Raw genomic sequence first — 56,516 nt, 5'->3', positions numbered from 1 at the left:
CGTGGAGTCCCGGCTGCGGGACGTGTGGACCGGGATCGAGATGCTGCGCGAGCGGCTCGCCGCCACCGCGCGGCTCACCGGCCCGGACCACTCGCCGCCGCTGGAGGCGCTCTGCGACGACGTCCTGGACATGCTCGGCCCCGGCGACCGGGACGACGACATCGCCCTGCTCGCCGCCCGGTTCGACGGGATCGCGCCGAGCGACGTCGCCTACTGGCACCTGGAACCGGAGGAGACCGCCCCGGGCCGGGCCCGCAGACTGGCCCGGCGGGCGCTGAACCGCTGGGGGCTGGACGAACTGTCCGACTCGGTGGAACTGCTGGTCAGCGAGGTGGTCACCAACGCAGTCCGCTACGCGGAGCGACCGGTGACACTGCGACTGCTCCGCACCGACTTCCTGCGCTGCGAGGTCGGCGACGACGCCCCGCAGCTGCCCCGGCAGCGCCGGGCCCGCGACATGGACGAGGGCGGGCGCGGCCTGTTCCTGGTGAACCGGCTGGCCAGGCGGTGGGGGGCGACGCGGCTCTCGACGGGCAAGGTGGTCTGGTTCGAGATCCCGACCCGGGGCCAGTAGCCGGACGGCCGGGGCCGGTGGTCCCGGCCCCGTGCGAGAAGAGCCCTGCACGGACGGTAGCGAAATGTTGCCGACCTCCTGTCGGCGGAGTTGACTTCAGTCGTGAACGAGGCGACCTGAGCGAAACCCCCACCGACGGGAGGACCCTCGTGCCTGAGGAATCGACGACCAGGAACACCCCCTACACCACGAACAATGCCGGAATCCCGGTGGAGAGCGACGAGCACTCGCTCACTGTCGGGTCCGACGGTCCGATCCTGCTCCAGGACCACTACCTCATCGAGAAGATGGCCCAGTTCAACCGGGAACGGGTGCCCGAGCGGGTGGTCCACGCCAAGGGTTCCGGCGCCTACGGCTTCTTCGAGGTGACCAACGACGTAAGCCAGTTCACCAAGGCCGACCTCCTCCAGCCGGGCAAGCGGACGGCGATGCTCGCCCGCTTCTCGACGGTCGCCGGTGAGCAGGGCTCCCCGGACACCTGGCGCGACCCGCGCGGCTTCGCCCTGAAGTTCTACACGGAGCAGGGCAACTACGACATGGTCGGCAACAACACGCCGATCTTCTTCGTGCGCGACCCGATGAAGTTCCAGGACTTCATCCGCTCGCAGAAGCGGCGCCCGGACAGCGCGGTGCGCGACCACGACATGCAGTGGGACTTCTGGACCCTGTCCCCCGAGTCCGCGCACATGGTGACGTGGCTGATGGGCGACCGGGGCATCCCGAAGACCTACCGCCACATGAACGGCTACAGCTCGCACACCTATATGTGGGTGAACGCGGGCGGCGAACGGTTCTGGGTGAAGTACCGCTTCAAGACCGACCAGGGCATCGACTTCTACCCGCAGGACGAGGCCGACCGGATGGCCGGTGTCGACGGCGACGTCCACCGCCGCGACCTGTACGAGTCGATCGCGCGCGGCGACCACCCGAGCTGGACGCTGTACGTCCAGGTCATGCCGTTCGACGACGCACCCGGCTACCGGTTCAACCCGTTCGACCTCACGAAGGTGTGGCCGCACGGCGACTACCCGGAGATCGAGGTCGGCCGGATGACGCTGAACGAGAATCCGGAGGACTTCTTCGTCCACATCGAGCAGGCGTCCTTCGAGCCGTCGAACCTGGTGCCCGGCATCGGTCCGTCGCCCGACAAGATGCTGCTCGGCCGGCTCTTCTCGTACCCGGACACGCACCGGTACCGGATCGGTCCGAACTACGCGCAGCTGCCTCCGAACCGCCCGCGGTTCGGCCGGAACTCCTACGCGAAGGACGGCCCCATGCGGTACGAGCCCGCGCGCACGGGCGCGGTGTACGCACCGAACTCGTACGGCGGTCCGGCCGCGGACACCTCGCGCTTCGGCGACCCGGCGGGCTGGGCCACGGCCGGTGAGATGGTGCACGAGGCGTACAAGCTGCACAGCGAGGACGACGACTGGGGCCAGGCGGGCACGCTGGTGCGCAAGGTGCTGGACGATGCGGCCCGCGAGCGTCTGGTGTCGAACATTTCCGGCCATTTGCTGGACGGTGTGAGTGCCCCGGTCCTGAAACGGGCGGTGCAGTACTGGCGCAATGTGGACAAGGACCTCGGCGACCGGGTCGCCAAGAAGGTCAACGGCGGCTGACGCCCGCGCGGCGGCACGAGGACGCCACGAACACGGGCGGGGGCGGTACCGAGAAGGTACCGCCCCCGCCCCGCGCGCTCACCGGCGGTTCAGGCGCTCAGTGCGCCGGCTGGTTGTTGTTGGCAACGTTGTTGTTGCCGTCGCCCGGCCGGCCGGGGCCCGCCCCGTCGCCCGGCACGTCCGGCGACTCGCTCACCGGCGGCACGTCCGGCGACTCGCTCACCGGGGGCACGTCCGGCGACTGGCTGGTCGGCGCCTCGGGCGTCTGGCTCGCGCTCTGCTGCGGCGGTTTCGGGTCCTGGGTCGGGGACTGCGTCGGGCTCTCCGTCGTGGAGGGGGTGTTCGACGGCGTCTGCTGCACGGTGGACTCGCCCTGCTCGACGTCCTCCAGGTCGAACCTGGCGTCGGAGCCGCCGTTCAGCGCGGCCAGGGTGTAGTCCGCCCAGATCTGCGCCGGGAAGCCGCCACCATTGGCCCGGCCCGAGTTGGCGGTGCCGGTCAGGCTGACCTGGCCGCCGCCGCCGGGGGACTCGCCGAAGAGGGCGACGACCGTGGTGAGCTCGGGGGTGTAGCCCGCGAAGAGGGCGGCCTTGTTGTTCTCCGACGTACCCGTCTTGCCTGCGGCGTCGTAGGCCGTGGTGTCGGCCTCGTGACCGGAGCCGCTGTCCACGACGCCCCGCAGCACGGAGGTCACGGTGTCGGCGGACTTGCGGCTGATCGCCTGGTCACCGATGCCCTGGACGGGCTCGTACGTCCGGCTCTGGTGCTTGGCGGACTTCACGATGAACGGCGTGACCTTCTTGCCGTGGTTGTCGAGCGTCGCGTAGGCGCCCGCCATGTCCCAGGTGGAGGCGTTCATCGTGCCGAGCGTGATGGCGGGGCGCTCGGGGAAGTTCTTGTCCGGCACGCCCAGCGCCATCGCGGTCTTCTTCACCGCCGCGGGGCCGACATCGACGACCATCTGCGCGAAGGCCGAGTTGATCGACTTGTTCATGGCGGTCTGGACGGTGACGTCGCCGTAGCTGACGTCGTCCTCGTTCTGCGGGTTGAACGGGGTGTCGCTGCCCACGACGGGCCGCCTACTGGTGCCGTCGTAGCGGGTGTTGACGCCGATCCGGTCGCCGTCCTGGGTCTTCGAGCCGTTCTCCAGCGCGGCGGCGAACACCAGCGGCTTGAAGGTGGAGGCGGGTTGGTAGTCCTGGCGGGTGGCGTTGGAGATGTAGTGCTTGGTGTAGTCCACGCCGCCGTACAGGGCGACGACCGCGCCGGTCTTCGCGTCGACGGAGGTGGCTCCGGCCTGGACCGTCGCGTCGACCTTGTTGCTCTTGCGGTCGAGCTTGGACTCCAGACGGCCGTCGACCGCCTTCTCCAGGGCCTTCTGGCGCTTCTTGTCGATGTTGAGGGTGAACGTCCAGCCGCCGGCCTGCCGCACCTCGGCCGTGATGCCCTGCTTGTCCAGCTCCTTGTTGGCGGCCTCGACGAGGTAGCCCGTCTGGCCCTCCATGCCGGGGGCGGGCCTGGGCTTGATCGGCACGGGGAACTTCAGGGCGTCGCGCTCGGCCTTGTCGAGCCAGTGCATCTCGACCATGTTGTCGAGCGTGTAGTTCCAGCGGTCCTTGACGAGCTTCTTGCCGGTCGGTGACGCGGTCGCCCAGTCGTACTGGCTGGGTGCCTGGAGCAGCGAGGCGAGGTAGGCGCCCTGGGCGACGTCGAGATCCTTGGCGTCGACCCCGTAGTAGGCCTGCGCCGCGGCCTGGATGCCGCTGGCGCCGCGGCCGTAGAAGGCGGTGTTGATGTACCCGGCGAGGATGTCGCTCTTCTTCTGCTTCTGGTCGACCTTGAGGGAGATCACCAGTTCCTGAAGCTTGCGGCTGATCGTCGGTTCCTGCGTCAGGTAGTAGTTCTTCACGTACTGCTGGGTGATGGTCGAGCCACCCTGCTTGCCCTTGCCGGACAGCGTGTTGATGATGCCGCGGGCGGTGCCCTTGAGGTCGACGCCCTTGTCCTTGTAGAACGTCTTGTTCTCGGCCGCGACGAAGGTGTGCTGCACGTCCTCGGGGACTTCGGAGAGGTTCACGTTCTGGCGGTTGACCCCGTCACCGACCCGGGTCAGCAGGGAGCCGTCGCTGTACTGGTAGACGTTGCTCTGCCGCTCGGCCAGGGCGTTGGCCTTCGGGATGTCCACATAGAGATAGAGCGCCACGCAGGCGCCCATGATCAGCAGGCAGAGCCCGAGGAAGGCTCCCAGCATCTTCCGCCAGGTGAAGAGTCTGCGTATGCCGCCCCTCCTCGATACCCGCCGCGCTCCGTGCCGCTGAGCTCTTCGCGCCTCCGCTCTACCCATCGCTGTTCCGCTCCTGTTTCTCCGCCCGACCGGCTCGGTCGGCTCGACTCAGCTAACACCGTCCGCGAGGACGGAATGCAAGCGATGTGGCTTTTTCCGGACGTGACAATCAGCACCCGCCCTCATGGGAACCGACGAATGAGGGGTCCCCAGGGTTGCGAAATCCATTAATGTGCAATCACATTGATAGCAACGATCGCTTCTTCGAAACGGGGGATCCCATGACCGATCAGGACATCGCACGCAAGGCGCCCGTACTGGCCGACGGACTCGCGCCCGACGCTCCGCAGATGCCCGAGCCGCAGGTGAGAGAGGTGACGGCGCACAGCATCCCCGGCGGACTCGGGCTGCTGCTGACCGTGCTCGGGGTGTTCGCCGGCATCGCGCTCGCGATCATCGGCGGCGTCGTCGGCTCGAACGGGAACAACGGTGTGGGCATCCCGGTGTGCATCCTCGGCATCCTGCTCGCCGTCGCCTCGTTCTTCTGCATGACGGGTGTGAAGATGGTCGCACCGGGCGAGGCGCGGGTGATCCAGCTCTTCGGCCGGTACGTCGGCACGATCCGCACCGACGGGCTGCGCTGGATCAACCCGCTCACCAGCAGTCGGAAGATCTCCACCCGGGTGCGCAACCACGAGACCGCGGTCCTGAAGGTCAACGACGCCTACGGCAACCCGATCGAGCTCGCCGCGATCGTCGTCTGGAAGGTCGAGGACACCGCGCAGGCCCTGTTCGAGGTGGACGACTTCCTGGAGTTCGTCGCCACCCAGACCGAGGCGGCGGTCCGGCACATCGCCATCGAGTACCCGTACGACGCGCACGACGAGGACGGCCTGTCGCTGCGCGGCAACGCCGAGGAGATCACCGAGAAGCTGGCCGTGGAGCTCACCGCCCGGGTGCAGGCGGCCGGGGTCCGCATCATCGAGTCGCGCTTCAGTCATCTCGCGTACGCCCCCGAGATCGCGTCCGCGATGCTCCAGCGCCAGCAGGCCGGGGCGGTCGTCGCCGCCCGGCAGCAGATCGTCGAGGGCGCGGTCGGCATGGTCGAGATGGCACTGACGCGGATCGCCGAGCAGGACATCGTCGAGCTGGACGCGGAGCGGAAGGCATCCATGGTCAGCAATCTGATGGTGGTGCTGTGCGGCGACCGTGCCGCGCAGCCGGTCCTCAACACGGGCACGCTCTACCAGTGACCGAGGAGACCCCGGCGCGCAGGACCCCGCCGCGACGCAAGCAGATGCTGCTGCGGCTGGACCCCGCGGTGCACGACGCACTGGCCCGCTGGGCGTCCGACGAGCTGCGCAGCGCCAACGCCCAGATCGAGTTCCTGCTGCGCAGGGCACTGGCGGAGGCGGGGCGCCTGCCCGGCACGGCCCGCCCGATCCCGCGCCGGGGGCGTCCGCCCAAGGCGGCGGAGCCGGAGCCCCCGGCACCCGAGTGAACCGGAGCCACCGCCCGATCCGACGGCGGGCCCGGGAGCGGTTCCCCCTGCTCCCGGGCCCGCCGTCGACCGTTCCCCCACTTCGCACCCGGGCCCGCCGTCATCCGTTCCCCGCACCCCGCATGCCGCCCCCGGGCCCGCACCCCGGGTATACATCGCGGGTATACACACCGTGTACAGTGCTCCGCATGTCTATCGGCCACACCCTGCTCGGACTCCTGGAGTCCGGCCCCCGTCACGGGTACGACCTCAAGCGCGCGTTCGACGAGAAGTTCGGCCACGACCGCCCGCTGCACTACGGCCAGGTCTACTCGACCATGTCCCGGCTCCTGAAGAACGGCCTCGTCGAGGTCGACGGCGTCGAGAGCGGCAGCGGCCCCGAGCGGAAGCGCTACGCCATCACCGAGGCCGGCATCACCGATGTCGCCGCCTGGCTCGCCGAGCCGGAGAAGCCCGAGCCGTACCTCCAGTCGACGCTCTACACCAAGGTTGTCCTGGCCCTGCTCACCGGCCGCAGCGCGGCGGCCCTGCTGGACACCCAGCGGACCGAGCACCTGCGTCTGATGCGGGTCCTCACCGAGCGCAAGCGCAAGGGCGACCTCGCCGACCAGCTGATTTGCGACCACGCGCTGTTTCATCTGGAAGCCGATCTGCGCTGGCTGGAACTCACCGCCGCCCGACTGGACCGGCTCGCCGAGGAGGTCGGCGCATGACCCCCGTCGGCTCCCTGCTCAGCGCCGACGGACTGTACAAGTCCTACGGCTCCACCCCGGCGCTCGACGGCGCCTGCTTCTCCATCCACCCGGGCGAGGTCGTCGCCGTGATGGGCCCGTCCGGCTCCGGCAAGTCGACCCTGCTGCACTGCCTCGCCGGAATCGTCACCCCCGACCGGGGCACGATCACCTACGCGGGCCGCGAGCTCTCCGCCATGTCCGACGCCGAGCGCAGCGCCCTGCGCCGCACCGATTTCGGCTTCGTCTTCCAGTTCGGCCAGCTCGTCCCCGAGCTGACCTGCGTGGAGAACGTCGCCCTGCCGCTCCGCCTGAACGGCGTCCGGCGCAAGCAGGCCGAGGACACCGCACGGCACTGGCTGGAGCGCCTGGAGGTCGACGGCATCGCCGGCCAGCGTCCCGGCGAGGTCTCCGGCGGGCAGGGCCAGCGCGTCGCGGTGGCCCGCGCGCTCGCCGCCTCACCCAAGGTGATCTTCGCCGACGAACCGACCGGCGCCCTGGACTCCCTGAACGGCGAGCGCGTCATGCACCTGCTCACCGAGGCGGCCCGGTCCACCAACGCCGCCGTGGTGCTGGTGACCCATGAGGCCCGGGTCGCCGCGTACTCCGACCGCGACGTCACCGTGCGCGACGGCCGGGCCCTCGACCTGGAGCACACGGCATGACCCTGCTCGACCGCACCAAGGCCCCCGACGCGGCCCCGCCCCGGCCCGCCCGCGGTTTCTCCTCCTTCCTGCGCGACCTCGCCCTGGGCATCCGGTTCGCCGCCGCGGGCGGCCGCGAGGGTTGGATCCGCACCCTGCTGACCGCGGTGGGCGTCGGCCTCGGTGTGGCACTGCTGCTGACCGCCGCCTCCGCCCCGCACCTGACGGAGGAGCGTTCGGCACGCAGCCAGGCTCGGGCCGAGCGCGCGGAATCCGACGACCCGGACGCGGTGGTGGAGAAGTCGGACACCACGGTGGTCCGGATCAACGTGACGACCGAATACCGCGGCCGCACCATCGAGGGCTACCTGATGCGCCCGGACGGCGCCCACCCCGTCCGCCCGCCGGGTGTGGCGCACCTCCCCGGCGCCGGTGAGATGGTGGCCTCCCCCGCCCTGAAGAAGCTGCTGGGCTCCTCGGAGGGCAGCCTGCTCAAGGAACGACTGCCGTACCGGATCACCGGCACGATCGCCGAGCCGGGCCTGATCTCGCCGGGCGAACTGCTCTTCTACGTGGGCAGTTCCACCCTGACCGTCGGCGACGGCGGCTACCGGGTCGGCGGTTACGGCGACTCCTCCCCGCCCGAACCGATGCCGCCGATGCTCGTCGTCCTGGTCATCCTGATCTGCGTCGTCCTGCTGATGCCGGTCGCGATCTTCATCGCGACATCGGTGCGGTTCGGCGGCGACCGCCGCGACCGCAGGCTCGCCGCGCTGCGCCTGGTCGGCGCGGACATCCGGACGACCCGCCGGATCGCGGCCGGCGAGGCCCTCTTCGGGGCCGTACTCGGCCTGCTGGCCGGTGTCGCGTTCTTCCTGACGGGGCGGCACTTCATGGGGTCCGTCGAGGTGTGGGACCTCAGCGCCTTCCCGGCGGACCTCGTCCCCGATCCCCTGCTCGCGGGGCTCGTCGTGGTCGCGGTGCCGTCGGCGGCGGTGCTCGTCACGCTGCTCGCCCTGCGTTCGGTGGCGATCGAACCGCTCGGCGTCGTACGCGGCGGTCGCGAGCGCGGGCGCCGGCTCTGGTGGCGGCTGCTGGTCCCGGTCGCGGGTCTTGCCGTGCTCCTGCTGACCGGCAAGGTGGAGACGCACGGCGATGTGAATCCGTACCCGGTCGCGGGCGGCGCCGTGCTGGTGCTGGTCGGACTCGCCCTGCTGCTGCCCTGGCTGATCGAGGCGTGCGTGAAGCGACTGCGCGGCGGCCCGGTGCCCTGGCAGCTCGCCACCCGGCGCCTCCAGCTCGGCAGCGGCGCGGCCTCCCGCGCGGTCAGCGGCATCACGGTCGCGGTGGCGGGCGCGGTGGCCCTGCAGATGCTGTTCGTCGCGGTGGGAGACGAGTTCAGCCGGCTCACCGGTCAGGACGCCGAACGGGCCCAGTTCTACACGTTCTCCGAGGTCGTCACCGGTGACACCGCCACCCGGACCATCGAGAAGTTCCGGGCCACCGAGGGTGTCACCGGGGTCATCGGCATGGTCGAGTCGTTCGCGGTGAAGCCGGGCCGGCACAAAAAGGGCGACGCCCAGCCCACCACCGGGCTGACCATCGGCGACTGCACGACCCTGCGCGAGATCGCCCGGATCGACTCCTGCCGGGACGGTGACGTGTTCGTCGTTCACCCCGAGAACGACAAGGAGCAGGCCGACTGGATCGACCAGACCGCCCGCAAGGGCGAGCCGGTCGAGCTGAACTATCTGATGGGCCAGCAGCCCGGCGAGAAGTCCATGCTGTGGACCCTGCCCGCCGACACTCCGACCGTCACCACCCGCCGCGACCCGATGAACGAGGAGCACACCGGCATCATGGCCACGGTCGGCGCGATCGACCCGGGCACCCTGCCGCACGCCACGACCAACGCGCAGATCATGGTGGACCAGAGCGTGAAGGACGTCTCCGAGTACGTGCGGAACACGGCGGCCGAACTGGACCCGGGGATGCGGATCGCCGCCCTGACCTCGGTGGCCAAGGACCGGCAGTACCTCACCGTGCAGAGGGGCCTCCAGGCCGGCGCGACCGCGACGCTGCTGCTGATCGCCGCCGCGATGCTGGTCTCGCAGCTGGAGCAGCTGCGGGAGCGCAAGCGCCTGTTGTCGGTGCTGGTCGCCTTCGGCACACGGCGCTCGACGCTCGGCTGGTCGGTGCTCTGGCAGACCGCCGTCCCGGTGCTCATCGGGCTGACGGTCGCGGTCGTCGGCGGCCTCGGCCTGGGCGCCGCGATGATCCGCATGGTCGGCAAGAAGGTGACCGACTGGTGGCTGTTCCTGCCGATGCTGGGGGCGGGCGCCGCGCTGATCCTGCTCGTCACCCTGCTGTCGCTGCCGCCGCTGTGGCGCATGATGCGGCCGGACGGCCTGCGCACGGAGTGACAGCCGTCCCGGCCGACGAGGGGTGCGGTTCCCGGAGCGTTCCGGGAACCGCACCCCTCCCTCTTTGCGGCGTGATCGCTACGTTCCCGCCGTCACCCGGACCGGCAGCGCCCGCATCGCCTCGCGCAGCGCCGCCGCGAACTCCTCGAACTCCTCGTGTCGCGCCGCCCCGGTCCGCATCCCCAGCGCCACCCGCCGCGAGGGTGCCGGATCCTCGAAGTAACCGGTGGCCAGCGCGTCGCTGCGGCCGGTCTCGACCGTCACCGCGGTACGCGGCAGCAGCGTCACCCCGAGCCCGCCGGCCACCAGCTGCACCAGCGTGGAGAGCCCGGCAGCCGTCGTGGTCACCGGTGCCCCCTGCGTCCGTCCCGCCTCCCGGCATATGTCGAGCGCCTGGTCGCGCAGGCAGTGCCCCTCGTCGAGCAGCAGCAACGGCAGCTCGCGCAGCGCGTCGCGCGGCAGGTCGGTGCGCCCGCCCAGCCAGTGGTCCCGCTCCATCACCAGCACGAAGTCCTCGTCGAAGAGCGGCAGTTCGGTCACACCCGGGTTGCCGAGCGGCACCGCGAGCAGCAGCAGGTCCAGCCGTCCCGCGGCCAGCCCCTCCAGCAGCGAGGAGGTCTGCTCCTCGTGCACCTGGAGATCGAGCTCGGGGTAACGGTCATGGACCAGCCGCAGCACCGTCGGCAGCAGATACGGGGCGACAGTCGGGATCACGCCGAGCCTGAGGGCGCCGGTGAACGGCGCCCGCACCGCCTCGGCCTCCTCCATCAGCTCGCCGACGGCCTCCAGCACCGCACGGGCCCGGACCGCGAGCCGCTCCCCCGCCGGCGAGAGCAGCACCTTGCGCGTCGTACGCTCGATGAGCTGCACGCCCAGCCCCTCCTCCAGCGCCGACACGGCACCGGAGAGGGCCGGCTGGCTCATCCCGATGGCTGCCGCGGCGTCCCTGAAGTGCAGGTGCTCGGCGACGGCGGCGAAGGCGCGCAGCTGCGACAGGCTGGGCTGTTTCGTCCGGTTGGCCTGATGGCCCTGGTTGACCTGCTTCACTGATAGGCACCTCCGATCATCACGACCGATTGTAGCTATTTCCGCGATCAATGCTCTCTGTGCCAAGGTGGGGAACGTCCAACCCTCAGGAAGTCCCCAAAAGGGAGTTCCGACGCTGCAAGGAGTGCGCGTGCTCACTGTCGGTGACAAGTTCCCCGAGTTCGACCTGACTGCTTGTGTCTCGCTGGAGAAGGGCAAGGAGTTCGAGCAGATCAACCACAAGACCTACGAGGGCAAGTGGAAGGTCGTCTTCGCGTGGCCGAAGGACTTCACCTTCGTGTGCCCCACCGAGATCGCCGCCTTCGGCAAGCTGAACGACGAGTTCGCCGACCGTGACGCCCAGGTCCTCGGCTTCTCCGGTGACTCCGAGTTCGTGCACCACGCCTGGCGCAAGGACCACCCGGACCTGACCGACCTGCCCTTCCCGATGATGGCCGACTCGAAGCACGAGCTCATGCGCGACCTCGGCATCGAGGGCGAGGACGGCTTCGCCCAGCGCGCCGTCTTCATCGTCGACCAGAACAACGAGATCCAGTTCACGATGGTGACCGCCGGTTCCGTGGGCCGTAACCCCAAGGAGGTCCTGCGGGTCCTCGACGCCCTGCAGACCGACGAGCTCTGCCCGTGCAACTGGTCCAAGGGCGAGGACACCCTCGACCCGGTCGCGCTCCTCGCGGGCGAGTGAGCTGACGGCGACATGGCACTCGACGAACTGAAGGCCGCCGTCCCGGACTTCGCCAAGGACCTGAAGCTGAACCTCGGTTCGGTCATCGGGAACAGCAACCTCCCGCAGCAGCAGCTGTGGGGCACCGTCCTCGCCTGCGCGATCGCCTCGCGCTCGCCGAAGGTGCTGCGCGAGCTGGAGCCGGAGGCGAAGGCCAACCTCTCCGCGGAGGCGTACACCGCCGCGAAGTCGGCCGCCGCCATCATGGCGATGAACAACGTCTTCTACCGGACCCGGCACCTGCTCTCGGACCCCGAGTACGGGACGCTCCGTGCGGGGCTGCGGATGAATGTCATCGGCAACCCGGGTGTGGAGAAGACCGACTTCGAGCTGTGGTCGCTCGCCGTCTCCGCGATCAACGGCTGCGGCCAGTGCCTGGACTCCCACGAGCAGGTGCTGCGCAAGGCGGGCGTGGACCGTGAGACCGTCCAGGAAGCCGTCAAGATCGCTGCGGTGATCCAGGCGGTCGGCGTGACCCTCGATGCCGAGGCCGTGCTCGCCGAGTAGGACGCACCACCCCTGATACGGGAGAGCCCCGGAGGACGACCGACCGTCCTCCGGGGCTCTTCCTCTTCCGTTTCCTCCGGCCCGTCGGCACGTCGCTACTGCGTGCCGTGACCGGCGTTCGTATCGCCGTTCCCGCCGTCGCGTTCCGGTTCCCGGTCCTCGGGCGGCGAAGCCGGCGCGGGTGTGGGGGCGATGTCGAGGGCGGTCGCCCCGTGCGGGGACGGGGCGTGCCGCAGGGCCTCCTCCTGCCCGTACGCCCGCAGATAGCCGACCACCGTGTTGGTGACCGCGACCAGCGGCACCGCGACGACCGCTCCCCCGATGCCCGCGATCATGCCGCCCGCGGCGACGGACAGGACGACGGCGAGCGGGTGCACCCGCACCGCGCGCCCCAGGATGAACGGCTGGAGCACATGGCCCTCGATCTGCTGCACCAGGAGCACCACGGCCAGCACCATCAGCGCGGTGAACACCCCCTCGGTGACCAGCGCCACGACCACCGCGAGCGCTCCGGAGATCACCGCACCGACCAGGGGGATGAAGGCGAAGAGGAAGATGAACACGGCGAGCGGCACCGCCATCGGGACGTCGAGGAACCAGATCCCGAGCCCGATGAAGATCGCGTCGATCAACGCCACTATGACCGTGCCCCGCACATAGGCCGTCAGGGTCCGCCAGGCGCGCGGGCCGGCGCCGGCAACGCCCGGCCGGGCCTGGGCGGGCACCAGCTTGAGGACCCAGTGCCAGATGCGTTTCCCGTCGTACAGCAGGAAGAGCGTCGAGAACATCGCCAGGAGCATTCCGGTCAGGAACTCCACCATCACGGTCACGCCCTGCAACCCGGCGGAGGTGATCTGGTCGGTGTTGGTGCCGATGGTGTCGCTGAGGTTCTTCGCGACATCGTTGATCTGCTGCTCGGTGACGTGGAAGGGGCTGTTGAGCAGCCAGCGCTTGAGCTCCTCGATACCCGCCCGCACCTTGTCGGAGAGGGTGTCGATGTTGTCCATCACCTGCCAGACCACGAACCAGCCGACCAGGCCGATGATGACGAAGCCCAGGATCGCGGTGACCGCGGTGGCCAGTCCGCGCGGCAGCCCGTACCGCTTCAGCCGGGCGACGGTCGGCTGGAGCATCGCGGTGACGAACAGTGCGGCGACGAACGCCAGCACCACCAGTTGGACGGTGCTGATCACCTTCATCAGCACCCAGAGCGTGCCCGCGAGGACGAGCAGTCGCCAGCCCGCCTCGGCGGCGACCCGTATGCTCCACGGGATCGCGTCGACGGGATCGGGCCGGGCCGCGACGGACGGCGCGTACGCCGGGGGCCGCGGCACGTGGTCGGCGGTGCCGCGCCGGCCCGGATCGTTCGCCGGGAGGGCGGCGGATGCGCTCAGCATCGGCGTGTCGACGGGCACGTCCGCCTCTTCCTCGGCCTCGGCCTTGCGCTTCTCCAGCCGCTCGCCCAGTTCGGTCAGTTCGGTGCCCATGCGGCCGAGCCACCCCGGAAGTCTCGACATGATCGTTTCTCTTCCCCCGCTCCCTCTCCCCACCGGTCACCGGCCGAGCCGTCGGACCGACCGTACACGCGCGAAGCCCCCCTCCGTAGGACGGAGGGGGGCTTCGGAAGGTTGATATCGCAACCTCGGCGGATTATTGCTCCCGGGAGGGGGCCCAGGGAGTGTGTCGAAAGCAGTGTCGTCCGCCCGGAGGGCGGGCGGGACTTTCGACACACGCCCTAATACCAGTGGTTGGCCTGCCAGAACGACCAGGCGCCGCACGGGCTCTGGTACTTGCCGTTCATATAGCTGAGGCCCCACTTGATCTGGGTGGCCGGGTTGGTCTGCCAGTCGGCACCGGCACTCGACATCTTCGAGGCGGGCAGCGCCTGCACGAGGCCGTAGGCACCGGAGGACGGGTTCATCGCCCGGTAGTTCCACGTCGACTCGTGGTTGACGATGTTGCTGAAGCACTGGAACTGGTCGGCGGGCACGATCTGTCGCGCGATCGCCTGGACCTCGGCCACGGTGTACGAGCTCTGCTGGGCGAAGGAGGCGGTGCTGCGGATCTCGGATCGGCTGGCGCGCTCGGCGTCCTTCTTCTCCTTCTCCTTGCGCTCCTTCTCCAGCTTGTCCTCGGCCGCCTGCTTCTTCGACTTGGCGTCCTTGGCGGCCTGGATGCGGGCCGCTTCCTCGACGGACTTCTTCGCCGCCGCGTCGGCCGCCGACGCCTGGGCGTCCGCCTGCTGGGTCAGCGAGGCGGTCTGCACCTGGGCCTGCTGTCCGGCGGGGATGTCTGCGAGCAGCGTCGTGTCGGCTGCGGTCGCCTCGAAGTTGTTGTCGTCGGCAGCGGGAGTGCTGCCCGAGGCAACGCCTACGACGGCGCCGACGGTGGTGACCGCGGTGGCAGACGCCACTGCGAACCCCCGGACCGAGATCCGGCTCACACGGTTTCCTTCCAGCATCGCCCGCTTAGGTGACCTCGCGGGCGCAATCGTGCCCCTGGCACTGACCTCCCCACTGCTTGGGTCACGGGAGGTACGGGCCCGGTGGGCGACTCCCGGGGAGGGAGTGCCGCGTGGTGCTCGCGGGCGGCATACGGCAGTCGATTGTTGAGTTGTGTCGTGCGTGGCACCTCTGGAGGTGCGGGTGTGCCGTATGCGGGGCCTGACGGAAGCAAGACTCTGCCGGAACGGCACGCCGGGAAGCAATTCTCCGTTGCGTGTGAAAGCTCACACCTCGTTTGGGGCAAATGATTTACGGAAAAGACGCCGCAGCACGATGCCGCCCGGCTAAGCTGCTGCGCTCGCCGGGCGGCACCAGTGGTCGCATCCCGTATCAGATCTGGCTTTCCTCCAGCATTTCGGTCACCAGCGCGGCGATCGGGGAGCGCTCGGAGCGGGTCAGCGTGACGTGGGCGAAGAGCGGATGCCCCTTCAGCTTCTCGACCACGGCCACGACCCCGTCGTAGCGGCCGACCCTGAGGTTGTCCCGCTGGGCCACGTCGTGGGTGAGCACCACCCGGGAGTTCGACCCGATCCGGGACAGCACCGTGAGCAGGACGTTCCGTTCGAGCGACTGCGCCTCGTCGACGATCACGAACGCGTCGTGCAGCGAGCGTCCCCGGATGTGGGTGAGCGGCAGGATCTCCAGCATGTTGCGCCCGAGCACCTCCTCGATCACCTCGCGCCCGGCGACCGCGGAGAGCGTGTCGAAGACGGCCTGCGCCCAGGGGCTCATCTTCTCGGCCTCGGTGCCGGGGAGGTAGCCCAGTTCCTGCCCGCCGACCGCGTACAGCGGACGGAAGACCATCACCTTCTGGTGCTGCCTGCGCTCCAGGACGGCTTCGAGCCCGGCGCAGAGCGCCAGCGCCGACTTGCCGGTACCGGCCCGGCCGCCCAGCGAGACGATGCCGACGTCCTGGTCGAGGAGGAGGTCGAGGGCGATGCGCTGCTCGGCGCTGCGGCCGTGGATGCCGAAGACCTCCCGGTCGCCGCGGACCAGGCGCACACGGCCGTCGGCGGTGACCCGGCCGAGTGCCTTGCCCCGCTCGGACTGGAGGACCAGTCCGGTGTGCACCGGCAGTTCGACCGCCTCGGGGACGTGGAGCGTCTCCTCCCCGTACAGCAGGTCCACCTGGTCGGCGGCGAGGGAGAGATCCGACATGCCCGTCCAGCCGGAGTCGGTGATGGCGAGTTCGGCGCGGTACTCCTCGGCGAGGAGCCCGACCGAGGACGCCTTGATGCGCAGCGGCAGGTCCTTGGAGACGACCGTGACGTCGTACCCCTCCGCCTGGAGGTTGCGCGCGACGGCGAGGATCCGTGAGTCGTTGTCACCCAACCGGTAGCCGGCGGGCAGGACGCCGGGATCGGAGTGGTTGAGTTCGACGCGCAGCGTCCCGCCCAGGTCCCCCAGCGGGATCGGGGCGTCCAGTCGGCCGTACCGGGTGCGGAAGTCGTCCAGCAGGCGCAGGGCCTGCCGGGCGAAGTACCCCAGCTCCGGGTGGTGCCGTTTGGCCTCCAGTTCCGTGACCACGACGATCGGGAGCACGACTTCGTGCTCGTCGAAGCGGGTCATGGCGTTCGGATCGGCCAGCAGGACGCTGGTGTCGAGAACGTAGGTGCGCCTGTCGGACATGCGGCGCTTTGTGCTGGTCACCACGGAAGGACGTACCCCCTCGGAAGAGGTTGGGGTGCGACGGCGTCGCGGAGCATCCCAATGGGAGAGGACGGACCGGGCTGCGGCCCCGATGCACGGGCCGAGCACCGGCCCTCCGCGTCGGACGCACTGTGTGTACGGTCCTTCGTGTGCAAAGGGCCTCCCGGGCGAGCGGGCGCGTGCCCGCTCACTTGGACTCGACGTCCGCCTGGTTGGTGACCGGACGCCGACCTGTCAGGGGTATTCCCTCGAACGCACGAAGCCATGCCGGACCCCGGGCATGGGTGAGCCTGAAGTGACGCTCCGGACCGGGTGCGTTCGGCACCTCGCGGTCCCGGATCCGCCGTCGGGACGACTGGCGGGAAACAGCCGCCCGGCGCTGCCGGGGGCGGGCGTCGTCAGCCGCCGTAGCGGCGGTGGCGGGCCGCGTAGTCGCGCAGGGCGCGCAGGAAGTCGACGCGGCGGAAGGCCGGCCAGAAGACCTCGCAGAAGTAGTACTCGGAGTGCGCGCTCTGCCAGAGCATGAAGCCGGACAGCCGCTGCTCGCCACTGGTGCGGATGACCAGGTCCGGGTCGGGCTGGCCCCGGGTGTAGAGGTGCTCGGAGATCAGATCGGTGGAGACGATCTCCGCCAGGTCCTCGAAGGACGTCCCCTTGGCCGAGTGCTCCAGCAGCAGCGAGCGGACCGCGTCCGCGATCTCCTGGCGGCCGCCGTAACCGACGGCGACGTTGACCAGTATCCCGTCGACGCCGAGGGTGGCCTCCTCGGCCTCCTTGAGGACGGTCTGGGTGTGGGCGGGGAGGAGGTCCAGCGTGCCGACGTGGTGGACGCGCCAGCGGCCGTCCGCCGCGAGATCGCGCACGGTGTTCTCGATGATGCCGAGGAGCGGGATCAGCTCGGACTCGGGCCGGTCGAAGTTGTCCGTGGAGAGCAGCCACAGCGTGACCACCTCCACATCGGTCTCGCTGCACCAGCCGAGCAGTTCCTGGATCTTGTCCGCGCCTGCCTGGTGCCCCTGCGCGGCCGTGCCGCCGGACGCCTTCGCCCAGCGCCGATTGCCGTCGAGGATGACACCGATGTGCTTGGGCACCTGGGCGTGGTCGAGGCGGGCCTCCACCCGGCGCGCGTAGAGCCGGTACACCAGGTCGCGCAAGTTCACTGAGTTCACCTCTCGGTTCCGTGCGGGCCCGCCCGCCCCACCGCCCGGGGTCCTGGGTCGTCCCTCTGGGGATCGCCGCACCGATTCGCGGAGCCCACCGCTCCGCCGCGCCCTCGCAGTCCCCGGAACCGCCACATTACTGCGCAGGGGGCAGACCGGCCCAACCCGGCCTGTCACAAGTCCGTGATAAGGAGGGAATCGTGACTGAATCTCCTTTCCTCCACCGGGCCGACGACTCGCGGTACGACTCCATGGAGTACCGCCGTACGGGTCGCAGCGGGCTCAAGCTCCCCGCCGTCTCCCTCGGTCTCTGGCACAACTTCGGCGACGACCGCACGCTGGACTCCCAGCGCGCCATCCTGCGCCGGGCCTTCGACCTCGGGGTGACCCACTTCGACCTCGCCAACAACTACGGACCTCCGCCCGGCTCCGCCGAGCTCAACTTCGGCAAGATCTTCCGGCAGGACTTCGCCCCGTACCGGGACGAGCTGGTCATCTCCACCAAGGCCGGGTACGACATGCACCCCGGCCCGTACGGCGAGTGGGGCTCGCGCAAATACCTGCTGTCGTCGCTCGACGCCTCGCTGCGGCGGATGGGCCTCGACTACGTCGACATCTTCTACTCCCACCGCTTCGATCCGGAGACCCCGCTGGAGGAGACGATGGGGGCGTTGGCCTCCGCCGTGCGGCAGGGCAAGGCGTTGTACGTGGGCGTGTCCTCGTACAACGCGGAGCAGACCACCGAGGCGGCCGGGCTGCTCAGGGAGATGGGCGTACCCGCCCTGATCCACCAGCCGTCCTACTCGATGATCAACCGATGGATCGAGGACGACGGGCTCCTCGACACCCTGGAGACTGCCGGCATGGGCTGCATCTCCTTCGTGCCGCTGGCCCAGGGGCTGCTCACGAACAAGTACCTGACCGGTATCCCGGAGGGTTCGCGTGCCACCCAGGGCAAGTCGCTGGATCCCGGTCTGCTCTCCGAGGAGGTGCTGCGGCGGCTGAACGGACTGAACGGCATCGCCGCGCGACGCGGTCAGTCACTCGCCCAGCTGGCACTGAACTGGGTGCTGCGGGACAACAGGATGACCTCGGCGCTGATCGGCGCGTCGAGCGTGCGGCAGCTGGAGGAGAACGTCGCCGCGCTCGCCGGGCCGCCGCTGTCGGCCGAGGAGCTGCGGGAGATCGACACCTTCGCCGTGGACACCGCCGGTGCCAACATCTGGGCCGGACGGGGCTGACCGGCACCCTGCACCGGACGGTTGTGCCGGGGCGCCCGTGACACGAGCCCGCGCCCATGGCGCCGGTGCGCCGGCGTACGAGTCCCGCCGGGCGCCCTCGACGGGGGCGGACAGGGCGGGACGAGTGGCGGGGAGGGGCGGAAGGGGGCGCGGAACCGGCGCAGAAAAACGGGCCGGTCCGTGGGGGGGATACGGACCGGCCCGAGGGGGGGGTTTCCACCATAACCCTTCGTAAGTGATGCTGCGTGCCACGCCACTCCACAATTACTCTCCGAATGTGCCGGACTCCGGTCCGGGCACTGCGCGGGTCGGACGCCCGCGGGGCACGGCAGCGGCCCCGCGGGCGTCCGTCCGCACGGCACCGCGACGGGGACATACAGGACAGAATCCGTCCTATTGGCCCCGTAGTTTCCGTCGCATGACGTCGACACGAACCACGACCGTGACCTGGACCATGGCGAACGCGCGCCGGATGGAACGCCAGGGGCTCGTCGCGCCGACGGGCCCCGCCCCGGCCGACGTGGTCGACACCTTGCCCGCGGCCCACGCACAGGTGATGTCGGCCGCCGAGCTGTCCATCGGCTTGCGGATGACGGGGGCGACCCGTACCGATGTGCGCCGGGCGCTGTGGACGGATCGTTCCCTGGTCAAGACGTACGGACCGCGCGGCACCGTCCACCTGCTGCCGTCGGCCGGGCTCCCGCTGTGGACCGGCGCGCTGTCGGCCGTGCCGGTCGGGCGCGGCCCGTTCCGTGAGGGGGTCCGGATGACGCCCGAGCAGACCGAGGCCGTGCTCGCCGCGATCGCGGACGCGCTGACCGGGGCGGAGCTGACCGTCGACGAGCTGTCCGACGCGGTGGTGGAGCGCACCGGGGCGTGGGCCGGCGACCCGGTGATGCCCGCCTTTCAGGGCATGTGGCCGCGCTGGCGGCAGGTGCTGCATCTCGCGGGACATCGCGGCGCGCTGTGTTTCGCCGCCGGTCGCGGGCGCAAGGTCACCTTCGCCCGTCCGGAGGTCGTCCCGCTCGACGGTGCGCGGGCACTCGTCGCGCTGGTGCGCCGCTACCTGCACGCGTACGGGCCCGCCACGCCCGAGCACTTCGCCAAGTGGCTCGCGGCGCCCCGGGGCTGGGCGGTGGACCTCTTCGCGGGAATGGCCGGGCGCGGGGAGATCGAGGCGGTGGCCTACGAGGGCGCGCCGGCCTGGCTGGTGGCGGGCGACACCGTGTTCCCCGAGGAACCGGTGCGCGGGGTGCGGCTCCTCCCCTACTTCGACGCGTTCCTCATCGCGTCGAGGCCGCGCGAGAGCCTCTTTCCCGGGGCGACGTACCACCGGGCGCTGGCGGGCGGTCAGGCGGGGAACTTCCCGGTGCTGTTGATCGACGGGACGGTGGCCGGGGTGTGGCACCAACGACGTTCGGGCCGGCGGATCTCGGTGACGGTGGAGCCGCTGTCGCCGCTGACGGCCGGGCAGTTGCGGGGTCTGGAGGAGCAGGTGGCGCGGGTCGGTGAGGTGCTGGAGGGCACACCGGAACTGACGGTCGGAAAGGTGACGGTGGGGGCGCACGCCTGACGCGTCCCGTGGTGCGCGGTGGGGGGTGCCGCCCGAGGTGTCCCGTCGTGCGGCGGTACGTGCGGGACGGGACACCGGGGGCCGCGACGGGGCGACGGCGCACCGTGCGGAGGCGGGCGGGGCCGAGGTGGACGGGTCGAGGTGGGCGCGCCGTGGCGGTGCGGTGTCGTCGTGGGTCACGCCGTGGCCGGCGCGCCGCGATGGCCGCGGGTGAAGCGGATCGTCAGGGTCTCGCCGCCGATGACGACGAAGCGACCGCCCTCGCACCGGATGACGACCTCGCGCACCTCGCCCCGCTCGTCCCCGCGTTCCTCGGTGCCGGTGACGGTCCAGCCGCCGTCGGGGGTCCGCGGCAGACCGGACACGGCGGCGAACTCCCACTGCCCCGAGGGCACGCACCAGTCGGGCAGCCGCGGCCAGGCACCGGGGCCGACCCGCACGGTCCGGTCGGAGGCGCAGGTCAGCAGCACCGACTGGCCGTCGGCCAGCAGGAATTCGACGGCTTCCGGTTCTGCCAGGGGTCCCTCCGGCCGGTGGAGGACGCCGAGCACCGCGACGATCCGTGAGCCCCTGAGCCAGTCGCCCCTGCCCTGTCGCGGGACGCGTGGCGTTCGCTCCTCGTTCCCCGCCCGCATGTCCGTTCCCCTCCCTGCTCCTGACGTCCAGGGTCGCACCTTTCGGACGGAAGCGACGGGCGCGTCCACGGTGCGGTCCTCACCGGGGTTTGCGGGCCTCGATCAGGAATCGGGTGGTGTGGGCGACGAACGGGCCCCCGGTCTCGATGCGGTGGTGCAGTTCGGCCAGGCGCGGGCGGTATTTCTCCACGGTGAAGCCGGGCACCATCCAGATCACCTTCCGCAGGAAGTAGACGACGGCCCCGATGTCGAAGAACTCGGTGCGCAGCCGCTCCAGTCGCAGGTCGACGACGTCGAGCCCGGCCGCCTCGGCCTCGGACCGGGCGCGCTCCGGATCCCGCGCGCCGCGCACCTCGGGCGGCTGCGGACCGAGGAAGTACTCGACGAGTTCGAAGACGCTGGCCGGGCCGACCTGTTGCGAGAAGTACGTGCCGCCGGGGGTCAGCACCCGCGCGATCTCGTCCCACCAGGTGGTCACCGGATGACGGCTGACCACCAGGTCGAAGGCGTTGTCCCCGAACGGCAGCGGCGGCTCGTCCGGATCGGCGACGACCGCCGCGCCGCGCGGGTGCAACAGGGCGGTGGCGCGGGCGACGTTCGGCGGCCAGGACTCGGTGGCGACGGTGAGCGGCGGCAGTCGCGGTGCGGAGGCGAGGACCTCGCCTCCGCCCGTCTGGATGTCGAGGGCCGCCGAGGCCCGGCCCATCCGGTCCGCCATGGCGCGCGCGTAGCCCCAGGACGGACGCTGTTCGGTCGCCCGGCCGTCGAGCCAGGAGAAGTCCCAGCCGTCGACGGACACGGCGGCGGCCTCCGCCACGAGCGCGTCGAAGCGCGCGCGTTCCGCGGCTCCGATCCCGGATTCGGACACGGGCCCGGGTTCGATCCCGGATTCGATCCCGGATTCGGTCCTGGCCCCGGAGCCGGCTTCGGACCTGGAATCGGTCCTGGAATCGGTCCTGGAATCGGTCCTGGAATCGACTTCGGCCTCGGGCTCGGTCGGCGGAGGTTCTGCGGGGGTTCCGGACATACGGGAATGGTGTCATCCGGGCGGCGGCGGGCGCGACCGCGTTTCGCCGGGCGGTGCGCGTGCCGGGCACGAGGCATCCGTACCGCCGCGCGGGCGGGGTGACGTGCCGCCGGGCGGGCGAGCCGGGGACGTGCCGCCCGGCCGGCTCGGGGCGTGCTTTGCGCCGTCGCGCGATCAGGCGGCGAGTCCGCCGAGCAGGAGGCCCAGCAACGCGCCCGTGATCATGAACGGGCCGAACGGGATGCCGGTCTTGCGTCCCGCCCGCCTCAGAACCAGCAGCCCGAACCCGTACACCGCGCCGAGCAGGAAGCCGGCGAAACCGCCGACGATGAGGACGGTCCAGCCGTACCAGCCGAGCGCCACCCCCAATGACACGGCGAGCTTGACGTCTCCGAAGCCCATCCCGTTCGGGTTGATCAGGAAGAGCACGAAGTAGAAGCCGCCCAGGGCCAACCCGCCCCGCAGGCCGTACACCCAGACCCCGGCGTGCTCCGGGAGCAGCGCCGCGATGCCCAGGAGCGCGGTGACCGCCCCGGCGGCGGGCAGGGTCAGCCGGTCGGGCAGTCGATGGACGCGGCGGTCGACGGTCGCGAGGAGCACCCCGACGGGGGCCAGCACCAGCCACACGCCGAGTTCGGGCCGGGGTCCGGTGGCCGCGGCGAGGGCGGCGCAGGCGAGCGCGGTGACGAGCGGCATGAGGACACCGGGGGCGTAGCGCGCCGCGGGCGGCGCGGCGTCGGACCCGGCGGCCGACCCGGCGGGGGTCGGCTCGGGGGCGGCCTGCTCGGCGGTGGGGGTCGAGGCACCCGGTCCGTCCCCCGCGCCGGACTCGTCCGCGGCGCCTGCGGAGCCGGGTTCGGTGCCCGCGGCGGTGGCGGCCACCGCGGGCACCGAGAACGCGCACCCGGCGCACCGGGTGGAACCGAGCCAGCCGCGGGCGAACCCGGTAAGGGCGTGGCCGGCGGGGCAGGTGTCCCGCCAGGCTTCCTCCGGTTCGACGGAGAACCGGTAGGCGGCGCGCGGGAGGAGCATCCCGGACGCTGCGCCCCAGAGTGCGGCGAGCCCTGTCAGCATGACGTACACGTGCCGACCCTAGGCGGACGCCGGACACGGGGCATGGGCCCTGGGGCCCACCGTGCACCGTTCCGGACCCAGCAGCCGTCACCGGGCGCTACCGTCATGGCCATGGCTCAATGGCGCAATGGCAAGGGCACTCTGACGGTCGCCGATGCACGGGGAGGGCAGGAGCCGGAGATACCGCTGCGGATCGCGGCCTCGTACCGGGCGCGGAGCCGGGGGCTGCTCAAGCAGGACGGGATCGACGGCGCACTGCTGATCACGCCGTGCGGGAGCGTGCACACCTTCGGGATGCGGTTCACGATCGATGTGGCGTACCTGGACCGGAAGTTCCGCGTGCTCGCGGTCCGCACGATGAAGCCGGGCCGGCTCGGGCTGCCCCGACTGACGGCTCGTCATGTCGTCGAGTCGGAGGCCGGGGCGATGGAGAAGTGGGGCCTGCGGCCGGGGGCGCAGGTGCGGATCGTCCAGGACGAGGCGGACCGGGGCTGAGCCGCCGGACGCGTCGACGGTCCGGGCGGGCTCGTCGCACCGTCGCTCGCCGCGCGACGGAAGCGGGAGGCCGGTGAAGCCTCCCGCCCACAGTCCTACGGCCGCAGCTTGGTGCGGAAGCGCGGCAGCGCCGGGGCGATCGACCAGAGCACCTCGGCCTCGTCCTCGCCGGGGTTGTCCCAGGCGTGCGCGGCGCGGGCCGAGAACGTCGTCGAGTCACCGGCCTCCAGGAACCTGGGCTCGCCGTCCACAGTCAGCCGCAGCGTGCCGCGCACCAGATAGGCGAAGACGGTCTCGGCCTCCAGGCTGTACGCGCCGCCCGAGCCGCCGCCGGGGCTCAGGATCGTCCGCATGACCTGGACGTGCCGTTCCTCGGCGGGCGTGAGGAGGAACTCCTCGATGCCGTGCCCGCCCATCTCCAGCCTGGCGCCCCGGCCGCCCTTGACGACGTCCTGGTCCGGATAGTCGAAGAGCGTGGCGATGCCGGTGCCCAGCGCCTCGCAGATGCGGATCAGGGTCGGGACGGATACCGAGGTCTTGCCGCGTTCGGCGAGGCTGACGAACCCCTTGGTGACACCGGCGGACTCGGCGATCTGCGCGAGCGTCAGCCCCTGTGCCAGGCGCAGTTCGCGCAGCCGCGGGCCGATCGTGGACATGTGGCTGTCAGGGGCTTCGGACATGGCGGACACGCTACCTGTCGCAGGCGTCACGGTCGGTGGCCGGGGAGAACCGCAGGTCGAAAGGGTCTTTACGGGTCGAGTTTAGTGCTGTAAAACTCTGACGAAAGTTTAATGGCGCTAAACAAGGCGTCCTGGTGGCCCTCCCCCGCGCCGCCCCTTTCTCCCCTCCCCCGCTCGTCCCGCACCACCCGAGGAGTAAGCCGATGAGCTCCCCGTCCTCCCAAGAGAGCACCGCGCGCACCGTACGCGGCGTCGTCTTCCGCTCCCCGGGGCAGGAGGTGACCGTCACCGACGTCACCCTGGCCCCGCCCGGCCCCGGAGAGGTCGAGGTCGCCGTCGCCGCGGCCGGCGTCTGCCACTCCGACCTGCACGTCATCCGCGGCGAGTGGGACCACCCCGTCCCGGTCGTGCTGGGGCACGAGGGCTCGGGCGTGGTCACCGCGGTCGGTGAGGGCGTCACCGGCCTCGCACCCGGCGACCACGTCGTGCTCTCCTGGGTCCCGTCCTGCGGTACCTGCCGCTTCTGCCGCTCCGGGCGTCCGGCCGCGTGCGGCCTGGTCGCCGAGGTCGTCGCACCCGGCGGGGTGCTGTACGACGGCACCTCCCGCCTCTCGGTGGACGGCGAACCGGCCCACCACTACCTCGGCGTCTCCTCCTTCGCCGAACGGGTCGTCGTCCCCGCCTCCGGCGCGATCAAGGTGCGCGAGGACGCACCCCTCGACGTGATCGCCCTGGTCGGCTGCGCCATCGCCACCGGTGTCGGCGCGGTCCGCAACACCGCCGGTGTCGAGGCGGGGGCCACCGTGGCCGTCATCGGCTGCGGCGGCGTGGGGCTCTCCTGCGTGCAGGGCGCCCGGCTGGCGAAGGCCGGCCGCATCGTCGCCGTCGACGTCGTCCCGGAGAAGCTGGAGCTGGCCCGCCGGCTCGGCGCCACGGACGCTGTCGACGCCCGCGACGGCGATGTCGTCGAGGCGCTGCGGGCCCTGGTCCCGGAGGGCCTGGACTACGTGTTCGACGCCATCGGGAAGATCGAGACCACCGAGCAGTCCATCGCGGCGCTCGGTCAGGGCGGCGCCGCCGTCATCGTCGGCCTGCCGCCGACCGGCCGCACCGCGCGCTTCGACCCGCTCGCGCTCGCCGAGGCCGACCAGCGCATCCTCGGTTCCAACTACGGATCCGTCGACGCCGCCCGCGACATCCCGGCCCTGGTGGATCTCGTGGTGTCGGGCGAACTCGACGTGGAATCGATGATCTCGGCACGCCGACCGCTGGACGAGGCGGGCGACGCCCTCGCCGACCTCGCCGCCGGCCATGCCCTGCGCCAGCTGCTGATGATGGAGGACCGGACATGAGCACCGCCGGGAAGCAGGCCGCGCCGCAGCAGCCGGCCGACGGACTGGCCCACCGGTCCGTCTCCACCTTCGAGGTCGGCGCGCAGAGCGTCGCCAACGTCGCGCCCAGTGCCGTCATCGCCTTCGCGCCCGCCAGCATGGCGGCGTCCGCGGGCAACGGCGCCTGGTTCTCGTTCTTCCTGGCCATGGCCGCCGTCCTCGCCATCGCGTACTGCATCTGCGTGTTCGCCCGGCGGCGGGCCGGGGTCGGCTCGCTGTACGCGTTCTCCCGGCTCTCGCTCGGGGCGCCCGGCTCCTTCGTCACCGGATGGGCGCTGCTGATCGGGGCGGTGTGCATCGGTTCCGGTTCGCTCGCGGGCGCCGGGTACTACACGGCGCGCGCCCTCGACCAGATCGGCATCGGGATCTTCACCGGGATCACCGGCCAGATCCTGCTCGACGTGCTGCTGGCCGCCGTCGCGATGCGGCTGACGATCGCCAGCGTGCGGACGGCCGCGCGGGTCGCCTCGGTACTGGAGGTCGTGTCGATCGTCCTGATCGTGGTCGTGCTGCTCCCCGCGTTCCTCAAGAGCGGGAACATCATCGACACCGACCAGCTGAGCCTGAGCGGCTCCACCCTCGACGGCATCGTCTTCGCCGTGGTGCTGGGCGTGCTCGGCTTCGTCGGCTTCGAGGGCGCCGCCTCGCTCGGCGCCGAGGCCACCGACCCGTACAAGGCGATTCCCCGCTCGGTGATGGGCAGCGCGATCCTGGCCGGCGTGCTCTACATGTTCGCCACCTACGCGCAGGTCGCCGGGTTCGGCGGGGCGGACGCGCTGGGCCGGAGCTCCGACCCGATGGACGAGCTGGCGGAGATGTCCGGTCTCGGCTTCCTGAAGTTCTTCCTGCACGCGGGCTTCGCGGCCTCGTTCGTGGCCGTGGTGATGGCCTGCATCACCGTCGCCGCCCGGCTGCTGTTCGGCATGGCGAACGAGGGAGTGATGCCGGCCCGGCTCGGTGTCGCCCACCCGCGCCACCGCACCCCGTCCGCCGCGATCTGGACCATCACCCCGTTCGTCGCCGTCCCGGCGGTGCTCGTGGTCGGCGCCGGTACCGCGCCGCTGAACGCGACGTCGTACATCGACACCATCGGCGTCTTCGGCTACATGCTCAGCTACACCCTGGTGTGTCTGGCCGCCCCGCTGTTCGTGCGCCGGATCGGGGCGCGGGGACTGCTCCTCACCTGGGGCCTCGGCCTGATCGGGGCCGCCGCGATGATCTACGTCTTCTACCGCAATCTGTGGCCCGTCCCGGAATGGCCGCTGAACGTGCTGCCGTACGTGTTCGTCGGCGCGCTGGTCGTCGGGGTCGTCGGCTTCGCGGTCCTGCGGGTGCGCAGACCGGAAGTCGCCGAGCGTGCCGGGACGTTCGCCGACGACCTGGACTGACGGCCCGGCAGTCCCCTCCCGGCCCCGATGCCTCGCTCCCCCGCACCCCCGGCGGGCGGTGCGGGGCATCGGCCGTTGGGCCCGACATTGGGGCCAAGGGCCCAGGTCACCCGGCTCGTACACCCGTACGCTCACCTTCACACCCGCATGGACAACTGCGGGTACGGGCAAGGCATGCGGGCGTCGGAGAGGAAGTACCGTGACGAGCGGCGGGGGCTGGCACAGCGGAAGCACGGGCCACATACCACCGGGGAGCGGAGGTGGTTCACCCGGCGCGGGCGGCGGCGTCTTCTTCGCGCTGACGCGCAGTTGGGCCGCCGGTGCCCTCGTCTACATCGCCGCCGGGTACCTGGTGTCGCGTGGGCTCGTCGAGCTGCTCGCCACCGAGGACCGGCTCGCGTCGTTCGGCTGGCGCCTCGGTCTGCTGCACGTGCCGAACGTCATCACGACGGTGCTCACGGTCCTGGCCTCGGTCCGGGTCCTGCCGTACGAGCGCCGCGAGTCCCGGCTGCTGACCCTGCTGGCCGGTCTGGGCGTCCCGGTGGCGGCCGTCGTCTACGGACTCGCCGTCTCCTGGCATCTCGTGGGCATCGAGGGCACGCTGATGCCGATCGTCACGCTGGCGACCGGCTCCGCCGCGGGGCTGGCCGTCCACCGCCTGCTGGAGGACCGCGAGGACGAGCAGTCGCCCGCGACGTACTCGTACAGCTGGCGGGACCGCGGGGCCACCGCGATGGAGTACCTCGGGGTGGTCGTCCTCGTCGTCACGCTGATCGGCGCGATGTCCATGGCGGGCGTCGGGGGCCAGATCGGCGAGCGCATCCGCTGCGTGATCAGCTCGATGGGCGGCGGCGGCAGCTGCTCCACGGGCGGCGGCGGCACCGACACCACCGCGAAGCCGAAGACGGACGCCGACTACGAGCCGAAGATGTGCCAGGTCTCCAGCATCTCCGACACCGTCGGCGGCAAGGTCAAGATCGGCTGGTTCGAGTGGGGCAACGAGTACGGCTTCCAGCAGAAGGTCAGCCAGGCCAACACCGATGTGAACGGTGACGGCAAGGTCGACGGGAACGACAAGCTGGTCTACATGACGTTCACGGACGCCGCCTCGGCCGGCGCCACCGCCAGCACCCCCGGCGTCAAGCTCGGCAAGCTCGGCAAGGCGGACGTCGACGTCGGCGGCGGCATCAAGATCACCAACGGTGACACCTGGGTCTTCAAGAGCGAGGAGGAGGCTCAGAAGATGCGGGACGACATCGAGGAAATGAAGATGTGGGAGACCTCCACCAAGTACAGCGGTGGCTACGGCGGTGGCTGGTACTCCGGCATGAAGTGGGCCGACAAGAAGAAGGACGTCGAGAACAAGATCGGCGACAAGAAGATCTCCTACTCGACGATCGGCCTGAACGGGTACGCGGACGGCGGGCTCTCCATCAGCGCGGGCGACGAGACGAAGCTCGGCGCCAAACTCGGCGGCAAGGCCAAGTTCTCCCCCGAGGTGACCATCGCCAAGGACGACGTCAACGGCAACGAGTCGTACACGTACACCGCCAAGCTCGAACTGGAGGGCAAGGTCAGCGGTTCGGCCGGCCCGCTCGGCGGCCAGGCGTCCGCGAAGGACAACCGGACCGGCGCGCTCACCGTCACCCGCGACCAGAAGACCGGCAAGATCGTCCGCATCGACATGACCCAGACCCATGAGGGCGGCTCGACCGCCAACAAGGGCGACATCAGCGGCGACAACGGCAAGAAGGGCGACGACAAGCGCGGCGGCAAGATCAGCGGCAGCGACTCCTCCGGCGACAGCGGCATCCAGGTCACGTCGAACTCGATCATCTTCGGCAAGGACACGGACCAGGCCACCGAGGACAAGCGCGCCATCGCCGAACAGTGGCTGAGCGGCTCCGGCGACAACACCGCCCCGTTCGAGTACATGTTCGGTGACCGCTCGATGGAGCAGAAGCCCACGAGCGGCGACCCGTTCGACCAGCTGATGTTCCAGGACGGCCTGTCGAGCTCCATGAAGTACCTCGGTGAGACGGATGCCCAGGAGTTCGGCTTCGAGGTCTCGCTCGGCATGAGTCTCGGGCTCTCGATCTCGGACGAGCACAAGAAGGAGACCCTGACGGACGCGGAATTCCTCGGGGCACCGAACGGCGACAAGCGCTCCTACCTCCCGTACAGCTACTGCGCGAAGTAGCTCGGACGGGGACGGGGTAGCCAAAGGTGCGGCCGTGCCTGTAGCTGTAGCAGTAGCTGCGGCCACGGGTACGGCCGCACACGCACGGCTCGCTCACGGCTCACGGCTCACGGCTCACGGCTCACGGCTCACGGCGAGCAAGGCACGACGAAGAAGCGATAGGCAGCGATAGGCGATGACGACGACGATGAAGATGTCCCGGACATTCGGCGCGGTTGCCGCCGCCGCCATCGGTCTCACCCTGCTCACCGGCTGCGGCGAGGACGCCGCCTCGGTCCCGGAGGGCTGGAGCACGCTCGACACCAAGAGCCTCTCCGTCGGCTACCCCGAGAAGAAGGGGTACAAGGAGCAGCCGGCCGCCGACCTCGCGAAGGCGAACGCCGCGGTGGCCCTCAAGGAGGAGGGCGGCGTGCGCACCGGCATGATCTCGGTGCAGCTCGACTTCGCCACGGGCGTGGACGACGCCGACGAGGCCGCTGCCGCGGCAGGTGCCGGCATCGGGCTCGGCACGGTCCGCAAGGAGACCTCGGACGTGCGGCTCGCGGGCGCGGAGGACGCCCGGGACGCCCGCAGGATCGACTACGAGTTCACCTCCAGCGGCAAGGACGACACCCCGTCGCAGGGCACCCCGATGACGGGTGTCGTGGTCGCCGGTGTCGATTCGAAGCACGTCCCCTTCGCCGTCCGGATCAATGCGGTGAAGGGCTCGCTGAGCCGCCAGGACCTCGACGCGTTCGTCGAGTCGATCACGGTCAAGTAGCAGCGGTCGAGGGGCGCTCGTTCATGCAGGTCATCCCCGGGGGCACAGCCACGTTCCTGCTTCTGTTCGGTCTCCTGCTCGGCGCCTTCGCCGTCCGGTCCGCGCTGCGGCTGAACCGGGTGCTGCACCTGGTCCGGCGCGGCGAGCGCGCCGAGGGCCGGTGCGCGGAACGCCGCACGGTCGACCGGGGGCCGGGCGCGGAGCGGAGTTACGTCACCGAGTACGTCTTCGCGTTCCGCACCCGTGACGGCCGGGAGATCGAGTTCACCGACCACGCCCCCGGGCCGTTCGGCTTCGAGGTCGGGGCACCGGTCCGGGTCAGCTACGACCCGTCGGACCCGGCGAAGCACGCCACGGTCGCCGGGCCGGGGGCATGGGGGCCGGCGGTGATGCCCGCGGTGTTCGCCGTCGTGCTCGGGGGGTTCGCGGTGGGGCTGCTGCTGGGGTTCGTGGCGATGCGCGGGTGGATCTGATCGGCGTCCCCGCGGAGTGCTCCGGACCGTCCTGCCCGCGCCGCTACCGGCTCGGCACCTCGCTCCCGAACAGCATCCACGGCGACTGATCGAACGAGGCCACACCGCACAACTGCGGTTGCACGGCCGCTATTTCCTGCCGCACGGCGAGCGTGTCGGGCCAGCTGTCGAAGAACGTCGTCCCGTTGACGACGACCCCGCTCCAGTCGGTCGCCGCAGACGCGCCCTCGCGGTCGACGACGAAGCCGATGCAGAGGACGGAGGCCCGGCCTATCGCCTCCCGGATGGCCCGCGCCGCCATCTCCTGTTCGTCCTGTGCCAACTGCCCGAAGGAGAATTCGAGGGCGACGACGCCGTCCCTCATCCGCCGGATGCGCGCCGGGACGTCGGTCCCGCTGTCCGTCCAGAGCAGGAAGTCGACGTTGTCGATCCGTTGCAGCCCGGCCAGGAGAACCATCTGCTCCCGGGTCACCCAGGACAGGGTGCCCCACGGATCGGGCCCCGACCCGAGCAGCGTCACCCGTCTGGTGACGGGATGACCGAGCCGTAGTCCCGCCGCGTCGAGATCGCCGAAGAGCGATTCGGCGTCCGGGCGGCTCCAGCCGAGGTGGTACGAATAAAAGAAACCGTCGCTCATCGACACATCACCCCATGAAACGGAATCAGGTGGAGCGTGCAGGTCATGGTGCGCGTGGGCATGTCGGACGAGCACCGATGACGGGTGCCCGGTCGGATGTGCTCACGATGGGTCACGTCCGAGCGTAATCAACCCGGCCCGACCAGGCGTGGGCCCACGGACCCAGCGACGGACCCCTTGGGAACAACCCGATGGACCCCCGGCCCCGGCGGCGGACCCATGCGAACATTCCGGTGGACACGCGGTCCCCGATCGCTCATCGTGTACGCCGATGACACGCACCGATTCGCCTCCCGCATGGGACGAGCGCACCCAGTTGGCCACCTTCCTCGACTACGTACGCGACACCGCCCGAGCGAAGTGCGAGGGCGTCTCACCTCAGGACGCACGCCGGGCCCCGCTCCCCGGCTCCCCGTTGATGACGATCGCCGGGCTGATCAACCACCTCAGCTGGGTCGAGTACCACTGGTTCGAGGTGGTGTTCCTCGGCGGCGAGGACGAGGGCCCCTGGACGGACGAGGATCCCGACCGCGAGATGCGCATCGCGGTGGACATGCCGCTCGCCGACGTGCTGGCGCTGTACGAGTCCCGGACCGCCCGCTACCGCGAACTCGTCGCCTCCCACGACCTGGACACACCGGCCGAACGCCCGCGGCGCGACGGCAGGCACCCGGACCTGCGCTGGATCGTCCTGCATCTGATCGAGGAGACCGCCCGGCACAACGGCCACCTGGACCTGATCCGGGAGATCGTCGACGGCACCACCGGCACCTGAACCGTTCGGGGCGGGGCGAGGCGGGGCACCCGCGGGCGCACCCGGTTTCCGTCCCGCCCCGCCCCGATGTGCGACCCGCCCCGATGTGCGCCTTGCGCCGCACCCCGTACCCGCCTCGCTGAGCGCTGTCCCACCAGGGTTTACGGGACACCGCTCAGCCGATCGTCGCGGCCCGGGGCACGATGTGCTCGGCGAGCTGCTGGGTGAAACTGACCGGGTGGCGGTCCGGCAGCACCTGGATCTCTCCGATGCCCAGGCGCGCGTACGCCTCCGCGTCGGCGAGAAAGCGGCCCGGACTGTCCAGCACCGGGCCGTTGTACATCACGGTCTTCTCGATGGCGTCGTAGTCGCGGCCCTCCATCTCGCAGTGCGCGCGCAGCACATCGAGTTTGTGGGTGACCTCCTCCGGTCCGGTGGCGAACAGATTGCAGGCGTCCGCGTACCGGGCGACCAGGCGCAGAGTCTTCCGCTCCCCTCCACCGCCGACCATGATCGGTGGGCGCTCGCCGATCGGCTCGGGGACACACAGCGTCTCGGCGAGCCGGTAGTGGCGGCCCCGGAACGGCCCGTTGTCGTCGCTCCACATCTGCAGACAGATGAGGAGCGTCTCCTCCAATCGCTCGAACCGCTCGGCGACCGGGACCACCGGCACGCCGAGCCCGTACTGCTCCCGCTCGTACCAGGAGGCGCCGATACCGAGCCGGGCCCGGCCGCCGGACAGCACGTCGAGCGTGGTGACGATCTTCGCCAGCAGCCCCGGATGCCGGTACATCACCCCCGTGACCATGAGCCCGAGCGTCATGCGCTCGGTCACCGCGGCCGCGTAGCCGAGCGTGGTGTACCCCTCCAGCATCGGTTCGTCGGCAGTGCTGCCGGGCGTCTCCATCTGGAAGTAGTGGTCCATGACCGTGAAGGAGGCGACCCCGGACCCGTCGGCGATCCGCGCAGACTCCGCGAGTGTGGACGCGATGAGCGCCGGGTCGGCGGGTTGCGAGTAGTTCCAGTAATGCAGACCGATCCTCACGTCCACCCTCCGGTCGTCCGGAACGCCTTCGGTGACCTGCCGGCACCACCGTGCGGCCGTCCGTCACGTGCCCGTCACGTTACGCAGGACGGCACGCAGGGGCACGGCGAGTACGCCCGAGCAGGTCCCCGCGCCACCCCGTGGGCGGAACACCGACCGTCAGGACGAGGCGTCGCCGCTCCGTTCGTCCTCCGGCCGGAACGGTGAGGCCGTCGCTGCCGAAGCGGCCGCTGTGGCCGCCGCAGGTGCCGCAGCCGATGCAGTCGCCGCAGGCACCGTGGCCGATGCAGGCGCCCCGGCCGTCGCAGGCGCCGCAGCCATCGCCGCCAGATGGTCGTCGAGAAGCTCGATCTGCCGTTGCGGCGGGAACGCCCCCGGGTCGAGCAGGGCCTGGACCACCAGCCCGAGCACGAACGCCTGGGCGCCGGCCGCGATGCGGGCGGGGTCTCCGGCGGGCAGCTCCCCGAGCCGCTGGGCCGCCGCGACCAGGTCGCTCAGCTTGTCCCGGCTCCGCGCGTACTTGCGGGCGTAGTCGTCGCTCAGCGCGGGGTCGGCGAGTGCGGTGTCCCAGGAGGACACCCAGATCCGGTTGCTGTCGGTGGCCTCGGCGGTCAGCGGCAGGATGTCCAGCAGCACGGCCCTGAGCGCGGCCAGCCCCTCCCCCGCGACGCGACGGGGACGGGCCGCGGACCGTCGGTCGAGCAGTTCGAGGGCGTGGGCGAGAAGGTCGGACTTGGCGGGGAAGTAGTGGGTGAGCAGGCCGGTGGTGGCGCCGAGCTCGGCGGCGACGGCACGCAGGGTCAGCCCCCCGAAGCCGCGCGCGGCCAGCACCCGCCAGACCGCCTCGGAGACGTCGCGCCGACGGGCTTCGTGATCTCCCTTGGTACGTGGCATGCTGCCACCGTAGTATCCATAACATCTGTTGTGTGAATGCGAGGTCACCGTGCTCTCCCTACCCCTGCGGGGCAATGCCTGTCTCCGCCCGCTCGAGATATGGCACGCCGAGGAGTTCGCCGCCCACATGGACCGGGCGCGCGAGCACATCCGCCCCTGGGTCGGACCGGGCTTCGTCACCGACGACGTGGAGGGCGCTCGGGGCACGCTGCGCCGGTACGCCGAACGCCAGGCCGCGGACGGCGCCCGCCTCTACGGGATCTGGCTCGACGGCACGCTGGTCGGCGGTGTCATGTTCGTCGACTTCGACACGGGTTTCGGCCAGTGCGAGATCGGCTGCTGGCTGGAGCCCGCCGCCGAGGGCCGCGGCCTGATCACCGAAGCCTGCGAGGCGCTTCTGGAGTGGGCGTTCGCCGTCCGCGGTCTGCACCGCGCCGAATGGCAGTGCCGAGCCGACAACCAGCGCAGTTCCGCGGTGGCCGAACGGCTCGGCATGACGCTCGAAGGTGTCCGACGCGAGTACTGGCCCTACGGCGGCGCCCGTCACGACAAGCAGATCTGGGCCGTCCTGGCCCCGGAGTGGCACGCCCGCCGCCAGTGACCGGCGGCGGAGGGACGCTTCGTCATCGGCGGCCGCAGGACGCTCCGGCGGATGACCGGCGATTCGAGGCCGGGAAGGCGGACCCACCTGCCTCGACGACGTCGGCCCGGCCCCGCGAGACGTACTCGCGAGGGCCGGGCCGACGCACAACTGGCGAATGACTCAGGAAGAGCCGCCGCCGCGCGGGAAGGAGACCTCCACGCGCCGGTTCTTCTTGCGTCCCTCCTCCGTCGCGTTGCTCGCGACCGGGTACTGCTCGCCGTATCCCCGGATGTCGAAGGTGACAGTCGAGCCCAGGTCCTTGACCAGCACCGACTGCACCGCGTTGGCGCGCTGCTTGGACAGCACGTCGCCGTGGGCCGCCGAGCCGAGGTTGTCCGTGAAGCCGAAGACGCGCACCTTGGTGGCGTTCTGCTTCTTGATCTCGGCAGCGATGGCCGCGATCCGGGCATTGGCCGCAGGGCTCAGCTTGGCGCTGTCCTTGCCGAACAGAACCTCCGCTTGGAGCGCGAACTTGACGTTCGCGTTGCTGTCCTCGCGACGCTCGTCACCGCCCTCGTCCTCTATCACCTGGACGATGTCGAGAACCTTCGCGGGGGCGAGGGTGCCGCCCTCGGGCATCTTCAGATCGGGGTCGTTCGGATCGAGCTGGACGGACGGAACCGACGAGGCCTCGGTGCCCGGAGGCACGGTGGGTCCCTCGTCGGCAACGGCGTTCGATGCCCCCAGCACGGTGACGCTCGCCATCAGCAGGGCTGCCGCGACTGCCTGCCCCGCGACATGCGGTGGCCTGCGCCGGGTACGGGTGTGAGTCATGGCGGCCGTCACCCGGAGATCTTCAGCGAGGTGGTGGCGAAGGTCGGCAACATGAAGTCGACCTCGGTGGTGGTGGCCGGGGGCGCCGGAAACTGCATGAAGACGGGAGTCGAGCCACCGGGTTGGAGCGGGAGGATGCCCGTGGTGCAAAGGCAACGTCCTTCTGTGTCCCTAAGCACGTAGTACCGCTTCTTGCCCGCCTTGTCGATCAGCGCCGCACCCGCGACGGAGTTGGGGTTCTTCGTCACGAGCAACGACTCGGAACCTGCCCAACCACTGGTGGGTTGGCGCTCGCTGCTGCCGTTCTTGACCTCGCCCTGCACCGTGACGAAGCCGCCGGAGTCCCGCTTCACCTGATTGATGACGAGCGTGATCCCGCGCTGCCCCCTGACCTCGGCCAGCTTCACATTCGGGTCCACGTTGTCCCCGGCAGCGGTGTCCTCCTGCTTCTCGCCCTTGTCTTCCTCTGTGGGCTTGGAAGGTTCGGAGGACCCGGAGGACGGCGATGAACCGGCGTCGTTCTGTTTTCCGCCGTCATCCGTGCCGCAGCCGCTGACGGCGAAGGCCAATGCCGCCGTCAGCGAGACGGCTGCCGCTGTCCTTCGGGACAACGTGGAACGCCGAATGCTCATGGGTTCTGATTCCTTTACTCGTGATTCGCTGTCAATTGTCGACCAGATGCACGTCGTAGAGAATCTTGCTCACCTGGGACCAGGGCGGAGGGCTGCTGGGCCTGATTTCGAGGAAGTCACTACCGCACGTGAAGAAGAAGATGTCCCGAATGCTGTCCTCATTGAGGTCCACAGACGTCCACGAGCAACGGAACTCGATCACGGCCGTTGCTTTGGCCTTGGCGTACGTCTGTTTCGAACCGGGGAGCACCGGCGAATCCACCTTGTTCCGCCCGTCTACCTCCACCTGGATCCGGTCGCGGTAACCACCGGGAATCGGGAGGCAGTTACGGACATCCGCCTTGTTCGCGTCGGCAAGGCCCTGAGCCGCGGAGCAGCCCCCTACGGGGTGGCTCTGCAGGTAGGCATCGAGCAGGTCTTCCGGGAGCGAGGCAAGAAACGGAGCCTCGAACTCATCACGCGCCTGCCGCGCCGCTGCCAGGGCTGCGGCATCCGCCGCCCCCTGGGCTCCATTACGCAAGGCCGACGCCTTGCCGACGGCAAAGAATGCGAACACGAGGAAGAGCAGGCCCGCCACCATCACTACATAGATGGGGAAGGCCTGCCCTGCATCGCGACGAAGGCGACCGATCATCAGCCGGCGGTGATGGAGTCCACGAGGCCGGAGATCCGGTCCGAGATCGCGCCACCGATACCCGTGGCGACGATCGCGCCGATGATCGCCACGACCACCAGGATGATGCCCAGGTACTCGAACGCGGTCTGGCCGCGGTCCTTGGCCTCGTAGCGCTTCTGGATCGCGCTGACCGCCGTGTTGGCCCAACCGTTGACGCGGACGGCGGTCTTCAGGGTGATGTTCGACATGGTGTTCCCCTCCGGGTTCGGCCGACCGGTGGTCGGCCGACTCGCACGTTTCTTGGGCGTCGCCGACGGATCCGGCTTCCTCCTGGCCGGAGCCGTCGGCGACATGAGAAACATACGGTCGAGAACCCTGCTCACCGGAGGGTCCCAGGGCCCATTCCCGGGCCCAAACGGCCGGCTGGGTCTCGGCGGGCGCGTGCTGGGCCCCACGCCCCACGCGCGCCACCACGGTCCCGGCGCTGTTCTCGCTGTTGTTCGCGCTCCCCTGCTCAGCCACGGCGACCACCGGCCCCACGCGCCCCGGGTCCTCCCACCGGAGCCGTGCCGAGCCAGCGGGCGATGGCCTCGCTGCGGCTTGTGCTGTGCAGCTTGGTGAAGATGCGGTTGATGTGGTTCTTGACCGTCTTCTCGCTGATGAAGCAGGTGGCGGCGATCTGCTGATTGCTCATTCCGGACGCGATCAGCTCCATGACCTCCGCCTCCCGCGAACTCAGCCCGAACTGCTGCCTGTTGAGGGACGTACCCGACCCCCCAGTCATGGAAGACTGTGCCACAACCGGTTGCAGATGCGAAAGACCCTGAGCGGATCGACCTGCTCGCGTCGCAGGTGGAGCGGGTTCCGACTCGGGTGTGTGTGCAGGCGCACCGTGTTGTCCGACGAAAGCCGGTGAATGTCCGTCGTAGCCGGAGCCCTGGTAGGGAACGCCCGTGGTCAGGGCCGTTCCGAGCCCCTCCGGAAGCGGTTGCCCGTGCGGCGCCGGGCCCCGACGCATGTGGGCCAGGAGGGCGTTGGCGGCGGTGGCGGTGAAGTGGGCCCGCCCGTCCTTGGTGTCGCGGACGGCCTGCACCAGTTGGTCGGCGGTGAATTCGCCGTGGACCAGGTAGCCGCTCGCGCCCAGGCGCAGCGCCTCGTGGACGATCTCGTTCTCGCGGCTGTAGGTGAGCATCATGACCGGGGCCACCTGCACGAGGTGCGGCAGCGCGGAGATGCCGTCGACGCCGGGCATGCGCACGTCGAGCAGGACGACGTCCGGGCGGTGATGCATGGCCATCTCGTATGCCTGGCGCCCGTCCACGGCCTCGGCCACGACGTCGATGTCGTCACGCCCGGAAAGCAGGACGCCCAGGCCCGCCCGGACCACGGGGTTGTCGTCGGCGACGACGACCCGCAGGGCACCGGCGGCCGGTGCGGGCGGTGGCGCGGGGAAGGAGGGCATGGACTCGGATGCCGCGGACTGCGGGGAGACGGGGGCGGGGACCGGGAGCGCGCTGGCGCCGGTCTCCGAGGTGAACGGTGTGACGTGCGGGGACGTGTGCTGGGAGGCGTGGTTCCGTGCCGACCAGTTCTGGCCCGACGCGCGGGAGACGTCGTCCGGCATCTGCGACCTCCTCTCAAGGGTTCTATGGGGGGTGAGGGTGGGTTTCGGTTCGGTCGGTGTGGTTGCCGTTCCGTTCGGGTGGCTGTTCATCCTGGTTGTTGCGCCGGGGCGGCGTCGAGAGCAGCGATCGGGAGTTCCAGGCGCACCTCGGTGCCCTTGGCCGCCTGGCCCCTTCCGATGCGTATGCGGGCGCCGATGGACGCGGCGCGTTCGACCATGCCGACGAGACCGAAGTGGCCGGCCCGCCGGAGGTCGTCGAGGGTGACGTCGGCGGGCAGACCGCAGCCGTCGTCGTAGACGCTCACGCGCAGGACGTCGCCCTTCACGCCTGCCAGCACGACGAGGTAGGTGGGCCGGGCGTGGCGGTGGGCGTTCTCCATCGCCTCGGAGGCGACGGTGAGCAACTGGCGTGCGACCGCCTGGGGGACCGTCGGGACGGGAATCTCGTTGTACAGGCGGAAGGTGGCCGTGAGGCCGTGGCGGCGGGTGAAGTCGTCGGTGCGGGCGCGGAGCTCGCCGACCACGTCCACACCCCCGTCGAGTCCGGACTCGCGGCGCAGGTCGGAGAGGAGTTCACGGGATTCGGCGGCGGCCCGGCGGGCCGCGCGGGCCACCAGTTCGGCCTGGTGTCTGACGGTGAGCGGGTCCATGCGGTCGGACGACGCGGCCAGTCCGTCGGCGGCCAGGGCCAGTCCGTGCAGGGTCTTGGCGACGGAGTCGTGCATCTCCCGGGCGAGCCGGGTGCGTTCGCCCTCCACGGCCTCGCTGACGGCGAGCCGGGCCCGGGTCTCGGTGAGTGCCTGGCTGGCCTTTCCGAAGCGGAGGAGCAGATTGCGCAGGGTGACGCCGACGGCGCCCGCGATCATGCAGAAGCCGGGAAGGAGGAGCGCGGTGGAGTCGGCGGGGTGCAGCTTCGGGTCGGTGGCGTACACGCCGAGGACGATGACCGTCTGGAGCGCGGCGAAGACCGCCGCACCCCGCCAGCTGGAGACGAGGCCGGCCAGCAGCGGGGTGCACACGGTGACGTAGGCGAGCGTGGATTCGGGCGTGGCGGTGACCAGCAGCAGGGCACCGAAGAAGGCGTCGATGCCGAGCAGCCAGGGGTGGCGCAGGAGGACGGGGCCGAAGCGTTCCCAGTCGCGGAACAGCACATAGCTGCCCATGAACGTGACGAGGATCGCCGCGCCGATCAGCCAGGTGGCGAGTCCCTCCGCGGTGTGGCCGATCGCGAACGGGGTGGCCATGGCGATCATGGCGATCCGGAAGCCGAAGACCTGCCGGCACATCGCCTGGAGTGCGTTGAGCTGGATGGCGAAGGCCGGGCGCGAGCCGGGATCGGCTATCGCCTGGCGGATCTCCGCGTCCAGTCCGGTCTGGGCACTGCCGAGTGGGAAGGACATGAGCCTGTCACCTCCTCCACCATTCGCCGCCCGTTGCCCGCGCCGTTCACGTCATCCGCCCGACAGGAAGCTGAAGTCGACGTTGGCTCCGTAGATGAAGCCGACCGTGAGCAGTACGAGGGTTCCGGGGAGCAGGAAGGTGGTGACCGCGAAGGTTGCCTTGGGGACGGCCCTGGCGGCCTTTCGGCGCGCGTTCTGGGCGTCGGTGCGCCTCATGTCGTTGGCGATCTGGATCAGCGTCTCGACGATCGGCGCACCGAGCTCCTCACCCTGCTGGAGGGTGGTCACGAACATCGCGACCTGTTCCGAGTCGTTGCGCTTGCGCAGCTGGTCGAAGGCCTCACGACGGCTGACGCCCATGTCCATCTGGCGGAGTGTGATGCGGAGTTCGTCGGCCCAGGGGCCCTCGTACTTCTCGGCCACCCGCCCGAGCGCCTGACGGAAGCCGAGGCCGGCCGAGACGACGACGGCGAGGACGTCGAGGAAGTCGGGGAGCGTCCTGTCGATGTGGTCCCGGCGGACGCGCACCGCGGACCAGATGCCGACCTCGACCCAGAACAGACCGAAGGCGATCAGTACCAGGGCCAGGAAGATCTGTCCGCGCATGAGCATGGTGAAGGCACCGAGCGCGCCGAGACCGCCGTAGACGGCGCGCCTGGCGGCGTAGCGGTCGATGGTCAGACCGCCCGGGTTGCCGGCCAGGTCGATCTGGCGGCGCTTCTTGTTGACGGCCTTGGGGCCCATCATCCGCAGGATCGCGGGGGCCCAGCGCATGCCGAGGCGGTCGATTCCGGAGCCGACCGCGCTGGTGCGGGTGGAGCCGACTTCCAGGGCGATCGCGAGGTCGCCGGGCAGCTTGGCGTCGCGCCGGTACATGCGGATGCCGGCGATGACCCCGTAGACCGCGAGGCCCATCAGGCCGGCGAGCAGCAGATCCATGTGTCCCCCGCTCATCAGACGTCGATCCGGGACAGGCGGCGGATCACAACGAATCCGAGCGTGTACAGGGCGATGGAGATGACCACCGCGACCTGGCCGATGAAGGCACCGGTCATGCGGTCGAGTGCTCCGGGCATCACCGCGTTCATCAGGAGCATGGCGCCCAGACCGAATATCGGGACGGCGTAGGCGGTGACGGTCACCTGGGACAGCTGGGTCTTGACCTCACGTCGGGTCTCCTTGCGCTCCTCCAGCGTCTCGGTGAGGTTGCGCAGGGAGCTGACGACCGTACCGCCGGCCCGGTTGGAGAGGACGAGGGTGGTGATGAGGACGACGAGTTCGCGGGAGGGCAGCCGGTCGGTCAGCTCGCTCAACGCGTCGTCGAGGGTCTCGCCGACGGCGAGTCGGCGGGAGACCCGTGCCAGTTCCTCGCCTGCCGGGTCCTCCATCTCGTCGGCCGCCATGGCGATGGAGGTACGCAGTGCGAGGCCCGCCTGGGTGGCATTGGCGAGGATGCGCGCGAGCTCGGGGAGCTGGTTGATGAAGCGTTCGGTGCGCTTGGTGCGCTGCCAGTTGAGGTAGGCGTTGGCGCCCCAGAGGCCGATGAGGGCGGCGACCGGTCCGAAGAAGCTGGCGAGCATGGACGAGGCGATCATCCACAGGGCGGCCATGGCGAGCACCGCGTAGACGACGAACTCGCCCGGGGTGATGTCCAGGCCGGTGGCGGCGAGCTTCAGTTCGACCTTCCGGCCGAGCGCCGTGTTGCGCAGCCATCTGTCGAAGCCCCGGAAGCGACGGTGGCGTCCGGTCTCGGTGACGTTGCCGGTGTGCGAGAGGCGGTCCACCAGGGCGTCCCGGTCGGCCTTGCCGCCGGAGTAGGCGTGCAGGCCGACGACACCCGTGACACCGGCGAGCAGCGTCACGCCGATCGTGAGAAGAGGAAGATTGGTCATGGCTCGGTACCTAGTTGGCCTCTCGGGTGGCGAGCTGTTCGGCGGACTCGGCGATCCCGAATGCCTGCGGGATCGGCTGGCTGGCCATGTAGAGGCGCTCGGCGATCTTGCGCGGGATCGGGAGGTAGTTGAAGACGCCGTTGATCCGTCCTTCGGCGTCCATCGGCTCGGCGTCGAACCTGGCGACGGTCACGATGCGGTAGGGATCACGGCCGTGCGAGTCGAGGACGGCGATCTCGGTGATCTTGCGGGAGCCGTCGGCATGCCGGGTGAGCTGGACGATGACGTCGACGGCGCTGTTGATCTGGTCGTGCAGGGCCTCGAAGGGGATCTTGATCTCGGACATCGACGCCAGGGTCTGCAGACGCATCAGCGCGTCCTCGGCGTTGTTGGCGTGGACGGTGGCGAGCGAGCCGTCGTGACCGGTGGACATCGCCTGGAGCATGTCGAGCGACTCGCCGCCACGGACCTCACCGACGACGATGCGGTCGGGGCGCATACGCAGGGAGTTGCGGACCAGGTCGCGGATGGTGATCTGGCCCTTGCCCTCGACGTTCGCCGGACGGGACTCCAGCCGGATCACGTGGCTCTGCTGGAGCTGGAGTTCTGCGGAGTCCTCGATGGTGACGATGCGCTCGCTGTTCGGAATGAGGCCGGAGAGCGCGTTGAGGAGCGTGGTCTTGCCGGTGCCGGTGGCGCCGGAGACGATGACGTTGAGCTTCGCCTGGACGAACCCGGAGAGCAGGATCAGCATCTGCTCGTCGAGCGATCCGACGTTGATCATTTCCTGGAGCGTGAACGCCCGGGGGAACCGTCGGATGGTGAGCGTCGCTCCGGTCAGGGAGAGCGGCGGGATGATCACGTTGACACGTTCGCCGCTGGGCAGTCGCGCGTCGACCATGGGGTTCTGCTCGTCGACACGGCGGTTGACGGTCGACACGATGCGCTCGATGGTCTGCATGAGCTGCTCGTGCGAGCCGAAGCGCATCGGGAGCTGTTCGACCTTGCCGCTGCGCTCGACGAAGATCTGGTCCGGTCCGTTCACCATGATCTCGGTGATGGACGCGTCCTCCAGGAGTGGTTCCAGGATGCCCAGGCCGAGCGCCTCGTCGACGACCCGGCGGATCAGCTGGGTGCGTTCGACGGTGGAGAGGACCGGCCCCTCGCGGCTGATGATGTGGCTGAGGACGCGCTCCAGCCTCGCCCGCCGGTCTGCGGCGGCGAGCGAGGACATCTCCGCCAGGTCGATCTCTTCGAGCAGCTTGGCGCGGAAGACGGCGACCATGTGGCCGTCCTCCCGCCCCCCGCCGTTCTTCTCGGGGGCGCTCATACGTGCCCGCAGACTCATGCGTAACTCCTCGTTCCCACTTGCTTGTCGAGCCGCCGGCCGGCAGCGGTGCGGTGCGCCGCAGGGTCAGGTGCGGGGCATCGTGGAGCTTCGTTCGGCCCAGCCCCAGATGTCCACGCCCGGAATGACGCGCGGGACCTTGACCCGGGCCGTACAGGTGACCTCGTCGTGCGACGAGTGCCCCGTGATGCGGGCCCGGCGGGCCGTCCAGTCGCTCATCGCGTCCTTGGCCGCCTGCCGGTCGCAACCGCTCATGGACATGCTGGCCAGCCGGGCGCCCGCGCGGGCCCCCGTGCCCGCCTGGTTGGCGGCGTACGCGGCGAGGCCGGCCTGGATCGCGAGGAGCGCGACCAGGAGCAGCAGCGGAAGAAAGCCCAGGTACTCGATGGCGACCTGGCCCCGGTCACGGCGGCCGGGGGCGGCAGCGGTGCCGGGGTTCTCGGCCGTGCGGCCGAATGTACGCGTACGCATGCTCATCGAGATGCCTCCACGGGTGAGGCGGCGTGGCCGGTGACGGGGTACTTCCAGTTGAGGATGCCGGGCACCAGGATCGGCACCTGCACCTTGACCTCGGCCTTGTACAGGCCCGACGAGGCGTAGCAGGACTTCTTCTTCAGCGACTTGCGCCAGGCTTCCGGCAGGTGTTCCTCGATCGCCTCACGGCACTCCCTGACCCCGAGGCCGCCCGCTATCGCGCCCTTGTGCGCGGCCTCGTCGGCGGCGTTCCCCGCCAGGGAGAACGTGTAGCCGATCAGGGCGCACTGCCAGAGCACCAGCATGATCAGAATGATCAGCGGGGTCATGCCCAGGAACTCGATCGCCGTCTGGCCGCGGTCGCGCCCGCGGCCGGACAGACGGCCGCGCAGCCCGCCCGGCCCGGCGATCCGGGCCGGGCCGGGGGCCGGGCTCCCGGGCCCGGGGGGCGGATCACCGGGGCGGTGCCCCCGTATCTCCATGCCTGTGGTCGTCCCGTTGAGTGCCATCGGTCAACTTGCCCCCTTGGTCGTCGCCCGATTCCGGGAGTTGCCGTCGCGTCGGCCGACGCGCGGGCGTCCGATCGAGCCCCGGTCGTTCTTGAACTTCGCAGCGGTCTTCGCGCCGCTCTTCGCGCCGTTCTTCTCCTTCTCAGGAACCTTGACGATGCCGAGCTCGCCCGCAAGGGCCCAGAGGGCCTGTTTGACGGTGCTCTTGGAGTCGAGTTCGTGGAGTCGGCCGGCGTCGACGACGCTCTGGAGCTCCTTGAAGTTGGCGGGGATGGCGGTCTCGGCCATCCGTGTTCCGGTGATCTTCTCGACCAGGGGCGGTTGGATCTCGGTGTTGCGGGTGAAGCGGTTGACGAGAGTCACCGTCTCCTCGGCCTTGCGGATCTGGAGCCGTTCCCACATCCGCACGAGGCGTTTGGCGCCGCGCACCGCGATCACGTCGGGGGTGGTGACCAGCAGGGCCGTGTCGGCCATCTCGATGGCCGCCGCGTTCGCGCCCTGCAACTGGCTGCCGCAGTCGATGATCACGACCTCGAAGCGCGAGCGCAGTGCGCTGACGATCTGCCGGGCCGAACGGTCGCTGACCTCCTCGGCGCTCTCGCCCTCTCCGGGTGCCAGGAGCAGGGACAGTCCGGTGCCGTGGGTGAAGATGGCGTCGGACAGGACGCGCGGCGAGATGTCGGTGATCGTGGAGAGGTCGACGATGGACCGCCGGAACTGCACGTCGAGGTACGAGCCGATGTCGCCGGACTGGAGGTCCATGTCGACCAGGGCGACGTTGCGCCCGGACGTCTGGGCCGCCAGGGCGAGTTGGACGGCGGCGACGGTGGTGCCGACGCCGCCCTTGGCGCCGCTGACCGTGACGACGGTGCCGCCGGGGCCGGTGAAGACCTCGTTCCCGGTGCTCAGGTGGCGGCGGACGCCGGTGGACCACTGGGCTGCGGACTGGACCCGGTTGGCGAGTTCCTCGTAGCTGAGGGGCAGGGTGACGACGCCGCGTGCACCCGACTCCATCGCGGACGAGAACAGGCCGGGCGTGACGTCGGCGGTGATCAGCACGACCCCGATCGCGGGGAAGCGCAGCGAGACCTCCCGGATCAGTTCCAGTGCCGGCACCGGACCGATCCGCTCGTGGACCAGCACGACCTCGGGCAGTTCGTCGAGCGACTCGCCGGCCAGCCGGGCGAGGGCGTCGATGAGCTGTGTCGAGTCGGTGACCGGGGGTGCCGGTTCGGCGTCGGGGAGCTGGCTGAGCAGCGTGGTGACGGATCTGGCCGCGTCGACGTCACCGACGGCCGGGAGGATCCTCGTGGTCATTCGATCCTCACTTGTCCTTGTTGAGCGTGTAGGTGCGGTCGCCCGGGCGGATGGTGCTGTCGCTGCCGGAGGCCAGGAGCGCGAGCCGTACGTGCTCGGCGAAGGACTCGGCGTAGGCGATGCGCTGGGTGTCGAGCGTGTTGAGGGCGAAGGTGATCGGGACGGCCTCGCTGCCCATGTTGGACTTGCCGTCGCGGTTCGGCTCCAGGGCCGTCAGCTTGCCGACGTCCAGCACCTTGGCGTTGGAGACGATGACCTTGGACTGGGAGGGGTCGCCGTCGCGCTCACCGGCGAAGGTGGCATAGATGTTGACGGTGGCACCCGGGGTGATCTTGCCGGCGACACCGGTCGCGGCGTCGATCATGATGGCGATCTCCTGCTCCCCGGGCTGCAGTTCGGGGCGCTTCTGCATCATGTCGGACTGGAGCAGGGAACCCCTGCGCAGCTGGGTGACGGCGATCTTGCCGTTCACCTCGGAGAGATCGGTCACGGCGTTGGTGGAGAGCCAGCGCTTCGGCATCGAGATCTTCTCGAACTGCCCGGACGACAGGGCGGTATAGGGAGCGATGTCGGACTTCAGCTGGTAGGCGGAGACCTCGGGGCCGACCTTGGAGTTGACGTCGCTGATCACCGAGAGCACGCCGGCAAAGGCGCCGAAGGCGCACAGAACCGACAGGAGCAGGAGTATCACGCCGCGGCGCTGGCGGGAGTTCATGGGCCGGACAACCTCGTTCGATTCGGATGCGTGGGGCGGCGGGCAGGAGGGCGTCCACGGAGGGAAGCGGAAGCGCTAGGACTGGGGTGGTGCGAGCACTTCGTGGCTGAGGACACCGACTGGGTGCATTCGGTTCTCGGCTGCGGGAAGCGGGGAGGAACAGAACCCGCAGAGGTCACCGATGAGTTCCATTCGGCACCAGTGGCAGATCTCCCGACGTACGGAGGACACCAGTTGGTACAGGACGGAGATGTCTGGCAGGTAGGCGGCGAATTCCACAAGCTTTCCGGTTCCCCACCAGGCCGGGGAATCGGAGGGGAGCGTGGCCTCGTGAATGGACTGGACCTTCCACGCGGGCGCAAGGGTCTGCTTCACCCACTCGGACTGCGACTGCCCCTTGGCGGTCATCAGATCAGTGGGAAACTCCGGCCCGGTCGGCGGGTCCGACTTGGGGCCGATCCCGACGAGTTGGGGCTCCGGCCCGGCGACCACCGCGAACTGCGATCCGGGCACCCAGGACTTGGCGTGGGTGCGGAGGTCGACCGGCACGCGGTCGAACTTGGTGACGGAATGCAGAAGGGCGCCCGCATGGACGTAGTGGGACAGCAGCCGAGCGGCGGAGGCGACCACTCCCGGGCTGAAGTCGCAGATGGACAGCTGGCGCAGCTGCCGTACGAGTACGGCAACGCCCAGTGGAGGAAGGTCCACCTTGAGCAGAGCGATGCGATCGCTCTCCAGAACGGAGCGAACGGAGTATAGCCGACGCTCATGTGCGGGCGCGATGCCGCTCGAGTAGACGACGACGACGTAGCCGTGCTGCTCCAGCAGCACGTGCATGTCGCCGATGGCCATCTCCAGCGGCTGCGCGTCCGGGGACTGCAACAGGGCAGCCGTCGGCGTCTGCTGATCGGTCGGAGGTAGTACCAAATCAGCACTGGTCACTGCTATTGCGGTTGGCACGCTCTTCCCCGTTTCGGCTCCGACCAAACGCCGGTCATGACGTCGGTCGCCATCGCTCCCGCTCCGCGGTTCCGTCTCAGCACTTTATCCACGTCTTACCTGGCAGAGAACACTTTTCGGAGGCCAGTACGACAACGTGAGGAAGACGTCGGGGCAACGAGCCCGCGCCAAATCCGACCAAATCGAAATTCGTTAAGTTCCGTACCACTGCGGAGGGTTACGAATCAACCATCCGGCTACCTGCGAGCCCGAATTCATCGCAGCACGTCAGGACGGATCCGGAACCTGGCGCCCACCGGCCCGGCGGCTACCGGCCGGTCACTGTCCGAGCACCCGAGCCGCGTCACCCGCACGGGGCGGAGCACGGTCAACAAATCGTCAACTCATGGAGGGGCCGCGGGAGTACGTGAAGGGTTCGCGAGGCGCTCAGGGAGGACCGGCGCGCCGCCGGGGAATCGCCGCGTCGCACCCTCGCCCGAACGGCCTTCGCTGCCAGAGGTCTTGACAACTCGATTGGTCTGGACCAGCTTATCCGCCAGCGGTGACCGCCACCCGGCTTCTCCTTCCCTTCAGCCCCTCTTCATCCCGCCCCCAGCCGCACCGACTTCCCGGACCCCCGGGGCTCCCCCGATCCCCCGGACTCCCCGATTCCCCCACGGAGGCAGCAAGTGGAAACTTCCCCCGTCCGCGGACACAGAATCCGCAGGCGCCACACCCGCCCGTTCCTCGGCGCGGCGATGGCCGTCCTCGCGGCCGGTGCGCTGACCGCCACCGGTCTCGTCGGCAGCGCCCAGGCCGCCGACGTCAACGTCGCCAAGAACCCGGGCTTCGAGTCGGGTCTCGCCGACTGGGCCTGTTCCGGGGGCACCGGCGCCGTCGTCTCCTCCCCCGTGCACGGCGGCACCGGCGCCCTCAAGGCCACCCCGGCCGGGCAGGACAACGCCACGTGCTCCCAGACCGTCGCGGTGAAGCCCGACTCGACGTACACGCTCAGCGCGTGGGTGCAGGGCGGATACGCCTACCTCGGCGCGAGCGGCACCGGGACCACGGACGTGTCGACCTGGTCCCCGGGCTCCTCCTCCTGGACCCAGCTCACGACCACCTTCAAGACCGGTCCGAGCACCACCTCGGTCACGGTGTACACGCACGGCTGGTTCGGGCAGGCCGCCTATCTGGTGGACGACCTCTCGGTGAGCGGCCCCGACGGCGGTGGCGGCGGTCCCGAGACGCCGCAGGTCCCCGGCGCCCCCGCCGGCCTCTCGGTCGGTGCGACCACGACCTCCTCCGTGGCCCTGTCCTGGAACGCGGTGTCCGGTGCCACCGGCTACACGGTCTACCGGGACGGCGCCAAGGCCACCACGACCACCGGGACCTCCGCGACGGTCACCGGGCTGTCCGCCGACACGGCGTACCAGTTCACGGTGAGCGCCACCAACGCGGCCGGTGAGTCCGTCAAGTCCGCCGCGGTGAGCGCCCGTACGGCCAAGGAGGGCGGCGGCAACCCGAACCCCGGCACGTCCGTCCCGAAGCACGCGGTGACCGGCTACTGGCAGAACTTCAACAACGGCGCGACCGTGCAGAAGCTCAGCGACGTGCCCGCGAACTACGACATCATCGCGGTCTCCTTCGCCGACGCCACCAACACGCCGGGCGCCGTCACCTTCAACCTGGACACGGCGGGCCTGAACGGCTACACCGTCGACCAGTTCAAGGCCGACATCAAGGCCAAGCAGGCCGCCGGGAAGAACGTCATCATCTCGGTCGGCGGCGAGAAGGGGTCCGTCGCCGTCAACAGCGACGCCTCGGCCACCAACTTCGCCAACTCGCTCTACTCGCTCATCCAGGAGTACGGCTTCAACGGTGTCGACATCGACCTGGAGAACGGCCTCAACTCCACGTACATGACGAAGGCGCTGCGCTCCCTGTCGCAGAAGGCGGGCTCCGGCCTCGTCATCACGATGGCCCCGCAGACCATCGACATGCAGTCGACCGGCGGCGAGTACTTCAAGACGGCGCTCAACATCAAGGACATCCTGACCGTCGTCAACATGCAGTACTACAACAGCGGTTCCATGCTCGGCTGCGACGGCAAGGTCTACTCGCAGGGCACGGTGGACTTCCTGACCGCGCTCGCCTGCATCCAGCTGGAGGGCGGGCTCGACCCGTCCCAGGTCGGTCTCGGTGTCCCCGCCTCCACCAGCGCCGCGGGCGGCGGCTACGTCGCCCCGTCGGTCGTGAACGCGGCCCTGGACTGCCTGGCCTCCGGCACCAACTGCGGTTCCTTCAAGCCCTCGAAGACGTACCCGGGTATCCGCGGTGCGATGACCTGGTCGACCGCCTGGGACGCCAAGTCGGGCAATGCCTGGTCGAACGGGGTGGCCCCGCACGTCCACGGCCTGCCGTAGCCCGCACCGGCGCCTCCGTCCGGCATCACCGGGCGGGGGCGCCGACCGGGCCGTACGACATCCATGACCAGCAGCGCCGCCGCTCCCCCGGCGGCGCTGCCGCACATCCGGGGCACGGCGGCGGCGGGGGGCACGGCGTTCCCGTCGCGCGGGGCGGGTCGCCGTGCCGTCGGCCCGGCGGGTGGCCTCCGGCCGGATCTCAGCCGAGGACCGCGAGCGCGTCGATCTCGATGAGCAGGCCCTTGGGCAGGCCGACGTAGACCGTGGTGCGCGCGGCGGGCGGCGCCTTCAGGTCCTGCTCGGCGAAATAGGCGTTGTAGATCTCGTTCATCTCGGCGAAGTGGTCGACGTCCGTGAGGTAGACGCGCATCATCATCACGTCGTCCCAGGTCGCGCCGCCCTCCTCCAGGATCGCCTTGACATTGGCGAAGGTCTGGAGGGTCTGCTCGCGCAGCGTCGGGCCGGCGGGGGTGGGGGCCTGGCCGGTCCCGGCGCGGTCGGCGGGGAGGAAGCCGACCTGTCCGGCGACCTGGAGGATGTTCCCCTTCCGCACCCCGTGCGAGAACTTCGCGGGCGGGGTGGTGTGGGTGCTCGGGGTGAGCGCGGTCTTCTCGGTCATGGCTGTTCAGGCTCTCCTGGGATGGTTGCTGCCGGAGTACTCCCGGCTGATGGTGTCGGCGGTGCGACGCACCAGCGGGAGCAGGGTGAGGAGTTCCTCCGCCGTGACGACGACGTTGGGTGCGGAGACCGACATCGCGGCGACGACACGCCCGTCCGCGCCGCGGACGGGGGCGCCGATGCAGTTGATGGACTCCTCGTGACCACCGAGGTCGGTGGCCCAGCCCTGTTCGCGGACGACGGCGAGCTCCTTGAGGAAGGCGCCGGCGTTCGGAATCGAACGGGACGTGTACATGGGGTAGTCGAGCCGCTCGGCGACGGCACGCCGCTCGGGCTCGGGAAGGTCGGCCAGGAGCAGCTTCGCCACGGCGGCGACGGTGATCGCGACGGGCTTCCCGATCCGGGAGTACATCCGGACCGGGTAGCGGCTCTCGACCTTGTCGATGTAGAGGACCTCGTTCTCCTCGTACACCGCGAGATGCACGGTGTGACCGCAGCTCTCGTTCAGTTCGACGAGGTGGGGGTGGGCGATCTCGCGCACGTCGAGGTTCTCGACGGCTTCCTGCGCGAGCGCGAAGAGGCGGGCGCCGAGGCGGTAGCGCTGGTCCTGCTGCCGGTAGACCAGTCCGTGTTCGTGGAGAGTACGCAGGAGGCGCAGCGCCGTGGACTTGTGGACGCCGAGACGCTCGGCGACCTGCCCGAGGTCGGCGGGCCCCCGGGCCAGCAGGGGCAGGATGTTCAGTGCCCGGTCGACGGTCTGGCTCATGCGCGGGCCCCGCTGCACTCGCCGCTCGCGGTCCGGCCGTCGCCGGGGACGCGCCTCGTGTCCGTTCGCCGGGCGCTCCCCGGGTACCGGTCGTTGCCCGTGCGCTCGTCGCGGTCGTTCACGTCGTACGTACCTCCTGGTCGTCCCCCGTCCAGCCGGGGCCGAGACGAAGTCTCCCCCAGGCGGTGTCGTCGAGCGCGGCGAGGGCGTCGGCGCGGGCACGGGGCGGCGGGTCGGTGAGATCGCCGGGGACGGTGAGCACGGCGGCGGCCATGAGGTGGCCGTGACGCACCCGGTCGCGCAGCGGAAGGCCCCGGAGGGTGGCGGAGAGGAACCCGGCGGCGAAGGCGTCGCCGGCCCCGACAGGCGCGACGACATCGACGCGGAGGGCGGGCACGGTGATGACGGTGTCGGCCAAAACCGCCTTGGTGGTGTCGGTGTCGGCCAGGACCGCCTCGGTGGTGTCGGTGTCGGCCCCGGACGCGGCATCGCCGCCCGGCGGCGTGGCGGCCGGGCGCGCGAAGACGGTGGCCCCCTCGGCCCCGCGCTTCACGACCAGGGTCGCGGGCTCCGGGAGCGCCGCGCGGATCGCCTCGGCACCCCCTTCCACACCCCAGGCGTCCTCCGCCTCGTCCTCGCCGACGAAGACCAGGTCGCAGCGGCGGGCCAGATCCAGCAGCACGCCGGGGCCGGCGGCGGCCCCGCGCCACAGGCCCGGCCGGTGATTGACGTCGAAGGAGACGAGCGGGCGGTCGGGGCGGGGGGCGGTCAGATCGTGGAGCAGGGCCAGGCAGTCGACGGAGAGCGCCGCCGTGATGCCGGACAGATGCAGGATCCGGGCCGCGAACAGCGCCTCGTAGGGAACGTTGTCCGGGGACATCGCGGAGGCGGCGGACCCGGCCCGGTAGTAGGCGACCTCGTGCACGTCGGTGGCCCGGTCGGTCGCGGTGCGGAAATAGATCCCGGTCGGCCGTGCCGGATCGCGGCGCACGGCGGAGGTGTCGACCCCGTACTCGGTGACGGTCTCGACGAGGTGGTCGCCGAAGCCGTCCGCGCCGACCCTGCTCACCCAGGCCGCCCGGTGTCCGGCCCCGGCCAGCGCGCAGGCGACGTTCGACTCGGCACCCCCGATGCCGCGTCCGAAGGAGGGGACGTCGGCGAGCCGTCCGGGCCGCGACGGAAGGAACGTCACCATGGACTCACCGAGGCAGACGACCTCGGCGGACGTGCGGGTGTCGGCAGTCCTGGCCGGGGTTCCGGACACTCGGGGCTCCTCGCATGGTCGACGGATTCGGGCGGTGTGGGTGGTACCGGCGGTGTGGGTGGTACCGGCAGTGTGGGTCGCTCGGGCAGTGCAGGTGGTACAGGTGGCGCAGATGGTTCGGACGGTGCAGGCAGTTCGGGTGGTGCGAGTGGTGCCCCGGCGGCGCGGTGGGGCCGGTGGGGCGGTGGGGCCGGTGAGGCGGTGAGGCGGTGAGGCGGTGAGGCGGTGAGGCCGGAACGTATGTCGGAGGGTGGCGGTGGACGGTTCGGCCGGGTGTGCCGGAACGGCCGGGTGACGCCGGGAGGGGACGGAAGGGGACGGGGCGCCGGTTCTCGGCCATTGACCCGGCGTCGGCTCGGATGTTAGACAGCCCCGAGCGCCATACGCAATGAGCGTTGCATACGATGCAACAGCGGCTTCGGCTGCGACGACCCCTTCGATCGAGGAGGCACCCTTGGCCGCCGACCGCACCGACCGTCCCGCAGCCCGACTCGCCGACGAGGTGGTCGACCATCGCTTCAAGGCGCTCCCGCCCGACGCGGAGGGGCTTACCGTCGGCGCGCTCGCCGCCGAGCGGCGCGATCTCTTCACCGGCGGCTTCACCACCCCGGTGCTGGCCCTGTCCGCCGAGTCGCTCGACCACAACCTCACGCTGATGGAGTCGTACGCCGAACGGCACGGGCTCGCCTTCGCCCCGCACGGCAAGACATCCATGTCCCCGCAGCTCTTCGACCGCCAGCTGGAGCACGGCGCGTGGGGCATCACCGCGGCCGTGCCGCACCAGGCGCGGGTCTACCGGGCGTACGGCGTACGGCGGATCTTCCTGGCCAACGAGCTCGTCGACGCCGCGGCCCTGCGCTGGCTGGCCGGCGAGCTGGACCGCGACCCCGAGTTCCGTTTCCTCTGCTACGTGGACTCGGTCCGGGGCGTCGAGCTGATGGACGAGGCACTGCGGGCGGCGGGCGCCTCCCGGCCGGTGGACGTGGTCGTGGAGCTGGGCGCGGGTGAGGGCGCGCGCACCGGTGTCCGTTCCGAGGCCCAGTGCGCGGCGGTCGCCGACGCGGTGGCGGCGACCGGGACGCTGCGGCTGGTGGGGGTGGCCGGTTACGAGGGCGAGGTACCGGACGCGTCCGCCGAGCGGGTGCGGGAGTGGCTGCGGCGGCTGGTCGCGCTGGCCGTCGCCTTCGACCGGGCGGGCAGGTTCGCGGCGTCGGGTGCGGCGGACGACGCCATCGTGATCAGCGCCGGCGGCAGCGCCTGGTTCGACGCGGTCGCGGAGGTGTTCGCCGAGATCCCCGACCTGTCGGGACCGGTGCTGAAGCTGCTGCGCTCGGGGGCCTACGTCTCGCACGACGACGGCCACTACCGCCACCTCACCCCGTTCAACCGCGTCCCCGGGGAGGGCGCGCTGCAACCCGCCTTCCGGCTCTGGGCGCAGGTCGTCTCCCGCCCCTCCGCCGAGCAGGCGTTCCTGAACGCGGGCAAGCGGGACGCGGCGTACGACCTCGACCTGCCGCAGGCCCAGGTCGTACGCTCCGGCCGCGACGGCACGGTCCGGCCCGCGACGGGCATCACGGTCAGCGGCCTGTCCGACCAGCACACCTGGTTGCGCACCGAGCCCGGCGTCGAACTGGAGGTCGGCGACTGGATCGGGATGGGGCTGTCGCACCCGTGCACCAGCTTCGACAAGTGGCAGCTGATTCCTCTGGTGGCGGCGGACGGCACGGTCACGGACTACATCCGCACGTTCTTCTGACCCCCGCTCCCCTCCGGTCCGGTCCGGTCCTCTCCACCCCTCCCCGTTCCCGTTCCGCACTCCGATTCCCGATCCGCACCCCGATCCGCACCCGTTCGTTCCTGATCCCGCACCCTCGCCCCCGATCCCCGGACAGCCCGGAAGGCGATTCCCATGGACCTGGTCATCCGCGACGCGTACGTCGTCGACGGCACCGGCGCGCCCGGCCGTCGCGCCGACGTGACGGTCGACGGCGGCCGGATCACCGGCATCCACCCCGAGCACGCACCCGGGCCGCGCCCGTCCGGCCGACGGGTTCTCGACGCCGACGGGCTCGCCCTCGCCCCCGGTTTCATCGACATGCACGCGCACAGCGACCTGGCGCTGCTCCGCGACCCCGACCACAGCGCCAAGGCCGCGCAGGGCGTGACGCTCGAAGTCCTCGGCCAGGACGGCCTGTCGTACGCCCCGGTCGACGACCGGACACTGGCCGAGGTGCGCCGCGCCATCGCCGGCTGGAACGGCGGCGGGCCCGAGGACCCGGGCATCGACTTCGACTGGCGCACGGTCGGCGAGTACCTGGACCGGCTCGACCACGGTTTCGGCGGCCGGGGCATCGCGGTCAACGCCGCCTATCTCGTCCCGCAGGGCACGGTCCGGATGTACGCGATGGGCTGGGAGGACCGCCCGCCCACCGACGCCGAACTGACCCGGATGAAGGAGCTGGTGGCGCAGGGCATGGCGGACGGCGCGGTCGGCATGTCCTCCGGGCTCACGTACACCCCCGGCATGTACGCGGACGACGCCGAACTCACCGAACTGTGCCGGGTGGTGGCCCGGTACGGCGGCTACTACTGTCCGCACCACCGCTCGTACGGGGCGGGCGCGCTCGCGGCGTACGAGGAGATGGTGCGGCTCACCCGGAACGCGGGCTGCGCCCTCCATCTCGCCCACGCCACCATGAACTTCGGCGTGAACGAGGGCCGGGCGCCGGAGTTGCTGGCCCTGCTCGACGAGGCCCTGGACGCGGGCGCCGACATCTCCCTCGACAGCTACCCGTACACCCCCGGCTGCACGACCCTGGTCGCGATGCTGCCGAGTTGGGCGAGCGAGGGCGGTCCGGAGGCGGTCCTGGCCCGCCTCGCGGACGACGCGACGGCGGAGCGAATGCGGCACGACATGGAGGTGGTGGGGTCGGACGGCTGCCACGGCGTGCCGATCGAGTGGGACACGATCGAGATCTCGGGAGTCACCGTGCCCGGTCTCGCCGACCACGTCGGCCGCACGGTGGCCGAGTCGGCCCGGCTGCGCGGCGAGGCCCCCTGGGCGACCGCCCGTCGGCTGCTCGTCGACGACCGGCTCGGCTCCACGATTCTCCAGCACGTCGGTCACGAGGAGAACGTCCGGCTGATCATGCGCCACCGGGTGCACACCGCGGGCAGCGACGGCATCCTCCGGGGCGACAAGCCCCACCCGCGCGCCTACGGCACGTTTCCGCACTATCTCGGCCGATACGTACGGGAGTTGGGCATCCTGTCACTGGAGGAGTGCGTAGCCCGGCTCACCGCCCGTCCGGCGCGGCGGCTGCGACTGGCCGACCGCGGGCAGGTCCGCGAGGGCTTCCTGGCCGACCTGGTGCTCTTCGACCCGGCGACGGTGGCGGCCGGTTCCACGTTCGAGCACCCGCGCACCCTGCCGGTCGGTATCCCGCACGTGCTGATCGACGGCCGTTTCGTCATCGAGGACGGCCGCCGGACCCAGGTGCTGGCAGGCAGGGCCGTACGGGGAGCGGGGCACGCCGGGGGTCGGTGAGGCCCCCGCCCGGTGCCCCCTCCCTCTCTCCCACGGCGGCCCGGTCACCGCAGCCCCTCCCCCACCCTCGACGCACCACGCGTGGCACCTCACCCGTGGCGCCTCGCCCGTGACGCCTACGGTTCCTGTCCCGCCCGTTCCCGCGCCCAGGCCAAGTCCTCCTCGGTCGGGGCGTCGTCCTGGGTGAGGCTCGCCCGCCAGTAGCCGCTGAACTCCACGGCGGCCCGGGGCAGTTGACGCTCCACCACCAGGTGGCGACGCAGGGCCCGCACCACCCCCGCCTCGCCCGCCAGCCACGCGGCCCCGGTCCCGGCGGGCAGTTCGGCGGCCCGCACCGCGTCCACCAGCGTCCCGCCCCGGTCCCGGTGCACCCAGTGGACGGCGACCTCGCCCGGCGAGCCGAGCTCCTGACGTTCGGCCCCGTCGGCGACCTCGGCGTACACCAACGCCCGCGCACCGGCCGGGAGGTACTCCAGGAGCGTGCCGATCGCGGGGAGCGCCGTCTCGTCACCTGCCAGCAGCAGCCAGTCGGCGGCGGGCAGCGGCCGGGCGTACACCGAGGACGGGCCGACCATGCCGAGCACGTCCCCGGGGCGGGCGTCCCGGCCCCAGCGGGCGGCGGGGCCGTCGTCGCCGTGAAGCACGAAATCGACGGTCATCAGCCCGGCCGCCCGGTCGTACCCGCGCACGGTGAAGCTCCGCATGAGCGGGCGTTCGGGCTCGGGGATCGCGAGGTACGCCTCGTACCACCGCATGCCGTACGCGTCGTCGGCGTCCGGCACCGGCAGCCGGGGCGCGTCCTGGCCCGGCCGCGGGAAGCAGAGCTTCATCTGCTGGTCGGGGCGGTCCTCCAGGATCTCCGCCAAGCCGTCCCCGGTGAAGGAGACGCGTGCGACCCGCGGGGTGATCCGCTCCACGCCCACGACCCGTACGTACGACACGGGCAACGCCTGGCTCATCGCGACACCGACCTCTCCTGTTACTTTATGCCGTAAGGAATTAAAATCGACGAGGCGAAGTTACTTTACGGCGTAAGGAGTTGCAAGTGGTGGTCTTTGCCGGACAGGGCGACGCCCGTCGCTCCATGTCCCTGCTGTGGCGCGCAGAGCGGCCGGAGCAGGCACGTCGCGGCTCCGCGCCGGGTCCGCGGCCGGGTCTGAGCGTGGACGCGATCGTGACCGCCGCGATCGCCGTGGCCGACGAGGAGGGCATGGCGGCGCTCTCGATGCGCGCGGTGGGCGAGCGGCTGGGCCGTACGGCGATGGCGCTGTACACGTACGTTCCCGGCAAGGGCGAGCTGCTGGATCTGATGTACGACGCGGTCCACGTCGAACTCCCCGGGTCCGGGGCGTACGCGGACACCGCCGACTGGCGGGC

General features: G+C 70.5%; 53 protein-coding genes and 1 pseudogene (2 of these 54 cut by a window edge). 23 read left to right on the top strand and 31 right to left on the bottom strand.

Annotated features, from left to right (window positions below; translation table 11 throughout):
• Positions 1-574, top strand: the final stretch of a protein-coding gene (locus tag ACFC79_RS01320) for a SpoIIE family protein phosphatase (RefSeq protein WP_376233574.1). The gene continues 1,334 nt to the left of window position 1, outside the view; 574 of the gene's 1,908 nt are visible here — the last part of the coding sequence; its start codon lies off the left edge, out of view; its stop codon occupies positions 572-574.
• 149 nt (positions 575-723) lie between these two features.
• Positions 724-2,193, top strand: coding sequence for a catalase (locus ACFC79_RS01315; protein ID WP_376233572.1), 1,470 nt, complete (start codon positions 724-726; stop codon positions 2,191-2,193).
• 97 nt (positions 2,194-2,290) lie between these two features.
• On the opposite strand, the gene ACFC79_RS01310 is transcribed toward ACFC79_RS01315, so the two are convergent.
• The gene (locus tag ACFC79_RS01310) at positions 2,291-4,537 is read right to left on the bottom strand and encodes a transglycosylase domain-containing protein (protein WP_376233570.1); all 2,247 of its coding nucleotides are present in this window, start codon (positions 4,535-4,537) and stop codon (positions 2,291-2,293) included.
• A 221-nt stretch (positions 4,538-4,758) separates the two neighbouring features.
• Here ACFC79_RS01310 and ACFC79_RS01305 point away from each other — a divergent pair, with 221 nt between their 5' ends.
• From ACFC79_RS01305 to ACFC79_RS01285, 5 genes are all read left to right on the top strand, one after another.
• The gene (locus tag ACFC79_RS01305; protein WP_376233567.1) at positions 4,759-5,730 is read left to right on the top strand and encodes an SPFH domain-containing protein; all 972 of its coding nucleotides are present in this window, start codon (positions 4,759-4,761) and stop codon (positions 5,728-5,730) included.
• Positions 5,727-5,978, top strand: coding sequence for a hypothetical protein (locus tag ACFC79_RS01300; protein WP_376233564.1), 252 nt, complete (start codon positions 5,727-5,729; stop codon positions 5,976-5,978). The genes ACFC79_RS01305 and ACFC79_RS01300 overlap by 4 nt, the downstream gene beginning before the upstream one ends.
• A 188-nt stretch (positions 5,979-6,166) precedes the next feature.
• The gene (locus tag ACFC79_RS01295; protein WP_376233562.1) at positions 6,167-6,691 is read left to right on the top strand and encodes a PadR family transcriptional regulator; all 525 of its coding nucleotides are present in this window, start codon (positions 6,167-6,169) and stop codon (positions 6,689-6,691) included.
• Complete coding sequence (locus tag ACFC79_RS01290; protein ID WP_376233560.1) at positions 6,688-7,374, top strand: ABC transporter ATP-binding protein; 687 nt, start codon at positions 6,688-6,690, stop codon at positions 7,372-7,374. Before ACFC79_RS01295 ends, ACFC79_RS01290 begins: the two co-directional genes overlap by 4 nt.
• Positions 7,371-9,776: an ABC transporter permease gene (locus tag ACFC79_RS01285; protein WP_376233557.1), complete on the top strand. Its 2,406-nt coding sequence runs from the start codon at positions 7,371-7,373 to the stop codon at positions 9,774-9,776. Before ACFC79_RS01290 ends, ACFC79_RS01285 begins: the two co-directional genes overlap by 4 nt.
• Before the next feature lie 78 nt (positions 9,777-9,854).
• Here ACFC79_RS01285 and ACFC79_RS01280 read toward each other — a convergent pair whose 3' ends face one another.
• On the bottom strand, positions 9,855-10,823 hold the full coding sequence (locus ACFC79_RS01280) for a hydrogen peroxide-inducible genes activator (RefSeq protein ID WP_376233555.1): 969 nt from the start codon (positions 10,821-10,823) through the stop codon (positions 9,855-9,857).
• A gap of 130 nt (positions 10,824-10,953) precedes the next feature.
• Here ACFC79_RS01280 and ACFC79_RS01275 point away from each other — a divergent pair, with 130 nt between their 5' ends.
• Together ACFC79_RS01275 and ACFC79_RS01270 are read left to right on the top strand one after the other, a co-directional pair.
• Positions 10,954-11,508: a peroxiredoxin gene (locus ACFC79_RS01275; RefSeq protein ID WP_376233552.1), complete on the top strand. Its 555-nt coding sequence runs from the start codon at positions 10,954-10,956 to the stop codon at positions 11,506-11,508.
• Between the two features lie 12 nt (positions 11,509-11,520).
• Positions 11,521-12,054, top strand: coding sequence for an alkyl hydroperoxide reductase (locus ACFC79_RS01270; RefSeq protein WP_376233549.1), 534 nt, complete (start codon positions 11,521-11,523; stop codon positions 12,052-12,054).
• Between the two features lie 95 nt (positions 12,055-12,149).
• On the opposite strand, the gene ACFC79_RS01265 is transcribed toward ACFC79_RS01270, so the two are convergent.
• The 4 genes from ACFC79_RS01265 to ACFC79_RS01250 form a co-directional block, all read right to left on the bottom strand.
• Complete coding sequence (locus ACFC79_RS01265; RefSeq protein WP_376233547.1) at positions 12,150-13,571, bottom strand: AI-2E family transporter; 1,422 nt, start codon at positions 13,569-13,571, stop codon at positions 12,150-12,152.
• Positions 13,572-13,789: 218 nt separating this feature from the next.
• A complete protein-coding gene (locus ACFC79_RS01260) occupies positions 13,790-14,497 on the bottom strand; it encodes a lytic transglycosylase domain-containing protein (protein ID WP_376233545.1) in 708 nt (235 codons plus the stop codon).
• Between the two features lie 391 nt (positions 14,498-14,888).
• Positions 14,889-16,211 carry a PhoH family protein gene (locus tag ACFC79_RS01255; RefSeq protein WP_376233542.1) on the bottom strand — a complete coding sequence of 441 codons (1,323 nt, stop codon included), beginning with the start codon at positions 16,209-16,211 and terminating at the stop codon, positions 14,889-14,891.
• Between the two features lie 395 nt (positions 16,212-16,606).
• Positions 16,607-17,368 carry an isoprenyl transferase gene (locus ACFC79_RS01250; protein ID WP_376234870.1) on the bottom strand — a complete coding sequence of 254 codons (762 nt, stop codon included), beginning with the start codon at positions 17,366-17,368 and terminating at the stop codon, positions 16,607-16,609.
• A 200-nt stretch (positions 17,369-17,568) separates the two neighbouring features.
• On the opposite strand from ACFC79_RS01250, the gene mgrA reads away from it, so the two are divergent.
• Together mgrA and ACFC79_RS01240 are read left to right on the top strand one after the other, a co-directional pair.
• The gene (mgrA, locus tag ACFC79_RS01245; protein ID WP_376233541.1) at positions 17,569-18,609 is read left to right on the top strand and encodes an L-glyceraldehyde 3-phosphate reductase; all 1,041 of its coding nucleotides are present in this window, start codon (positions 17,569-17,571) and stop codon (positions 18,607-18,609) included.
• Between the two features lie 418 nt (positions 18,610-19,027).
• Complete coding sequence (locus tag ACFC79_RS01240) at positions 19,028-20,182, top strand: winged helix DNA-binding domain-containing protein (RefSeq protein ID WP_376233538.1); 1,155 nt, start codon at positions 19,028-19,030, stop codon at positions 20,180-20,182.
• 176 nt (positions 20,183-20,358) lie between these two features.
• On the opposite strand, the gene ACFC79_RS01235 is transcribed toward ACFC79_RS01240, so the two are convergent.
• From ACFC79_RS01235 to ACFC79_RS01225, 3 genes are all read right to left on the bottom strand, one after another.
• On the bottom strand, positions 20,359-20,817 hold the full coding sequence (locus ACFC79_RS01235) for a hypothetical protein (RefSeq protein WP_376233536.1): 459 nt from the start codon (positions 20,815-20,817) through the stop codon (positions 20,359-20,361).
• Between the two features lie 79 nt (positions 20,818-20,896).
• Entirely contained in the window at positions 20,897-21,685 is a 789-nt protein-coding gene (locus tag ACFC79_RS01230) for a class I SAM-dependent methyltransferase (protein ID WP_376233533.1), read from the bottom strand.
• 333 nt (positions 21,686-22,018) lie between these two features.
• Positions 22,019-22,927, bottom strand: coding sequence for a prepilin peptidase (locus ACFC79_RS01225; RefSeq protein ID WP_376233531.1), 909 nt, complete (start codon positions 22,925-22,927; stop codon positions 22,019-22,021).
• A gap of 96 nt (positions 22,928-23,023) precedes the next feature.
• Here ACFC79_RS01225 and ACFC79_RS01220 point away from each other — a divergent pair, with 96 nt between their 5' ends.
• Positions 23,024-23,413, top strand: coding sequence for a DUF192 domain-containing protein (locus tag ACFC79_RS01220; RefSeq protein WP_376233528.1), 390 nt, complete (start codon positions 23,024-23,026; stop codon positions 23,411-23,413).
• 95 nt (positions 23,414-23,508) lie between these two features.
• On the opposite strand, the gene ACFC79_RS01215 is transcribed toward ACFC79_RS01220, so the two are convergent.
• Positions 23,509-24,093, bottom strand: a complete 585-nt coding sequence (locus ACFC79_RS01215) for a helix-turn-helix domain-containing protein (protein ID WP_376233526.1) — start codon at positions 24,091-24,093, stop codon at positions 23,509-23,511.
• A 203-nt stretch (positions 24,094-24,296) separates the two neighbouring features.
• Between ACFC79_RS01215 and ACFC79_RS01210 the strand changes: the two genes are divergently transcribed.
• From ACFC79_RS01210 to ACFC79_RS01190, 5 genes are all read left to right on the top strand, one after another.
• Positions 24,297-25,445 (top strand): Zn-dependent alcohol dehydrogenase, encoded by a 1,149-nt coding sequence (locus ACFC79_RS01210; protein WP_376233523.1) that lies wholly within the window; start codon positions 24,297-24,299, stop codon positions 25,443-25,445.
• Entirely contained in the window at positions 25,442-26,872 is a 1,431-nt protein-coding gene (locus ACFC79_RS01205; protein WP_376233521.1) for an APC family permease, read from the top strand. The genes ACFC79_RS01210 and ACFC79_RS01205 overlap by 4 nt, the downstream gene beginning before the upstream one ends.
• 199 nt (positions 26,873-27,071) lie before the next feature.
• The gene (locus ACFC79_RS01200; protein WP_376233519.1) at positions 27,072-29,072 is read left to right on the top strand and encodes a hypothetical protein; all 2,001 of its coding nucleotides are present in this window, start codon (positions 27,072-27,074) and stop codon (positions 29,070-29,072) included.
• A 193-nt stretch (positions 29,073-29,265) separates the two neighbouring features.
• The gene (locus tag ACFC79_RS01195; RefSeq protein WP_376234868.1) at positions 29,266-29,832 is read left to right on the top strand and encodes a hypothetical protein; all 567 of its coding nucleotides are present in this window, start codon (positions 29,266-29,268) and stop codon (positions 29,830-29,832) included.
• A 23-nt stretch (positions 29,833-29,855) separates the two neighbouring features.
• A complete protein-coding gene (locus ACFC79_RS01190) occupies positions 29,856-30,305 on the top strand; it encodes a DUF3592 domain-containing protein (RefSeq protein ID WP_376233518.1) in 450 nt (149 codons plus the stop codon).
• 43 nt (positions 30,306-30,348) lie between these two features.
• On the opposite strand, the gene ACFC79_RS01185 is transcribed toward ACFC79_RS01190, so the two are convergent.
• Entirely contained in the window at positions 30,349-30,942 is a 594-nt protein-coding gene (locus ACFC79_RS01185; protein ID WP_376233515.1) for a hypothetical protein, read from the bottom strand.
• A 271-nt stretch (positions 30,943-31,213) separates the two neighbouring features.
• Here ACFC79_RS01185 and ACFC79_RS01180 point away from each other — a divergent pair, with 271 nt between their 5' ends.
• Positions 31,214-31,717 (top strand): DinB family protein, encoded by a 504-nt coding sequence (locus tag ACFC79_RS01180; protein ID WP_376233514.1) that lies wholly within the window; start codon positions 31,214-31,216, stop codon positions 31,715-31,717.
• 154 nt (positions 31,718-31,871) lie between these two features.
• Here the strand turns inward: ACFC79_RS01180 and ACFC79_RS01175 are convergent, their stop codons facing one another.
• Both ACFC79_RS01175 and ACFC79_RS01170 read right to left on the bottom strand, forming a co-directional pair.
• The gene (locus ACFC79_RS01175) at positions 31,872-32,741 is read right to left on the bottom strand and encodes an LLM class F420-dependent oxidoreductase (protein WP_376233513.1); all 870 of its coding nucleotides are present in this window, start codon (positions 32,739-32,741) and stop codon (positions 31,872-31,874) included.
• Between the two features lie 312 nt (positions 32,742-33,053).
• Positions 33,054-33,635: pseudogene (locus ACFC79_RS01170) on the bottom strand (TetR/AcrR family transcriptional regulator); the annotation flags it as partial.
• 49 nt (positions 33,636-33,684) lie between these two features.
• Here ACFC79_RS01170 and ACFC79_RS01165 point away from each other — a divergent pair.
• Positions 33,685-34,236, top strand: coding sequence for a GNAT family N-acetyltransferase (locus ACFC79_RS01165; protein WP_376233510.1), 552 nt, complete (start codon positions 33,685-33,687; stop codon positions 34,234-34,236).
• 162 nt (positions 34,237-34,398) lie between these two features.
• On the opposite strand, the gene ACFC79_RS01160 is transcribed toward ACFC79_RS01165, so the two are convergent.
• From ACFC79_RS01160 to ACFC79_RS01095, 14 genes are all read right to left on the bottom strand, one after another.
• Positions 34,399-35,052: an OmpA family protein gene (locus ACFC79_RS01160; protein WP_376233507.1), complete on the bottom strand. Its 654-nt coding sequence runs from the start codon at positions 35,050-35,052 to the stop codon at positions 34,399-34,401.
• Between the two features lie 8 nt (positions 35,053-35,060).
• Complete coding sequence (locus ACFC79_RS01155) at positions 35,061-35,684, bottom strand: hypothetical protein (RefSeq protein WP_376233504.1); 624 nt, start codon at positions 35,682-35,684, stop codon at positions 35,061-35,063.
• A gap of 31 nt (positions 35,685-35,715) precedes the next feature.
• Positions 35,716-36,318 (bottom strand): pilus assembly protein TadG-related protein, encoded by a 603-nt coding sequence (locus ACFC79_RS01150; RefSeq protein WP_376233501.1) that lies wholly within the window; start codon positions 36,316-36,318, stop codon positions 35,716-35,718.
• A complete protein-coding gene (locus ACFC79_RS01145; RefSeq protein ID WP_376233498.1) occupies positions 36,318-36,548 on the bottom strand; it encodes a hypothetical protein in 231 nt (76 codons plus the stop codon). Before ACFC79_RS01145 ends, ACFC79_RS01150 begins: the two co-directional genes overlap by 1 nt.
• Positions 36,549-36,814: 266 nt before the next feature.
• Positions 36,815-37,924 carry a response regulator gene (locus ACFC79_RS01140; RefSeq protein ID WP_376233496.1) on the bottom strand — a complete coding sequence of 370 codons (1,110 nt, stop codon included), beginning with the start codon at positions 37,922-37,924 and terminating at the stop codon, positions 36,815-36,817.
• An 86-nt stretch (positions 37,925-38,010) separates the two neighbouring features.
• A complete protein-coding gene (locus ACFC79_RS01135; protein WP_376233493.1) occupies positions 38,011-39,324 on the bottom strand; it encodes a sensor histidine kinase in 1,314 nt (437 codons plus the stop codon).
• Between the two features lie 51 nt (positions 39,325-39,375).
• Complete coding sequence (locus ACFC79_RS01130; RefSeq protein WP_376234866.1) at positions 39,376-40,263, bottom strand: DUF5936 domain-containing protein; 888 nt, start codon at positions 40,261-40,263, stop codon at positions 39,376-39,378.
• A 14-nt stretch (positions 40,264-40,277) separates the two neighbouring features.
• The gene (locus ACFC79_RS01125) at positions 40,278-41,216 is read right to left on the bottom strand and encodes a type II secretion system F family protein (protein ID WP_376233491.1); all 939 of its coding nucleotides are present in this window, start codon (positions 41,214-41,216) and stop codon (positions 40,278-40,280) included.
• Between the two features lie 10 nt (positions 41,217-41,226).
• Positions 41,227-42,564, bottom strand: coding sequence for a CpaF family protein (locus tag ACFC79_RS01120; protein ID WP_376233489.1), 1,338 nt, complete (start codon positions 42,562-42,564; stop codon positions 41,227-41,229).
• 66 nt (positions 42,565-42,630) lie between these two features.
• A complete protein-coding gene (locus ACFC79_RS01115) occupies positions 42,631-43,035 on the bottom strand; it encodes a TadE/TadG family type IV pilus assembly protein (RefSeq protein WP_376234864.1) in 405 nt (134 codons plus the stop codon).
• Between the two features lie 2 nt (positions 43,036-43,037).
• Complete coding sequence (locus ACFC79_RS01110; RefSeq protein WP_376233486.1) at positions 43,038-43,547, bottom strand: TadE family protein; 510 nt, start codon at positions 43,545-43,547, stop codon at positions 43,038-43,040.
• Positions 43,548-43,550: 3 nt separating this feature from the next.
• The gene (locus ACFC79_RS01105) at positions 43,551-44,864 is read right to left on the bottom strand and encodes a CpaE family protein (protein WP_376233484.1); all 1,314 of its coding nucleotides are present in this window, start codon (positions 44,862-44,864) and stop codon (positions 43,551-43,553) included.
• Positions 44,865-44,871: 7 nt separating this feature from the next.
• Complete coding sequence (gene cpaB, locus ACFC79_RS01100) at positions 44,872-45,579, bottom strand: Flp pilus assembly protein CpaB (protein WP_376233482.1); 708 nt, start codon at positions 45,577-45,579, stop codon at positions 44,872-44,874.
• Positions 45,580-45,654: 75 nt separating this feature from the next.
• Positions 45,655-46,521, bottom strand: coding sequence for a hypothetical protein (locus tag ACFC79_RS01095; protein WP_376233479.1), 867 nt, complete (start codon positions 46,519-46,521; stop codon positions 45,655-45,657).
• A 755-nt stretch (positions 46,522-47,276) separates the two neighbouring features.
• On the opposite strand from ACFC79_RS01095, the gene ACFC79_RS01090 reads away from it, so the two are divergent.
• Positions 47,277-48,944 carry a chitinase gene (locus tag ACFC79_RS01090; protein ID WP_376234862.1) on the top strand — a complete coding sequence of 556 codons (1,668 nt, stop codon included), beginning with the start codon at positions 47,277-47,279 and terminating at the stop codon, positions 48,942-48,944.
• A gap of 199 nt (positions 48,945-49,143) precedes the next feature.
• Here ACFC79_RS01090 and ACFC79_RS01085 read toward each other — a convergent pair whose 3' ends face one another.
• The 3 genes from ACFC79_RS01085 to ACFC79_RS01075 all read right to left on the bottom strand — a co-directional run bounded on the left by ACFC79_RS01085 (position 49,144) and on the right by ACFC79_RS01075 (position 51,592).
• Positions 49,144-49,563 carry a RidA family protein gene (locus ACFC79_RS01085; protein ID WP_376233477.1) on the bottom strand — a complete coding sequence of 140 codons (420 nt, stop codon included), beginning with the start codon at positions 49,561-49,563 and terminating at the stop codon, positions 49,144-49,146.
• 6 nt (positions 49,564-49,569) lie between these two features.
• Positions 49,570-50,328, bottom strand: a complete 759-nt coding sequence (locus ACFC79_RS01080; protein WP_376233474.1) for an IclR family transcriptional regulator — start codon at positions 50,326-50,328, stop codon at positions 49,570-49,572.
• A 118-nt stretch (positions 50,329-50,446) separates the two neighbouring features.
• Positions 50,447-51,592, bottom strand: a complete 1,146-nt coding sequence (locus ACFC79_RS01075; protein ID WP_376233471.1) for a sugar kinase — start codon at positions 51,590-51,592, stop codon at positions 50,447-50,449.
• 388 nt (positions 51,593-51,980) lie between these two features.
• Here ACFC79_RS01075 and ACFC79_RS01070 point away from each other — a divergent pair, with 388 nt between their 5' ends.
• Together ACFC79_RS01070 and ACFC79_RS01065 are read left to right on the top strand one after the other, a co-directional pair.
• Entirely contained in the window at positions 51,981-53,348 is a 1,368-nt protein-coding gene (locus tag ACFC79_RS01070) for an amino acid deaminase (RefSeq protein ID WP_376233469.1), read from the top strand.
• Positions 53,349-53,501: 153 nt separating this feature from the next.
• Positions 53,502-55,139, top strand: a complete 1,638-nt coding sequence (locus ACFC79_RS01065) for an amidohydrolase family protein (protein ID WP_376233467.1) — start codon at positions 53,502-53,504, stop codon at positions 55,137-55,139.
• A gap of 116 nt (positions 55,140-55,255) precedes the next feature.
• Here ACFC79_RS01065 and ACFC79_RS01060 read toward each other — a convergent pair whose 3' ends face one another.
• Positions 55,256-56,098, bottom strand: coding sequence for a siderophore-interacting protein (locus tag ACFC79_RS01060; protein ID WP_376233465.1), 843 nt, complete (start codon positions 56,096-56,098; stop codon positions 55,256-55,258).
• Positions 56,099-56,184: 86 nt separating this feature from the next.
• Here ACFC79_RS01060 and ACFC79_RS01055 point away from each other — a divergent pair, with 86 nt between their 5' ends.
• Positions 56,185-56,516, top strand: partial view of a TetR/AcrR family transcriptional regulator C-terminal domain-containing protein gene (locus ACFC79_RS01055; protein WP_376233462.1) — the beginning only. The gene runs 556 nt beyond the window's last position; 332 of the gene's 888 nt are visible here — the first part of the coding sequence; it begins with the start codon at positions 56,185-56,187; the stop codon falls past the right edge of the window.

The sequence above is a fragment of the Streptomyces sp. NPDC056061 genome (genome assembly GCF_042266885.1).
GTDB lineage: Bacteria > Actinomycetota > Actinomycetes > Streptomycetales > Streptomycetaceae > Streptomyces.
The sequence above is the reverse complement of the archived record's forward strand: the minus strand, read 5'-3'. Positions and strand labels throughout refer to the sequence as shown.

Excerpts from the sequence above, each read along its gene's own strand:
- ACFC79_RS01160 (WP_376233507.1), bottom strand. The coding sequence starts at position 35,052 with ATGACTCACACCCGTACCCGGCGCAGGCCACCGCATGTCGCGGGGCAG.
- ACFC79_RS01235 (WP_376233536.1), bottom strand. The coding sequence starts at position 20,817 with ATGCGGGCGGGGAACGAGGAGCGAACGCCACGCGTCCCGCGACAGGGC.
- ACFC79_RS01190 (WP_376233518.1), top strand. The coding sequence starts at position 29,856 with ATGCAGGTCATCCCCGGGGGCACAGCCACGTTCCTGCTTCTGTTCGGT.
- ACFC79_RS01240 (WP_376233538.1), top strand. The coding sequence starts at position 19,028 with ATGACGTCGACACGAACCACGACCGTGACCTGGACCATGGCGAACGCG.
- ACFC79_RS01290 (WP_376233560.1), top strand. The coding sequence starts at position 6,688 with ATGACCCCCGTCGGCTCCCTGCTCAGCGCCGACGGACTGTACAAGTCC.
- ACFC79_RS01115 (WP_376234864.1), bottom strand. The coding sequence starts at position 43,035 with ATGCGTACGCGTACATTCGGCCGCACGGCCGAGAACCCCGGCACCGCT.
- ACFC79_RS01155 (WP_376233504.1), bottom strand. The coding sequence starts at position 35,684 with ATGAGCATTCGGCGTTCCACGTTGTCCCGAAGGACAGCGGCAGCCGTC.
- ACFC79_RS01185 (WP_376233515.1), bottom strand. The coding sequence starts at position 30,942 with ATGAGCGACGGTTTCTTTTATTCGTACCACCTCGGCTGGAGCCGCCCG.
- ACFC79_RS01125 (WP_376233491.1), bottom strand. The coding sequence starts at position 41,216 with ATGACCAATCTTCCTCTTCTCACGATCGGCGTGACGCTGCTCGCCGGT.
- ACFC79_RS01265 (WP_376233547.1), bottom strand. The coding sequence starts at position 13,571 with ATGTCGAGACTTCCGGGGTGGCTCGGCCGCATGGGCACCGAACTGACC.
- ACFC79_RS01065 (WP_376233467.1), top strand. The coding sequence starts at position 53,502 with ATGGACCTGGTCATCCGCGACGCGTACGTCGTCGACGGCACCGGCGCG.
- ACFC79_RS01195 (WP_376234868.1), top strand. The coding sequence starts at position 29,266 with ATGTCCCGGACATTCGGCGCGGTTGCCGCCGCCGCCATCGGTCTCACC.
- ACFC79_RS01085 (WP_376233477.1), bottom strand. The coding sequence starts at position 49,563 with ATGACCGAGAAGACCGCGCTCACCCCGAGCACCCACACCACCCCGCCC.
- ACFC79_RS01270 (WP_376233549.1), top strand. The coding sequence starts at position 11,521 with ATGGCACTCGACGAACTGAAGGCCGCCGTCCCGGACTTCGCCAAGGAC.
- ACFC79_RS01070 (WP_376233469.1), top strand. The coding sequence starts at position 51,981 with ATGAGCGTTGCATACGATGCAACAGCGGCTTCGGCTGCGACGACCCCT.
- ACFC79_RS01080 (WP_376233474.1), bottom strand. The coding sequence starts at position 50,328 with ATGAGCCAGACCGTCGACCGGGCACTGAACATCCTGCCCCTGCTGGCC.
- ACFC79_RS01120 (WP_376233489.1), bottom strand. The coding sequence starts at position 42,564 with ATGAGTCTGCGGGCACGTATGAGCGCCCCCGAGAAGAACGGCGGGGGG.
- ACFC79_RS01215 (WP_376233526.1), bottom strand. The coding sequence starts at position 24,093 with ATGTCCGAAGCCCCTGACAGCCACATGTCCACGATCGGCCCGCGGCTG.
- ACFC79_RS01060 (WP_376233465.1), bottom strand. The coding sequence starts at position 56,098 with ATGAGCCAGGCGTTGCCCGTGTCGTACGTACGGGTCGTGGGCGTGGAG.
- cpaB (WP_376233482.1), bottom strand. The coding sequence starts at position 45,579 with ATGAACTCCCGCCAGCGCCGCGGCGTGATACTCCTGCTCCTGTCGGTT.
- ACFC79_RS01145 (WP_376233498.1), bottom strand. The coding sequence starts at position 36,548 with ATGTCGAACATCACCCTGAAGACCGCCGTCCGCGTCAACGGTTGGGCC.
- ACFC79_RS01105 (WP_376233484.1), bottom strand. The coding sequence starts at position 44,864 with ATGACCACGAGGATCCTCCCGGCCGTCGGTGACGTCGACGCGGCCAGA.
- ACFC79_RS01090 (WP_376234862.1), top strand. The coding sequence starts at position 47,277 with ATGGCCGTCCTCGCGGCCGGTGCGCTGACCGCCACCGGTCTCGTCGGC.
- ACFC79_RS01135 (WP_376233493.1), bottom strand. The coding sequence starts at position 39,324 with ATGTCCTTCCCACTCGGCAGTGCCCAGACCGGACTGGACGCGGAGATC.
- ACFC79_RS01180 (WP_376233514.1), top strand. The coding sequence starts at position 31,214 with ATGACACGCACCGATTCGCCTCCCGCATGGGACGAGCGCACCCAGTTG.
- ACFC79_RS01150 (WP_376233501.1), bottom strand. The coding sequence starts at position 36,318 with ATGATCGGTCGCCTTCGTCGCGATGCAGGGCAGGCCTTCCCCATCTAT.
- ACFC79_RS01130 (WP_376234866.1), bottom strand. The coding sequence starts at position 40,263 with ATGGATCTGCTGCTCGCCGGCCTGATGGGCCTCGCGGTCTACGGGGTC.
- ACFC79_RS01285 (WP_376233557.1), top strand. The coding sequence starts at position 7,371 with ATGACCCTGCTCGACCGCACCAAGGCCCCCGACGCGGCCCCGCCCCGG.
- ACFC79_RS01305 (WP_376233567.1), top strand. The coding sequence starts at position 4,759 with ATGACCGATCAGGACATCGCACGCAAGGCGCCCGTACTGGCCGACGGA.
- ACFC79_RS01295 (WP_376233562.1), top strand. The coding sequence starts at position 6,167 with ATGTCTATCGGCCACACCCTGCTCGGACTCCTGGAGTCCGGCCCCCGT.
- ACFC79_RS01110 (WP_376233486.1), bottom strand. The coding sequence starts at position 43,547 with ATGGCACTCAACGGGACGACCACAGGCATGGAGATACGGGGGCACCGC.
- ACFC79_RS01210 (WP_376233523.1), top strand. The coding sequence starts at position 24,297 with ATGAGCTCCCCGTCCTCCCAAGAGAGCACCGCGCGCACCGTACGCGGC.
- ACFC79_RS01310 (WP_376233570.1), bottom strand. The coding sequence starts at position 4,537 with ATGGGTAGAGCGGAGGCGCGAAGAGCTCAGCGGCACGGAGCGCGGCGG.
- ACFC79_RS01220 (WP_376233528.1), top strand. The coding sequence starts at position 23,024 with ATGGCCATGGCTCAATGGCGCAATGGCAAGGGCACTCTGACGGTCGCC.
- ACFC79_RS01140 (WP_376233496.1), bottom strand. The coding sequence starts at position 37,924 with ATGCCGGACGACGTCTCCCGCGCGTCGGGCCAGAACTGGTCGGCACGG.
- ACFC79_RS01205 (WP_376233521.1), top strand. The coding sequence starts at position 25,442 with ATGAGCACCGCCGGGAAGCAGGCCGCGCCGCAGCAGCCGGCCGACGGA.